Below are 56,328 nucleotides of genomic sequence, written 5' to 3' on the forward strand. Positions count from 1 at the left end.
CATAAAGGTGGGGTTTCTGCGTTTACCGCCTCAAACGCCCGCAAGAAACCCCTCTGGAAACAAGCGTTGCCGTGAGCATCCTCAACGGTGCAGCTCCCGTTCCGCCACAAAAAACAGGCGCCTCATTCCTTCCCGATTCGCAGCGCGTTCGCGTAACCCGTCAGCTCCAGAACACATTGCCGCTATCTGGCGCGTCATTGATGCGGTCACCAATGGCCCATCACTTTGCTAACCGCGCCGCTGCCTCGCATGGGCGCGATTAGCGTTTTACCTTCAAATCCACATCAGTGCGTAGTGACGTCCCCATCCCCAATGCTAGCCGCATGAACAGGCGCCACGCCGCCCGCTGCATACATCTGGCCAACCTCCGCGAGTAATGCTTCGTCGCGCGCAATCACCTTCGGCAGATGCGTGCGTAAAAACTCAACCCACGTCCGCGTTTTCGCATCGATGAACTTGCGTGACGGATACAGCGCATAAACGTTCATCTTCTGCAGCGTATATTCGGGCAACACGCGGACTAACGTCCCGTCACGCAGTCCGGCGATCGCAGCATAAAGCGGCACCATACCAATGCCCATTCCCTCGCGAATCGCCACGATCAGCGACTCCGCGATATTCACTTGAACGGGGCCGTTCACTTCCATCATTTCGCTGCCGTGGGGGCCGTCGAGCACCCATTCGTGGGGCGGAAATGCAGGCGTGTGCAAGATCAGACATTCGTGATGTGCCAGATCGCTGGGCTGTTGTGGCGCGCCGTGAGCGCGCACGTAAGCAGGTGATGCACACAAGATGCTGAAAGTTGTGCCTAGCGGGAGCGACACGAGATCGGAATTCGGCAGAGTCGAGGCCCCGATCACCGCGACGTCGGCGCTACCTTCGAACAGGTCGGGCATGCGTTGCGACAACGTTAGTTCGACGCTCACTTCCGGATAAAGCGCGCGATAGCGCGAGATGGCCGGCAGCACGTAATGCTGGCCGATACTGGCAAAGCTGTGCATCCGCAGAGCGCCGGCAGGGCGTTCGTGAGCGCAGCTTGCTTCTTCTTCCGCTGTGTCGACATCTGCAAGTATCTGCTGGGCTCGCTTCAGATAACACTCGCCAGCGGTGGTGAGTGCGAGTCTCCGCGTCGACCGGTTCAGCAAACGCGTACGCAGATGAGCTTCGAGTTCCGAGACGGCGCGGGACATCGCGCCCGTCGTCGAATTGAGCGACTGCGCGGCGGCGGTAAAACTACCGGCTTCAACCACGCGCACGAACACTCGCATATTTTGTAACGTATCCATCAAACCTTCTATTTCACGGCAGAAGCCGTATTGTCCGCCTGTCCCGCCAGCCCATTGTTGTTCATTCTGGAAGGGACGTTTCGCGGCCGTCCTATTAATGCGTGTAGCGCACGCTCCTACAATCGGCACCTTGCCTGCCGGTGTGCGCAGCGTTTGCCGGTGCTTCTTTCAGCGATGAACCGGGACGCGTTGCTTTCAGATGAAACGCCAACATGCGATCAAACCGACGGCGGATTCTCGCCGGCAGTGGTGCGTCATGTTGCCGACGCTCAATCCGGCCGTTCGCGAATGGGCGAACAGCGACGGTCTGATCTGGCTGCATCTGCTGAAAACGGTCACTGCGGGTTTGCTGGCGCTGGGAATTGCCATGTTGCTGGATCTCCAGCAGCCGCGAATCGCGATGACCACGGTGTTCGTGCTGATGCAGCCATTCAGTGGCATGGTGCTCGCCAAGAGTTTCTATCGGATTCTCGGCACTGCAGTGGGTACGGTCGCGGCCCTGGTGCTCGGCGCGCTGTTCGTCCAGCAGCCCGAGTTGTACATGCTCGGCATGATCGGCTGGGTGAGCGCCTGTATCGCGGCAGCGGTCCGGTATCGGCATTTCAGATGGTACGGCTTTGTGCTGGCAGGTTATACCGCCGCTCTGATCGGCATTCCGAATGTCACGGCGCCTCACGACCTGTTTCTGGCGGCGCTCACGCGCGCGGCGGAGGTGGCGGTTGGTATCGTGTGTTCAAGCGCAGTGAGCGCGCTGATCGTGCCGCAGCGTTCCAGTCTTGCATTGCGGCACGCGCTACACATTCGATATACGAATTTTACTGCGTTCGCTGCTGACGTGCTGGGTCGTGGAATCGAGCGTGGTCAATTTGAACGGCGCTTTGCGGACCTCGTCGACGAGATCGTCGGCTTTGAAGCGACGCGAACATTTGCTGCCTTCGAAGATCCGGCCATGCGTTCACGCAGCCAGCATCTCGGCCGTCTGAACGGCGAGTTCATGGACGCATGCGCGCGGCTGCACGCGCTGCATCAGTTGCTCAAACGTCTGCGAGTAAGCGGCCCGAGTTGGACAGTCGACGCCATCACGCCATATTTTCGCGAGCTGTCGGCACTGCTGGCATCCACGCAGCCAGCGAACGCTGATGCATCGCGCGTAGCCACCGGTTTGCGGCTCTTCCAGGCGAGCTTGCCAAGGCGCGTGCGCGAAACGAGACGGCCGCTGGAAGCCGCGTCCATTGAATCGCTAGCCGACTTCGATACAGCTGCGGAACTGCTATATCGTTTCGTCGACGAATGGATCCGTTATTCCGAGACTTACGCGTCTTTGGCGCGGCGCAAGCCGGAAGCCGGGCAGCGCACCGCCGGCCGCTATGTGAGCAAGACGAACGGCTTCGTGGTCGCGTTTACCTTTGCCAGGTCGGCGGCGGTCATGGCGATCGCCGGCTGGTTCTGGATCGCCACCGACTGGCCGAGTGGCGGTCTGGCGGTGATCGGCGCGGCGCTGGTCTGTGCATTGACGTCGACCGCGCCGAACGCATCGAAAATGGCTGTGCAGATGGCAGTCGGCGCGGTGGTGGCGACCATGACCGGCTACCTTTTCACGTGCTACGTGTATCCCAACATCGACGGTTTTCCGCTGCTTTGCGCGATGCTGGCCCCGGTGCTGGCACTCGGCGCCTTCGTCGCATCGCGCAAGCTCACGGCAGGATACGGCATCGGCTTTTCGGTGTTCTTTTGCCTGCTCGCCGGACCGGACAACGTCGTCACGTATGCACCCGATCTCCTGATCAACAACGGCATAGCGATCACCGCGGCGCTCCTGGTCGCGGCGCTTGCTTTCGCAGTGATTTTTCCCGCGGATATGCCGTGGCTCGCCGAGCGAATCAAGGGTGATCTGCGCGCGCAAGTTGTGTCTGCGTGCAGGGACGAACTGCCCGGGCTCAACCAACGTTTCCAGTCGAGTACACACGATCTGGCCTCGCAGTTGCGCATGCTGCTGACGCGGCGCTCCAGGCGCCGCCGGGATGCCCTGCGCTGGATGCTCGTTACTCTTGAGATAGGGCACGCCGTGATCGATCTGCGCAATGAAGCGGCATGTGCCGGCTACGTGCAAGTCCTTCATTCGCACTGGAACAGCGGTCTCACGCGGACTTGCGACGACCTCGCGCGACTCTTTGCGCGACCGGACCCGCTTGCGCTCGAGCGGGCGCTCGTATCCGTGCGCTCGGCCACCTGGATCGCGCAGGACGTACTCAAAACCGTCCATGCCGACCGCGACAAACGACACGATCTCCAGCGCATCCTGAGTTGCCTGCACTTCATCCGCACGGCGTTGCTGGACAAGGACGCGCCTTTCAATGCGCATTGACCCATGCGCATTGGGTCGGGCGTGCGCGTCGATCCTTCTGCCAGATGGAAAGATCACTTCCGTCCAGCGCCGTTTATCTGTGTAGGTGGCAGTCATATAGTTTCACCACTGCCACGCAATCCCCCAAGGGGACTTCCTGCGAGGCGGACCGTAAGTACTGGAGAACGAAATGAATGTGTTGAAGATTGCCCTGATTGCCTGCTCTTTGTCCGTTGCTGTCGCTCATGCGCAGACGGAGCCGGCTGCCCCGGAACAACAGGTCGCGCAGGCGAATACACCGCGCGCCAACAGCGTCGCCACGCAAAACCGCGTGGTGGTGCCGAAGGCACGAGCTGAAGAGTGCGTCGGGCCAGTGAGCTTCTGCAATATCTATTTCGGCAGCTAAGCAGCGCCACGCGCAACACCAGCAGCATCTGCAAGACCTGTCGCGGGAATGTTGAACGCGACGAAACACCTGGCCGCGACGCCGTCTCATCAAGACGCCGCGGCTGGTGCGACAGGCCGGCTACTGAGCGAAGCACACCGCAGACGTGCGCACCGGTAGACTCGATTAGTGACTATGGAGAGACTCAGTTTCATGTATCAAGACCGGATTCGTTGCTCCGCGTTGCGCGGAAAAATCACCTCTGCCGCCGAGGCAGCGCTTCTGATTCAGGATGGCATGCGCGTCGGCGCCAGCGGCTTTACGCGTGCGGGCGACGCCAAAGCTGTCCCTGTCGCACTCGCCGAGCGAGTCCGGCAGGAAGGTAAGCCGCTGCAAATCACGCTGATGACCGGCGCATCGCTTGGTCATGACGTGGATCGCATGCTCACCGAGGCGCATGTGTTGGCGCGGCGCTTGCCGTTTCAGGTCGACAAGACCTTGCGTGATGCGATCAATCGCGGCGAAGTGATGTTCGTCGATCAGCATCTGTCCGAGACCGTCGAGATGCTGCGCGCCAATCAGCTCGGCAAACTCGACATCGCCATTATCGAAGCTGCCGCGATCACTGAAACCGGTGGCATTGTGCCCACCACGTCAGTCGGCAACTCGGCCAGCTTCGCGATTCTCGCCGACAAGGTCATTGTCGAAATCAATCTTGCCCAGCCGCTCGCCCTCGAAGGGCTGCATGACATCTGGATTCCAGGACGCCGGCCGAATCGCGAACCGCTGCCGATCGTGCGTCCGCAAGACCGTGTCGGCTCGCGGGCCATCGAGATCCCGCTCGACAAGATCGCGGCGATCGTGATCACCGATAAGGCGGACAGCCCGTCCACGGTGCTGCCCGCGGATGCCGAAACCGAACTGATCGCCGGCCATCTGATTGAGTTTTTCCAGCACGAAGTATCGTGCGGGCGTATGCCTCGCCACTTGCCGCCGTTGCAGGCGGGCATCGGCACGATTGCCAATGCGGTGCTGGCCGGCTTTGTCGATTCGCCCTTCGACGCCTTCGAAATCTACTCGGAAGTGTTGCAGGATTCGACCTTCGATCTGATGGACGCCGGCAAGGTGACGTTCGCCTCGGGTGCGTCGATCACGCTGTCGGCCGCGCGTCAGGCGCAAGCGTTCGGCGAACTCGAGCGTTATCGCGATCGCCTGGTGCTGCGTCCGCAGGAGGTCAGCAACCATCCTGAAGTGATTCGCCGGCTCGGTCTGATTGCGTTGAATACCGCATTGGAGTTCGACATTTACGGCAATGTCAATTCGACGCATGTGGGCGGCACGCACATGATGAACGGCATCGGCGGCTCGGGTGATTTTGCGCGCAATGCGTCATGCGCGATCTTTGCGACGAAGTCGATGGCGAAGGGAGGCCGCATTTCGAGCGTCGTGCCGATAGTGCCGCACTGCGATCACAATGAACACGATGTGGACGTGGTCGTGACGGAGCAGGGCCTGGCCGATCTGCGCGGGCTGGCGCCGCGAGAGCGCGCTACGCTGATCATCGAGAATTGCGTGCATCCGCTCTATCGCGATCTGCTGCGCGACTACTATCGGGATGCCTTGCAATGGGGTGGGCAAACGCCGCATCGGTTGGACCAGGCTTTCACCTGGCATACGCGGCTGCGTGACACCGGCTCGATGTTGCCGGCATTGGAAGCGCCTCTTTAAACTCTTTAAGCGCTGCGCAAAGCCGGCGTCAGGTGACATTCGCCCCCGACGCCGGAAGACATCAGCTGCTACGCTCAGGTACCGCGCCGGACGAGCCGGATAAGAAACAGCAGAATGACGGCGCCGATCACAGCGGTAATGATCGAACCGATCCAGCCGCCGCCGAGCGAAATGTGCAGCACACCGGCAAGCCAGCCGCCGATGAACGCGCCGACAATCCCGACGATGATGTCGACGATCAGGCCGAAGCCGCCGCCCTTGACGAGCACACCGGCCAGCCAGCCGGCGATTGCGCCGATGATGAGCCATGCAATGATGCCGTGTTCCATAATCGAGACTCCATGGTTGAGTGTGAAAAATTCACGGTGACAGAGCTTAGTCGAAGGTTATGGGACAGTCCATATTCAGGACGCGGAATTAACATTGTCTGAATCTATTGCAAGCTAAGTGTAGACGATGCGCGCGAATATGGGGAGCTTACGCGCGGCGACTCACTCTGGCGTCGGCTCCGCTTCTTTGGCTGTCCAGCTGACGCTCGATACGCTCTTTTCCATGCTGATGCGGCTCGCCATCTGTTCGAGCTTCGGCTGGTCTTTCGGATGCAGCCTTAATGTTGCCGTAACGCGAATGCGTCCCGTATCGTCGTCGACGTCTTCGCTTGTCAGGCTCTGGAACGACAACGGCGTCGAATACATCGAGTTGGACACCGCGGTCCGAATGTGAATCTCGTCAGCCTCCCGGCATACGATCGTCAGCACATATTCACGCACAAGGTCCGCGTTCGAAACAGGCGTCGCGTTGATCATACGGCTCACTTCACGCAGCACGGTATTGGTCAGCAGCACGACCGCGGTGCCGGCGATCGCAGGGCCGTAATGGCCCGCACCGCACAATACGCCGACTGCTGCTGAGCACCATAAGGTCGCGGCGGTGTTGATCCCCTGAATGGAACCCTTGTCGCGCATGATCACACCGCCGCCGAGAAAGCCGACGCCGGAGACGACATACGCGGCGATCTGCGTGATGCCGGCGGTGCCGGTGCCCGTCAGCACGCCGAGCGTGACGAACAGGCACGCGCCGCTGGCGACCAGCGTAATGGTGCGCAGTCCGGCGCTGCGCTGACGCATCTGCCGTTCGAGGCCGATTGCGACGCCGCAACTGAAGGCGGCGAAGAGCCGCAAGACGAATTCAATTGTCATCGGTAAGAAAGCTTGAGGCGTGTGTCCGCACAGTGTGAACCCTACGCATGACAGCCGCACGTTTCCGCAGTGGGGAACGTGGCCGCAGTCAGGCGTGACGAGGCAAGCGAACCCAAGGCTCGCGCGCTAAAAGTCGTGGAGCAACGGCCTGGCATTGAGCCATGCGGTGCTTCACTGGCAGTACGAGGGTATAAAACGACGTGCACCGTCGGGCCCGAAGGCAAGACGGCGACAGGCAAAAGCTGGCGCGGAAATCTTGCCGATCAGGCGATCGGGCGAATCGAAGCTCGACTGGTCCTACTGCTACTGTCCAAGATCGTGATTCCGGTTAAATGAACTGGCCGAATTTTAGGCAGCTCTGCAAAATTAAGTCAAGCCGCAATGAAGCCGGGCGGCTGAATGCGTTTTCCGATGATTGCGGAATTTTCCATGCCAACTCCAGCGTTTTCCCGACATAAATACGGACTCCGAATATTGACGGTACCCATCCCGGAAAACACACTGTTTGCACACTTCGACATACGTCGTGCGGTTTTGGCGCTCAGTCCGCGTGTCCTCAGTCCGCGTGTCATTTCTCACGGATTCGCGCAGAAATTTTCGGTTGTCCTCGCGCTATTCCCAGCGCGTCCGATCCACACCACGTCGTCTCTTTACGCTGTTCACCCAATTGAGGAATGTATGAAAGATAAGGCTCTTGGCATCATTGCCGGTGCATTGATTGCAGCTGTTCCGCTCGTGTCGTTCGCCGCCGGTTTGCCCGCGCCGTTTGAAGGCAGCAGCACGCTGCAGGCCGATGGTGTCGTGAAGTCGGTCGACCAGCTTAAACATTCGGTGACTGTGCTCGACTCACAGGGCGGTGAAGCTTCGTTCGACATCACTGATGCGAGCAACCTCGCGCAGATCAGGCAGGGTGGCAAGGTCCACATCCGGATGATGCGCAACGCCATGATCAGCGTTACGCGTGGTGCCGACGGCGTCGGCAGGGCTGCTCAGCCGGTACAGCAGAACACGGTGCAGAACGTGACCGCCGAAGTTCAGTCCATCGACCACGCGTCCGGCATCATGGCGTTGAAGGGCCCGAATGGCGCGGTGTTTCATATCCAGGGTCGCGAGCCGGCAAAGGTCGCGGGCGTGACGCCGGGCATGCAAGTGTCGGTGGCGTACGCACCGCAGGTCAGAGTGGCCGTGGCGCCCGCGCAGTAACCCGGATTAGCTGGAGCGGTGCCGGAGTGCCGAAGCGCGGATGTTCTTTGCAGACGTCCGCGTTTTTTTCGCGCAATCCCAATCCCTATCCCAACCCCTGTGACGCCGCCGAACCGATACCTCGCACCCTGATTCGACGCTTCAGTCGGGTTCGCCAGGCACGAGGCGCAATCGCGTGATCTCCGAGGGGGCGCCCAGGCGCTTCGGCGGCCCCCAATAGCCCGTGCCGCGACTGGTGTAAACCCACAAGCCGTTCAGTCGTGCGAGACCGGCCGTGAACGGCTGCTGAAAACGCACAAAGAAATTCCACGGAAAGAACTGCCCGCCGTGCGTATGCCCGGATAGCTGCAGCGTGAAACCTGCGGCCGCCGCCGCCTCGGCGGAGCGCGGCTGGTGCGCGAGCAGCACTTTGATCAGCACGTCGCCAGGCGCACCGGCGAGGGCCGCAACCGGGTCGCTGCGATGCAAGGGGTCATGATGGCCCGCTGAGTAATCAGTCACCCCGGCAATTACGGCGCGCGCCCCGTCGTGCTCCACGATCACATGCTCGTTGAGCAGAACGTTCAACCCGAGGCGCCGGAATTCGTCGATCCAGGCGTTCGCGCCGGCGTAATACTCGTGATTACCGGTCACGAGGAACGCGCCGTGACGCGCACTGAGCCGCGACAGGGGTTGCGTGTGTCTGGTCAACTGCGGCACGCTGCCGTCCACTACGTCGCCGGTGACGGCAATCAAATCCGGCTTCAGACGATTCACCGCGTCGACGATCGCATCCACGTAACGGCCTTTGATGGTCGGGCCGACGTGGATATCACTGATCTGTACGATCGTGAAGCCGTTGAGCGCTGCCGGCAAATCGTCGATCGGCACCTCGATCGTCACCACCTTGGCGCGGCGCCGTGCATTGAACAGGCCGACGAGTGTCGAGAGCAGCGCAAGCAGTGGTACCGCTGCTGCCGAGCCGATGCGCCAGTGCGCGATTGCAATGGTGTTCGGCCAGATTGCATCGACGGTGAGCAGCGAGGCGAGCGCCAGGTCACGCGCGAACGTCAGAACCAGTAGCGACGAGAAGAAGCCCATCGCCAGCAGGCCAATCCATGCGAGGCGATCGCTGAGCGGTTGTTGCTGGATGGTGCGCGCCAGCATGCCGAGCGGTATCAGAAAGATCGACACCACCAGCCACAACGCGCACAGCCACCGGCCGGTGGCGCTGACCGGCATGTCGGGAATCAGACGAAAGCCGACGTAGATATGCAGCAGGATGCCAATCAGGATGATGCGAACAAGAAACGATGAGCGGCGCATAGAGAAAGGTAGAGGCGGGAAGGGGCCGGCACGTGCGGAGCAACGGCGGCGGCTCGCCAATTGCGACCGTGCAATAGCGGACGAGCCGGATCATTCTACCGACATGTGCCACCCCTTGCCGACGGCTTCAGATTTGCTGGCCACGCGCGACGATTGGGCAGTCATCGACCTCGCGGTTTTACCGCCGGTGCGTTCAATCTGGGCGGGTTCTCACAAGTGCGGTCGGCCACATCCGTATTTAACGCGGCGGCCGGATATCGCATTGCAGCAATTCCGCTGACGCATACCGCCGGCCTGAACTGCTGCGGCACCCTAATTAAATGGGCTTTGAATTGCATTCGGGGTAGACTATTCTCAAATAGAACCCGTTTGCCTTTGGGCCACCGCGGCCCACTGGTGGTTCGTTTGTCGTCGGTAGATGGCGAGGCAGGAGACGCATCATGAAACTGCTTGGATCAGGCAATCACGTACGCCACGTACTTCATGGGCATCACGTCGGACGGGAGGGCAGCCACGTCATGCTGCCGCTGGTGGGCATATCGCTGATGGCGCTCGCCTTGTACTTCGGCGTGCGCGACATCGACTTCTCCGAACTGGGCAAAAACGCGCTATTCGACGTCGTGATGGTATGCGTTGCGCTGGGCATCGCGGGCCTGTTCGGCGTCGTCGGCGCGTGGTTGCGTTCCAGTGGCGACGACGCCGATGAGGGTTTCTGCTTTATCGGTGCAGTGATCGGCGCGGTGGTGTTCTACGTGGCGCTCTTCAGATAACTACACCGTCGGCCTAAAGCCTGTCAGACGATCTGTGCGGCTTCGTCGAAAGAGAAGCGCGGGCTGCGCGGGAACAGCTTCGCCGGGTCGCCGTAGCCGAGATTGATGAGGAAGTTCGACTTCACCGTCGTGCCGGCGAAGAAGGCCTCGTCGACCTTGGCGGCGTCGAAGCCCGACATCGCGCCTGTATCCAGGCCAAGCGCGCGGGCCGCGAGAATCAGATAGCCGCCTTGCAGCGTCGAGTTGCGAAAAGCCGTATCCGCGATTGCCTTATCGTTGCCGGCGAACCAGCTGCGCGCGTCGGCATGCGGAAACAGTTTCGGCAGATGCTCGTAAAACGCCATATCCATCCCGACAATCACCGTGACCGGCGCTGCCATCGTCTTCTCGAGATTGCCCGCTGACAAGGCCGGACGCAGTTTCTCCTTGCCCTCGGGCGTTTTCACGTAGACGAAGCGGCCGGGGCTCGAATTGGCCGAGGTCGGGCCGAGCAGCACGAGTTCGGTGAGTTGCTTGAGCACGGCGTCGTCGACCGGTTTGGCCTGCCAGCCGTTATGTGTGCGCGCTTCGCGAAAGAGCTGATCGAGTGCCTGATCGGAAAGAGTCATGGTGGTAGTCCGTTGAAATAGCAGAGTGAGAAAACTGGATGACAGCGCAAGCCACGGGCGAGAACGTCGTCGTCGTTGCCGCCATAATAGCCAGGGTTCTCACTCGCGCGCATATCGCACACGTATCGCACGCGCAAACGCATTCAGGTAATTTCATGGCGGACCTTTTCGATGACCTTCCCGCACCGGACGTGGACTGGTATCCCGAGTGGCTCACACCCGAGGCCGCGGCGCACGCTTTGACGCAACTCATCGGCGAAGTGGAATGGCGCCAGGACATGATGGGCACGCCTGCCGGCCGTGTGCCGCTGCCGAGGCTGACTGCCTGGCAGGGCGAGCCGGACGCGGTCTACGTCTACTCCGGCATTCGCAACGTGCCGCAGCCGTGGACCCCGACCGTCGCCGACCTGCGGGTCGCCGCGGAAGCAGCCTGCCACACGCGCTTTAACAGCGTGCTGATCAACCGCTACCGCAGCGGCGCCGACAGCATGGGGTGGCACGCGGACCGCGAGCCCGAGCTTGGCGCTCGGCCGGTGATTGCGTCGGTCAGCCTGGGTGTCGCACGCACTTTCGACTTGCGGCACAACAGGACGGGCGTCGTGCAGTCATTTTCGCTGAGAGGCGGCAGCTTGCTGGTGATGAAGGGCAACACGCAGGCCGACTGGCGGCATCGCGTCCCGAAGGAGCCGCGTGTGGCCGGAGAGCGGATCAACCTGACGTTTCGCTGGGTGACGGGCCGGTGATCGGTGCAGACTTAATCGAAGGGGACCGCGGTGGCGGTCACCGGCTGGGCCGATCGCTAGAAGAATGATCCAGGTTGTGAGCACCTTCGAGGCGACGCAGCAGCGGTGTCCGATTCCCATGTGATCGGACGCGTACCCGAGCAGGCGTTATAGCGCAGTTGTGCGGCTTAAGCGTCGAGTTCACGTCCTTTGGTTTCCGGCAATGTCAACGCGGCGAGGATCACGATACCGTAAGCCGCCGCGGCGAATACACCGATCGCGTGACCGAGTGTCATGGTCTGCGAGACATAGCCGATCAGGAACGGAAACGTCGCGCCGACTGCCCGCCCGAAGTTGTAGCAGAATCCCTGGCCGGAGCCGCGAATGCGGGTCGGAAACAGCTCGGTGAGGAATGCGCCCATCCCGGAGAAAATGCCGGACGCGCAGAAGCCGAGCGGAAAACCGAGCACGAGCATCGTGAGGTTATCCAGCGGCAGTTGCGTGTAGACCAGTGCGATCGCACATGAGGCGAGCGCGAACGCGATGAACGCGCGCTTGCGGCCAACCTTGTCGCTGACGTATGCCCCCGTCAGATAGCCGCAGTACGAACCGACGATCACCACGCTCAGGTAGCTGCCGGTGCCGATTACGCTCAGATGCCGCTCGGTCTTCAGATACGTCGGCAGCCAGGTGGTGACCGCGTAGTAGCCGCCTTGCACGCCGGTTGCGAGAATCGACGCGCGCAGCGTCGTCCAGACGATATCGCCGCGGAAAATGTCGAGCAACGAAGGATGCGTTCGTGCCGCGGTTTGCGCTTCTTTCTGCTGCCGATGCACCGCTGGCTCCTCAACGAAGCGGCGGATCCAGATCACGAACGGCGCCGGCGCAATGCCGATCGCGAACAGCACGCGCCACGCGTAATCGGCGGGTACGAATGAAAACACGGCCATGAACAGCAAGGTCGACACGCCCCAGCCGATCGCCCAGCCGGCCTGCACGAGGCCCACGGCTTTGCCGCGGTCGCGCGGACGAATGACTTCGCCGATCAGTACCGCGCCCGCTGTCCACTCACCGCCGAAGCCGAGTCCCATCAGTCCACGCGCCCATAGCAATTGCGAAAAATTCTGCGCCAGCGCGCAAGCCAGCGTGAAAACCGCGAACCAGAGAATCGTGATTTGCAAGGTCTTTACCCGGCCGATGCGATCCGACAGCACACCGGCTGCCCAGCCGCCCAGCGCCGAACTCAGCAGCGTGACCGTCCCGATGAGACCGGCGTCGCCCCGCGTGATGCCCCATGTCGCGATCAGCGTCGGAATCACGAAACTCAGGAATTGCGTGTCCATTGCGTCGAGCACGTAGCCGATCTTGCAGCTCCAGAACGCACGCTTCTCGCTGGTGGAGATCTGCTGATACCACGCAAACGGGTTTTTGCCTGTGCCGGGCGCGCTGTAGCGCTCGGTGTCCGCGGTCAATTGCGCTTCGGTTTTCATACCTGGGCTCCGGTCGTAGTCAGTGGCCGCGTCTGATCGCGCGGCTTGTGGTGGGACAACTCAAATAACGCCGCAACTAGAGAATCGCCAGCGTGGTGTTGGGAATGTCGGTAACGAGCATGTGTCCCGGTTTGTGCGCGATTGCGAACGGCAAGCGCGCGCTTTCTATCGCGGCCTGAGGCGTGACGCCACAGGCCCAGAACACCGGTAACTCGTCGCTACGCACCTCGACTGCATCGCCGAAATCGGGCCGCGTGATGTCGCGAATGCCGATCAGCGCGGGATCGCCGATATGAACCGGCGCGCCATGTACCGCGGGAAAACGGCTCGTGATCTGGATGGCGCGGATTGCGTCGGCGGCTTTCATCGGCCGCATCGAGACCACACGGTGGCCGCCGAACACGCCGGTGGCCACGTTGCGTTCCCGCGTGCGATACATCGGTACGTTGACCTGCTGTTCGATATGGCGCAGCGGAATGCCCTCGCGCCGCAACATTTCTTCGAACGAAAACGAGCAGCCGATCGCGAACACCACCAGATCGTCGCGCCACAGTTCGTCGAGACTGCGCACCTCCTCGGCACGTTCACCGTGGCGGTACACGTAAAACGCGGGCACGTCGTTGCGTATGTCGAGATCGGCGCCGAGCGACGGGACGCGCCATTCACCCGGCTCGCCGATGCCGAGCAGCGGGCAAGCCTTCGGATTGAGCGTGCAGAAGCGCAGGAAGTCGTCGGCGTATTGGCTGGGCAGGATGGCGAGATTGGCTTGCGCATAGTCGCCGCAGTAGCCCGCAGTCGGCCCGGACAAACGGCGGCTGCGAATCTGCTGACGAAATTCGGATGGCGTGTAGGACATGAACGGCTTGACTCCAGCTAGGTCCGGGTGACTGATGGAGACCAGATTAGTAACGCCAAAAATATCCATCCAGCGAGTTATTCTTGCGTTTCGTTAAATTAAACTTAACAGCGAAGTCGGCGGTTTTGCGGCGATGATCGAGTCTTTCGGGGCGCTGTTGGGAGAACTCATGCAATGAATACCCGTTTTGTCGAAACGTTTCTGACGCTTGCCCGTCTAGGCAGTTTTCGCGCAACCGCCGCTGCAATGCACGCCACGCCCGCCGCGATTTCGCTACGCATCAAAACGCTTGAAGCCGAGTTGGGCGTCGAGTTGATCGAGCGCGACGCCGCCGAATTCCAGCTCACGGAGCATGGCGAACGGCTGCTCGCGTATGCGCGTTCAGTCGTGCAGGCCACACGCTCGCTGCAACTGGCCGCACAGGACGAAACCCTGGTGACGAAGCGGCTGCGGCTCGGCGTCATCGAAACGGTGGTGCATAGCTGGCTGCCGGATTACATCCGGATGCTGAACGTCGAGTACAACCGCATCGTCGTCGATCTGACCGTCGACTCGAGCGCCGTGCTTGGGCCCCGCTTGCGTGCCGGCGAACTGGATCTGGTCATTCAGGTGGAGGAACCCGGCGAGCAGGACGCGTCGATCGTTTCGACCTTGCTGGCGAGCTATCCGGTGCGCTGGATCGCGCGCAGCGATCTGATTCCGGCGAGCCGCCCGAAGCATGTGCCGACGTTGTTGCAGAAACCCGTGCTGACGTTCGGTCGTGGCACCGCGCCGCAAATCGCGGTGGAGGCGATCGTGGAGATGCTTGCCAAGCGCGCCGGTGTGCCGCTCGCGGATACTCAGGTGACCTGCATGCCGTCGGTCGCGGTGATCGTCAAGCTGTTGCGTGATGGCTATGGGATCGCGGCGGTGCCGGCGCTGTTCGTCGAGCCTTTTCTGAGCAGCGGCGAACTGGGGCAATTACAGGTGCGTCCGCTGCCGCCGCCGATCGACGTTGCGATGATCTACCGCGACGACGCCGACGTCGGCGTGCTGGCGGCTTCACGCGTCGCACGCAGCGCGTGTGATCAGTATGCGAAGGCGATGGGACGGCAGTTGATCGAGAGGCGGTAAAGACTGTCACCAGCCATACCCAGATACGTCATTCGTCTTATGCCGTTTGCCGTGCTACACTGTAATAACATTGTGTTTACTTTTGACGCCCAGCCGCTTACGATTCCAGTTCAGGTGCAGCCATGAAAACGACCATCCGCAGAATGGGTAATTCCCATGGTGTACTGATTCCGAAACCGATCTTGACCCAACTGGGGCTGGAGGACGAAGTGGATATGCAAGTGGAAGGAAACGCGCTGGTGATACGGCGGCCGCAGAAAAAAGCGCGTACGGGGTGGGCGGAGGCTAGCCGTTCGTTGGCGGCGTCCAAAGACGATGGTCTCGTGATGGGCGAGTTCCCCAATGCCGATGACGCGGGGTTCGAGTGGTAGCGCGCGGCGACGTCTGGCTGGTGGCGTTGGATCCCGCCGTCGGCAGCGAGATTCAGAAAACGCGTCCTTGCGTGGTGGTGTCGCCGGCAGAGTTGCATGATCACCTGCGGACCGTGATTGTCGCGCCCATGACCACGACCGGTCGCGCGGCACCTTTTCGTGTTCCGCTTACGTTCTTGCGCAAGAAAGGGTTGATCCTCCTCGACCAGATTCGTACGGTAGACAAGACGCGGCTCGTGAAGCGAGCCGGCGCGGTGTCGGATACGGCGCTATCGAATGCGTTGTCTACGTTGCAGGAAATCTTTGTCGAATGAGCGGCGGTGTGTGCGTTGGCCGAGTGGCCGTCTAGCCGTGTAGCTGTGCTCTAAAGCCCATCCATCCCGAGGCGCCGGCGGGCGGTAGCGACCAGCTTGTCGAACGAGAAGCTGCTCGCGGCAAGCGAGGTGGTATCCGGAAAGTTCTCGCGCGTAATGTCTGTCAACACCTGCCCGGGTGGCGCTTCGATCAGCACACGGGCGCCCATTTCCTGCATGACGGTGAGCGCGTCGAACCAGCGTACGGTGTAGCGCATATTGGTCGCGAGATCGCCGCGAATGGCGTCAGCTGTGTACAAGGGGCGGCCGCCGCGATTGCCGATATAGATGCTTTGCGGCGTGTGAAAAGGAACGTCGTGTGCGTACGCAATCAGCTCGTCCGTAGCATGCGCGAGCAGTTCGCAATGTGACGGCACGCTGACCGCAAGCCGGACGGCTTTGCGTGCACCTGCCGCCAGAGCGCGTTCAATGAACGTGTCCAGCGCGCCGTTCGCTCCCGCCATGACGATCTGACGCGGCGCATTCACATTGCCAACATAAACACGTTGATTGCCCGCATCCGCATCCGTTTGCTGCGCGGCCAGTGTTTCCAGTTGGTGTTCAGTCAAACCCGACACGGCCGCGAGACCGTAGCCGGACGGGTACGCCGTTTCCATCAATTCGGCGCGCTTGCGCACCATCTTTAACGCGTCGTCAAAGTGAACTGCGCCGCAACTGACCGCTGCTGCATACGCGCCCACCGACAAACCCGCGCTGATCGCCGGCATGAGTTGTTCCGCTGCCAGTGCTCGCGTGATCGCCACGCCGGCGACTGTCAAGCCAATCTGAACGGCGACGGTTGAGCGCAGGGCGTCTGGCGTGTCGAGTGTGAGCACATCGATGTCGAGTACCTGAGACGCTTCTTCGAGTGTGCCGGTCACGGCGGGATGTTGCGGCAGACGGTGCAGAAATCCGTCCGACTGCGCACCTTGGCCGGGAAACAGAAGGGCAAGCATCAGGCATTGTCGTGAGCGTGCGCCCACGGATCGGTAACCAGCTGCGGGCCGCGAGCATGGCGTACCATCGCGCGTGGTTTATTCGCTGCCCACTCGGCCAGCGCAACGCCGCCTGCGGGCGTTTCCAGTTGCGCATCCACACGAATGCTGGCGGGTTGCGCGGTTGCTTGAAGATAGTCCAACAACTGAATCGCCATGTGGCGCGATAGTTCTTCCGGCACGCGGATCAGCAGATCGAGATCGCTGGAGAACGTGACCGTGGGAGTTTGAGTGGCCAGTTCGAAGCCCACGCTGCCGGTGGGTCCCCAAACGAATCCAGCCAATGCGCCGGCCGTGTCGCGTTGTAGTGCGGCAAGGGCCGCGAAAGCCGGCAACGCATTGCGCTCCGCAAGCGGGCTGCGTCGCGCTAGCGCTTCCGGCGGCACGGCGATTTCAATATCGTCCCGATGCACCCATGTGCCATAACGCTGCGACCGTTCTGTCCCGCGCAAGCCGATCGCGACGAAGCCGTCGGCGGCCAGCGCGCGTCTTACGACCGCATACGGCGCGCGCGCGAAAGACGCCCGCACCCACGCCGGTTCGCCGTCAAACTGTGACAAGCGGTGCAAGCGCAGCAGATCATGCGGCCGCCAGCGCGCATCGCACGACAACGCGTGACTGGCTGCGAACGGTGGCGCTGCGCAGACCTGCATTACACGGCATCCCATTGTTCGGCGAGACGCCGCCGCACTTCGATCGACGCCGCGCGATTCTTTTGAGCCGCAGCCGATTCCAGCCGATGCGACAGACCGCGGCCGCCGGCGCGCGCGCTGCGAATCTGGTCGGTCAAGACCTGGCGCACGCGCTCGATTTGCGCGGCATCGGGTGCATCGGCGTCGACGCCTTCGATCAACTGATCGAGCAGGCCGAGTTTGGCGAACGACGTCATCGAATAGGACATCGGCACAATGGTTTCGCCGAGCGCGTCGAGTGCTTCGACGGTGCGCCGCGTAACGCGTGCGGCTGCTTCCTTGCCCATTGCATGGACCATCGTGCCCGGCGCGTCGAGTGCGACGATTCGGTTGGCCTGATAGCCGTGCGCGAGGAACGCGCCCGACATGGCGGGTCCGACGATCAGCGCGATCACAGGATGCCCGGCGTCGCGCGCCGATGCATACGCATCGACCGCAGCGGCGCAGGCGAGGTGAATGCCGAGCATCTCTTCGCGATAACCATACGCCTGGCTTTTCACATCGACGATCGCGACGATCGGGCGGCGCGTCTCGCTCGCTTCGTCCTGCGCGATGACCTCGCGCACCGCGCGTGCGAGCAGCCAGCCTTGTTCGAGGCCCACGACGTTGTCGGTCGCGCGGGGAAAGCGATTGTCGGGATCGGGGACGACCGAAATGAAATGTGCGGTTTCGCCGCCGAGCGACGCATCGCCGCTCCACACGGGCGCTTGACCGGACGGGGTGCCTGCGAGTGCATGGAACCAGCGCGCGCCGCGGCTGAGGGTGGTATCGCTCATGCGTGCTCCTTGCGCGCGTTGTTCTGCGCATGTGGGTTGTACACGTCACGCATCGTTTCCGGCGTGACGCTGGCTGGGTCGATCCGTGCGAGCCGGTTAAGGAAAGTGTCGACCTGCTCGCTGCGATGCGCAGCCGGCAGCCCCTGAGTGAATGCCGAACGCACGGCGGCGCGCACCGCGTCCGCATCGTCGTCGACCAGTTGATCGGCGAGCGCGGTCGCCGCCCGTTGTTCGCCGCCGATCAACTGCCACACCCGGCGCCGGTCGCTTGCATCGAGTTCTTCGATACCGGCTTCCTGTTCGATTACTTCGGGGCCGTTCATGCCGAGCCGTCCCTGTTTCGTCACGACGAGATACGAGCACAAGGCTGCCGCCAGCGACATGCCGCCGAAGCAGCCCACCATCCCCGCGATTACGCCGACCACCGGCACATGCCGGCGCAACGCCACGATCGCGGCCTGAATCTCCGCGATCACCGCGAGACCGAGATTGGCTTCCTGGAGTCTGACACCGCCGGTTTCGAACAACACGACAGGGCGGACGATCTTGCCGCGTTCGCAGTCGCGCAAGGCCATGTCGAGCGCGGCGGCGATCTTGCTGCCCGATACTTCGCCGATGCTGCCGCCCTGGAACGCGGACTCGATTGCGGCGACCACGGCCGGCTCGCCGTCGATGGTGCCGCGCGCGATCACGCAGCCGTCATCCGCCTGGCAGACGACGCCTTGTAGCGGCAGCCACGGCGACTCGATTTTGTCGAACGGTCCGAGCAGTTCGCGGAACGTGCCGGCGTCGAGCAGCGAGCGGGCGCGTTCGCGCGCGGACAGTTCGATAAAACTTTCGCGCAGCATTGGCGCGGCACGTGTAGTGGCGACAGTCGTCATGCGGCGTCTCCCTGTTCCGCCGCTTCAATGGCCTCCGCGAGCCGCAGCGCCACGACGCCGGGTGTCGCGCCGAAGTCGTTGATTTCGATTTGCGCCGCGCCGTCGTAGCGCGTGAAGAAGCGGTCGAGCACGCTCTTCCAGATGTGGCTGTAGCCGTCGACGCTGGTCCGCACGACCACATGCGCACTCAGGGCCGCGCTGTTTTCAGCTGGCGACAGCAGGACTTCCAGATCGCCCGAACCGACCACGCCGACATGCGCGCGGGTGGTGACGGCGCGTTGCGCCGGATAGTCGAAGGTCAGATGTTCCATGAGGCTGAGCTCCCACCGGCGTCGTGATGCGCCAGCATATCGAGAAAGAGGGTGGCGGCGAGCAGATCGGCTGCGCCACCAGGCGATGCGTTGAGCGACAGCAGTTCGCTTTCGAGCGCGACGAGGGCTGTGTGCCCATCCGGCGTCGAGCTGCCGCCGGCTTGCAGCACGCGGCGCGCGCCGTGTTGCGCCGCGTGCAAACCCGGCAACCCTGCGCGATGGAGCAGGCAGGTGTCGTCGAGCGAAACCATGATCGAGAGCAGGGTGTCGATGCGCGCGGCGTTTTCGTCGATTCCTCGGCCTCGCGCCGCGAGTAAAGCGGGCAAGCCGATTGCGACCACATGCGGGAAACCGTCTTGCGCTTCACGGCGCGCGCCACCTACCTGATAGCGCTGCCGCGCGCGTTCGCCGTGACTGTCGGCGGGGGCGGCGAAGCGATCCGGGAAGCAGGCGATTTGCGCCGCGAGCGTGCCAACGCGCGAAGCACTCGGAGGCGCAGCGTCGCCGGTCATCGAAGCGCCCGCCACCAGCAGGCCGACGATCCAGATCGCGCCGCGATGCGCGTTGCTGCCGCCGGTGGCATGCAACATGTCCTGCTCGCCGGCGCGGCCGATTTGCGCGAGTTCAGCACGCAAAAGCGCGGATGGCTCGCCGCGGCGGCGAGCCGCGCGGGCGAGCGCCGCGAAGGTCGGTTCCAGCGCATGTGCCGAGCGCAGCATGGTGGCGAGATCGAGGTCGCGATGCGCACCGCTGCCGCGCCGGTCGACCAGCGCGGGTTTCGGTGTGAGTTGCGCTTCTTCGATGAGAGCGGACACTGCGAAGCGCGCGAGCTGGGCATCGGTCGGCGCGGGCCGTAGCCTGACCGCTGGCCTTTCTACTGTGCCTGCTGCGCGCGAAACCGTGGCGTGCTGGCGTGCTGGTGCGATGCGCCGAAGCACGTCGACCTCGGCCATCGCTTCGGCATAAGCCATGGACCTGACCGTGCCCGTTTCTCGCCCAGTCATGGCGGCAGTTCGGGACGCGAGTTCCGTCTTCGCTTCCGGCATGGCGTCGGCCTCGCACTCGAGCAAAACAGCGGGCGCCATCGTTACCAGCTCCTGAAGCGAGCCGGCGGCGCGTACAGCCCGCCCGACCACGTCACCAGATCGTCGATGCTGCGGGCGGCCAGCAACGAACGCTTCGCTTCGCCGCGTCGAATGCCGAGGTCTTCCGGATACGCGACGATGCCACGCCGGCGCAATTCGGCCGTCTTCTCCGGCTTCGCCCGCAGCCCGATCGGCGTGACACCGGCTACTGCGGCCAGCGCCGCGCGCCGCTCGTCGACACCTTCGGCTTTGTGCAGATGCGCGATGCCTTCCTCGGTGACGACATGGCTCACGTCGTCGCCGTAGATCATCACGGGCGCGATCGGCATGCCGCTCTTCGCGCCGACCGCGACCGCATCGAGTTCATCGACAAAGGTCGGTTCGCCGCCTTTCTTGTACGTTTCAGCCATCTGCACGACCAGCTTCTGTCCACGTGACACCGGACCCTGGTCCTTCAGCAATTTGAGCCATGCCTCGCTCGAATGACGCCGCCCACGCGGATCGTGGCCCATGTTCGGCGCACCGCCGAAACCGGCGAGGCGGCCGCGCGTCACCGTCGACGAATTCGCATCCGCGTCGATCTGCAAGGTCGAGCCGATAAACAGATCGACGCCGTATTGACCCGCTAGCTGGCACAGCACACGGTTCGAGCGCAGGCTGCCGTCGTTGCCAGTGAAAAAGACGTCGGGGCGCGCTTCGATGTACGCCTCCATGCCGACCTCACTGCCGAAACAGTGGATGCTGTCGACCCAGCCCGATTCGATCGCGGGGATCATGGTGGGGTGGGGATTGAGCGTCCAGTTGCGGCAGATCTTGCCTTTCAGGCCGAGCGATTCGCCATAGGTGGGCAACAGCAATTCGATCGCCGCGGTGTCGAAGCCAATGCCGTGATTCAGCGAGCTCACGCCATACGGTTCGTAGATGCCGCGAATCACCATCATCGCGGTCAGCACCTGCAGGTCGCCGATATGACGGGGATCGCGCGTGAACAGCGGCTCGACGGCGAAGGGCCTGTCCGCCTGCACGACCACGTCGACCCACGAGCCCGGAATATCGACGCGCGGCAGTTCATCGACGATCTCGTTGACCTGCACGATCACGATGCCATGCCGGAACGCGGCGGCTTCGGCGATGGTCGGCGTGTCCTCGGTGTTCGGACCGGTGTACAGGTTGCCGTGACGATCGGCCTTTTCCGCGCACAGCAGCGCGACGTGCGGCGTGAGATCGACGAACATGCGCGCGTACAACTCGACGTACGTGTAGATCGAACCGATTTCCAGTTGCCCGTCTTCGAGCAGTTGCGCGACGCGCAAACTCTGCGGCCCGGCAAACGAAAAATCGACCTTGTGCGCGATGCCGCGCTCGAACAGCGTCAGATGTTCAGGACGGCCGATGCTCGATATCAGCAGATGCACGTCGTGAATCTTTTGCGGATCCACCTTGGCGAGCGAGCGGGACAGGAAGTCCGCCTGCTTCTGGTTGTCGCCTTCGAGTGCGACGCGGTCGCCTGGTTGAATCAGCGTTTCGAGCGCATCGACGATGCGGTTTGCGGGCAGCACGCCGTCTTCCAGCCACGGTGCAATGGCTGCGAGGCGACGATTCTTTTCGTCGCGGCGGGTGGTCCAGGAACGAACGGGGGTAACAGCTTCGGCGGGTCGGTTCATCGGCGGATTCAGCTCCCGGAGGGGATGCGCGTGCGTCTGGCGCGCGGCTTGGGTTGATTCGCAAGCGCGGCTTCCGCCTGCGCGCGTTCGGTCAGGAAACGATGGAGCAGGTCGCCGGTGCCGAGCAGATGCGCGACGACCAGGGACTGTGCAGCAGGAATGTCACGGCGTTGTACAGCGTCGAGCAAGGCGGCGTGTTCATTGTCCGATTCGCCCTTGTACGACGGCAAGCCGAACTTCAGGCGCAGATAGCGTTCGCCACGCCGATGCAGCGTGTTGATCATGTCCTCGAGTTGCGCGCGGCCAGCGGGCGCATACAGGCTCATATGAAACGCGACATTGCGTGCCACATACAACGACGGGTCCGGCTCGCGTTCGGCGGCGCGGCAGAGCGTGGCGGATTCGCGCAGCGTGGCGGCGGTGTGGTTCGGAATCGCAAGGCCAATGGCGAGGCTCTCCAGCGCGGAGCGAATCTCGTAGATTTCGCGCGCTTCGTCCGCCGACAAAGGCGCGACGGTCGCACCTTTGTGGACGGCGGCTCTCGCCCAGCCTTCGCTTTCGAGCTGACGCAAGGCCTCGCGCACGGGAATTGCGCTGACGGAGAAATGCCGCGCGATCGCGTCCTGCCGCAGCGGTGCGCCAGGCGCCAGGGTGCCGTCGACAATCGCCGCGCGCAACGCCTCGGCGATCACGCGGGACGTGCTCTCGCGCGGCGGCGCCGCAGGTAGAAACGGACTGCGCGCCGCGGCATCCAGGGGAAAACCATCTATTGCGTCGTTCATGATATTGAATATTATATATGAAATTGTGCGCTTAACAGGCGGGCAAACCCGGAAAGTTTTTCACTACCCGGCGCCCTGCGATGTCCTCTCATCGTTATACGAGGCACATCGATCCACAAGCAAGCGCGCCATCTCGTCGTTGCCTTTATGTAAGCCAGGTACGTCAACCGCAGGGCCGGAGGAGCATGATGAATTCACTAACCGACCGCACGCCGGTCGTGCGGCGCCGCACGCCGCTCAATCGCTCGCAGATCGCAGGTTTTTGGGGCGCGTGGGCCGGCTGGACGCTCGACGGGATGGACTCGTTTATCTACGCGCTCGTGTTGACGCCGGCGTTGACCGAGCTGTTGCCGCGCTCGGGGTATGCCGCGACGCCCGCGAATGTCGGCCTCGCCGGCTCGATCCTGTTCGCGCTGTTTCTGGTGGGCTGGGGGCTGTCGTTTATCTGGGGGCCGCTGGCGGATCGCTTCGGCCGCACCAAGGTGCTGGCGGGCACCATTTTCACTTTCGCTATTTTCACGGGACTTGCCGCGACCTCGCACAACGTATGGGAGCTCGGCATTTACCGCTTCATTGCCGGGGTCGGCATTGGCGGCGAGTGGGCGTTGGCGGGAACGTACGTCGCTGAAGCGTGGCCGGAAGACCGCCGCAAGATGGGCGCCGGGTATCTGCAAACGGGCTACTACGCGGGGTTCTTTCTGGCGGCCGCGCTCAACTACACGATTGGCGTGCATTACGGCTGGCGCGCGATGTTCCTGACCGGCGCAGTGCCGGTGGTGGTGGCGATTCTGGTGCTGCTGCGCGTGAAGGAATCGGAGAAATGGCAGAAGGCGGAGGCGCGCACCGTCCAGGTCAAACCGCTGCGCGAAATTCTCGGGCCGACGTATCGGCGCCGCACGTGGGTCGCGTGCATTCTGCTGACCATCGCGATTGTCGGATTGTGGGCGGGTGCGGTGTACGAGCCATCGGCCGTGATTCAGCTGGCGACGAAGGCCGGCATGGCGAAGAACGATGCGATCAGGACGGCGTCGCTGGCAACCGGGTTGTTGTCGATTGCGACGATTCTGGGCTGTCTCGCGTTGCCGCCGCTGGCCGAGCGTATCGGCCGCAAGAAGACGCTGGCGATTTACTTCATCGGCATGGCCGTGGCGATTGTCGGCAGTTTCGGCTGGGCGTTCTATCTGCCGAACGGGCTCGCACCGTTCATTGCGTGGCTCTTCGTGCTGGGTTTCTTCGGCGGCAATTTCGCGCTGTTCAGCCTGTGGCTGCCGGAGCAGTTCGAAACCCGGGTGCGGGCGACGGCGTTCGCGTTCTGCACATCGTTTGGGCGGTTTGTGGGGGCTGGCGTGAACTTTCTGCTGGGCGCGGCGGTGTTGCATATGCATACGCTGGGCGTGCCGGTGGCGCTTACGGCGCTGGCGTTCATCGTCGGCTTGTTCGTGATTCCGTTTGCGCCGGAGACGAAGGGAGAGGTGCTGCCGCAGTGAAATTGGCCGTTTGGCTGAGTGGCGGGCGTGGGTTGTGGCCGGCATGATGTGTGTCGGTCGGCGCTCGCAAGCGGGCTGTTCATCTGGTTGTCGAAACGTATCCTGTTTTGTACAATTAATTCGTTATCCAGAGAATATATTCAAGAAATCTGGATTGATAGGATAGTGGTGAAACTTGGCACACACTACGTCGCCGACTATTTTTATGGGCGACTTGGGGTGAAACTCGGAGTCGATTAGATTAATGAACTTTTTTGCTTTTGACGAGGCGCGCGCTGACCCCATCAAGGTGAGGGGCGCTGGTTGCAGCGATGGTGCGCGGGAGACATTGTATTTGCTGAGCTCCGCTAAGAATGCACGGAGGCTGGCTAACTCTATCGCGCAACTGAATGCCGGCGGCGTGGCGCCACGCGAGCTGTCGAACAATGAACAAACAAAAAAACCGAAACGAGGAGACCGCAAGGTCTAACAGTGTTTTTGCTTTTTCAGACGAAGCATGGGATGACTATCTTTATTGGCAGAAGTTTGACTTGAAGGTTTTACGAACCATCAACACCTTCCTGAAAGAGTGCAGTCGGAATCCGTTTTCAGGCTCGGGTCAACCTGAACCTTTACTCGGCGAACTTGCCGGTTATTGGTCCCGTCGCATTACTACCATCGACCGTTTGATATATCGACCGAAAGACGGATTGATCTACGTTGCTGCATGCCGCTTCCATTATGATGATTGAAGAAAAAACCGGGCGCAATGCCCGGTTTTTGTTTAACGCATCCACGCTCAATCGGCGTGATGCCGTGCACGTGCGCCGGGGCGCAACATCGACAGTAGCGGCCAGCCGAGATTCACGCCGAGGCTCGCCATGACAATCAATGCCATGCCTGCGAGTTGCGGCAGCGACAGCGCCCGCCCATACACGACGGCATCGACCACGATCGCCGTCAGCGGATAGACGAACAGCAGCACGGCGATGACCGGCGTGGTCAGTTTCGGCAGCGCGCCGTAAATCAGCACGTACGACAATCCCGTGTGCAGCACGCCCATGCCGACCAGCCAGAACCACTGCATCGGCCCGATATGCACGGCGGTAAGCGGCGCAATGAACGGCAGGCACACCACGCCGACCGCGCATTGCGCGAGCGTCAGCAGATGCGGCCGCAAATTGCCGAGTCCTTTGGCGATCAGCGTGACGCTTGCATACAGCACCGACCCCGCCAATGCCTCGCCGATACCAATCAGATAGCTCGTATGCCCCTGCAGATTCCCGGTCGCCGCGACACCCGAGGCCAGCACAAGGCCGACGAACGCGGTCGCGATCCAGCCGAGCCGGTCGGCGCCGAGACGTTCGTTGAACAGCGCCGCGCCCATCAGCACGACCCAGAACGGCTGCACATGAAACACCACGGTCGCCACCGCAATGCTGGTGCGATGAATCGCGTCGAAGAAGCCGACCCACTGCGTGACCATCAACACACCGGAGATCAACGCGAGCACGACGGTGCGCCGCGTGAAATGCGCACGCGTGAAGAAACCTTTCCACGCGCAATACGCCGCGAGCGAGAGGAAACCGAACAGGCAGCGGAAGAACACCAGCGTCAGCGCGCCGAGCCGCGCTTCCTCGACGAAGATGCCGAGCGTGCCCATCAAAAGCCCGCCGCTGGCCAGCGTAATGGCGCCTTGTTGACGTTGGGTGAGGAACATGCGAAGCGGCTCCGGAAATGGGTCACATGAGGTGGAGTCACGAGTATTGCGCGGCTTGCACAGCACGGACAAACGAATTAAATTGAGTAATTCCATAAGCTGGATTGATAAATCATGCACCCCGAATTCGACGTCGATTTGCTGCGCACCTTCGTCGCGGTGGTGGAAACGGGCAGTTTCACGAAGGCTTCGACGACCGTGCACCGCTCGCAGGCGGCGGTCAGCATGCAGATCAAGCGGCTCGAAACCATGCTCGGCACCACGCTATTCGCCCGCAACACGCGCAATCTTTCGTTGACGCGGCCCGGCAATACGCTGCTCGAATACGCGCGGCGCGTGCTGGCATTGCATGAGGAAGCGTGGTCGGCGATCGTGCGGCCGGAGGTGACCGGGCGCGTGGTGCTGGGCGCACCGGACGATTACGTGTCGTCGCTGCTGTCGCCGGTGTTGCGGCGCTTTTCGAATCTGTATCCGCATGTGGAGATCGAGATCGTCTGCGCGCAGAGCACGTCGCTCGCGCCGATGCTGGCGGACAACAAGATCGATCTCGCCTTCGTCACGCGCGATCGCAAATTGCGCGGCGAATTCGTGCGCAGCGAGCCGATGGTGTGGGTGGGGGCGTCGGCGGATACGCCGGTGCTGGCGGCATCGCCGTTGCCGGTGGGGCTTTACGAGCCGGGCTGTGTCGCGCGCCAGCATACGCTGGCGGCACTGGACGGTGCGCGTATCCGCTACCGGGCGGCGTTCAGCAGTGCCAGTCTGATGGGTTTGGTGGCCACGGTGGATGCGGGACTTTCAGTGATCGCGCTCACGCGTTGCAGCGTGCCGTCGCGGCTGGCGATTCTGGGCGAAGCGCAAGGCTTGCCGAAGATCGCGCCGCTGGAAATCGTAGTGGCGCGCAGCGCCAAATCGGATCGGCCCACCTGCGACTATCTGGCCGCGCAGATGGTGCAGGATTTGTCGCTGCGCAGCCAACCGCGTGGCTCGGCGGTGGCTCCGTGATGGAGGTAACGTAGACGCGTCGCGGAACGACGTTGCCGAACCGCGGCACTTGGCTGTGTCGCTTAAATGCCCGTTTACTGCGTGGCTTGACGTGAGACTGTGCAGCTCGGCCACGGGGGGCAGCCGTGTAGCTTAGCTGTGCCGCTCAACCCCGCGCATAAGCCGTCACTTCGCCATCCACCGCGAGCCGCACGTGTTCGCCCGGCCGTGGCGACAGATAACCCGGCACGCGAGCCCGCACCATCGTCCGCTTACCGGACTGCAATTGCAGCGCGACGCCTGCATCCTGCCCCTGGAAGATCACGTCGAGCACGATGGCCTCATAGGACGCCGCGCCATTCGCCATTGTTTCTCCATCGCGCAGCAAACGGATCTGTTCAGGCCGCACCATTACATCGACTGCGCCGTTGCCCATCGGCTCGCCCAGCGGCAAATCACCGAGTTCGCAGTTGACGCGATCCTGCTTGACCACGCCCGGCAACAACACCGCTTCACCGACGAACGATGCGAGTTCACGCGTCACCGGCCGGCGGTACAGCGTCTCCGGCGTGGCGGTCTGGATCAGCCGGCCGTTCCATAGCACCGCGACCTCATGACCGAGCGACAGCGCTTCCGATTGATCGTGCGTGACAAGAACCGCCGTTGCACCCGCCGCCGCCAGGGCGCTGGCCACCGCTTGCCGCGTTTCGAGCCGCAAGGCGGCATCGAGCGAGGAGAAAGGCTCGTCGAGCATCACCAGCGTCGGTGACGGCGCAAGCGCGCGAGCCAGCGCCACACGTTGCTGCTGACCACCCGACAGTTGCTGCGGCGCACGCGTGCCGAAGTTCGCCGGCAAGCCGACCAGCTCCAGCAATTCAGCCACACGATGACGTGCGCGCCGCTGCGTGCGCGGCAAGCCGAACACGATATTGTCCGCCACGGACAGATGCGGAAACAGCGCGCCTTCCTGCGGCACGTAGCCGATGCGACGCTGCTCTGAAGGGACATGCAGATTGTCGCCGGCCACGCGGCGGCCGTCGATTTCGACGTTGCCGCTATCCGCGCGCTCGAAGCCGCACAACAGCCGCAGCAAGGTTGTCTTACCGCTGCCGGACGGTCCGAGCAGCGCGAGCAGCGTGCCGCGCTCGACAGAGAGATCGATGCCGTGCAGCACGGGAAGGCCGTCGAACGATTTTTGCAGTCCGCGAATACGAAGTTCGCTCATGTAGTTCCGATGTCTGAGAGCAGGGCGCTGGTGCGCGACGTTTAGCTTCGTTCGCCGAGCAGCGCCGATTTGCCGAGCAACGCGAACAGAAGGCCGGAGGCGAATAGCGAAATGCCGGTAAGCAACGCCGCGTAGGGCGCCGCGGCGGCGAACGCCATGGTCGACGTGTCGGCCCAGACTTGTGTCGCGAGTGTCTGCGTGTCGATGGGAGAGAGCAGCAGCGTGGCATTCAGTTCGGTGACGACCGAGATGAACACCATCGCCGCAGCTGCGCCGAGTCCTGGGCCCGCGAGCGGCAGCACCACGCGGAACAGGGTCTGCGACCAGGTGAGGCCGAGTGCGCGGGCCGTTTCTTCGAGGCGCGGCTGGGCCTGCATGAAGGCGGCGCGCACGCTGACCAGCGCCACCGGCATGAACAGCATCGCGTAAGCGATCACCAGCAGCGTCGCGCTCTGATAAAGCGGCTGCAGCGCGTGCACCGCGAGTGACACGATGGCCAGCGCGATCACCAGCCCGGGTATGCCTTGCGCCAGAAACACGGTGCGTTCGAACAGCGTCGCGAAACGCGTCGGATAGCGCACCAGCAGGAACGCGAGCGGCACGACCAGCAGCGTGGTCAATAGGGCGGCGGCGAGCCCGAAACCGAGCGACGAGATCGTCGCGTTGAATAGCAGTTCGGGCGAGACGTCGGCCGGGGTGACGGCGGCCGCGCCCGGTTGCGTGAGCCAGTAGCCGATCATGCCGAGCGGCACACCGAGCGTTGCGATCGCCAGCGCGGCAAAGCCGGCAACGACGATCCAGCGCCACGCGCCGAGGTCGTAGCGCAGCACCGCGCGACGTGTCCCACGATCGACGCGTTCATAGCGCGCCACGCCACGCACGCGAAACTCGAACGCCAGCACGACCAGACAGATCACGATCAGCAGACACGCGAGCAGCGAAGCACCGCCGCCATCGAAACTGGTACGATATTCCGCATAGATTTGCGTGGTGAAGGTGCGAAAGCGCAGCAGCGTAAACGCGCCGAATTCGGACAGTACGCCGAGCGCCACCAGCAGCATGCCGCCGAGCAGCGCCGGACGCAGTTGCGGCAGCACGACGCGAATGAACGTGGTCCAGCGATTGCAGCCGAGTGCACGCGCGCTTTCTTCGAGCGCCGGGTCCATGCTGCGCAGCGCGGCGGCCACGGGCAGATAAACGAGCGGGAAATACGCGGAGCTCAGCACCAGCAGCGCACCGTTGAAGTCCTGCAAATCCAGACTCAGCGACACCCAGGCATAGCTCGAGATGAAGGCCGGCATGGCGAGCGGCGCCGCGGTGAGCACGGCCCAGACGCGACGCCCCGGCAAATGCGTGCGTTCGACGAACCATGCCGCCGCCGTACCGACGACAGCGCAGACCAGCGTGGTGGATACGGTGATCAACAGCGTGTTGACCAGCAGTTCGCCGACCAGCGGCCGGACGATCAGATCGACCGCCTCGCCGATACCGAAGCTCGCCGCGCGCCAGAAGGTAAACGCAATCGGCAGCAACACCAGCAAAGCGCTGAGTGCTGCTGCCGCAAACAACCCGCGAGGCGCGCGCGAACGGGCGCGCGCCGGGGCGGGATTTACAGCCGGAGGCCCGGCTGACACGGCATCGCTCATTTACAGCAAGCCTGCCTGACGCAGGAGTTTGCCTGCCTGGCTGTCGTCGCCGAGTTGCTGGATCGTCAGCGCCGGCGGGTTCAGTTCAGCGAAAGGTTTGAGGATCGGGTCCGGTGCAACGCCTGCGTGCAGCGGATATTCGAACATGACGTGGCTCTTCGCCATTAACGCCTGGGCGCGGTCACTGACCAGATAGGCGAGAAACTTCTGCGCGCCGTCCGTGTTGTGGGCCGACTTCAGCACCGCTGCGCCCGACACGTTCACCAGTGCGCCGGCGTCGCCGTTGCCGAAGTGATAGATCGCGCTGCGGGTTTTCGCATCACCGATTTCGGCGTGCAGACGCGCCCAGTAGTAGTTATTGATCAGACCCGTCGCCACACCGCCGCGGTTGACGGCCGCCACCACGCCTTCGTCGTCGTCGAAAATCTGCGCGTTGGCTTTCAGGCCCTTCAGCCATGCGACGGTTTGTGCTTCGCCCTTCAGTGCGAGAACCGCGCTCACGAGCGGCAGGAAGTCGCCGTCGCTCGGTGCAATGCCGACCTTGCCTTTCCATTCCGGCTTGGCCAGATCGAACAAGGACTGCGGCAGTTGCGATGCCTGCACCTTGGTCGTGTTGTAGGCCAGCACGTTTTCACGCGCGGTCACGCCCACCCATGCGCCGGTCGGCGAGTTGAAGCGTGCCGGCACGGTTGCGAGCGTCGCGCCGTCCACTTTATTCAGCAGGCCCTTTTCTTCGAGCAGCATCAACTCCGGCGAGTTTTCCGTGAAGTAGACGTCGGCGGGGGTGGCAGCGCCTTCCGCAACGAGTTGCGCGGCCATGGCCGGACCTTCGCCGCTGCGGATCTTTACCGAAATGCCCGATTCTTTCTCGAAGTCTTTAGCCAGCAGATTGACGACCTGCTCGTGTTGCGCGCTGTACAGCGTGATCGATGCCGCGTGAGCCGCCGACGGCACCGTTGCGAGAGCAACCAGCGTGAGCGCGGCAGCGCTGCTGACGAGGCGCAGGCGAGTGCCAAACCAGGAATGAGCCATGATCCTAAAATCCGTTAGTGATGTTGTTGTTGGTCTTTGATGCGCCGCTTGCCGCCAGCCTCGCGGCCGGCGGCCTGCCTTGCGGCTTGCATTACGTCTCGAACAGCCCGGCGCCGATATACGAACCCGGCTTCGCACCCGGCGGCACCGCGAATACCGCGCTGCCTACGTGCGTGGTGAACTGGTTCATCATGTCGAACTTCGCGAGCCTGTCGTTGATCGGAATGAAGCCGGTACGCGGGTCGCTCTGGTGAGCGACGAAAATCAGCCCCGCGTCGTATTCGGTTTCCTGACGCCATGGCGGCCAGCGCTCGATGTAGAAGTTCGTGCCGTCGTTGTACGAATACGAGCGGCGCAGAATCTGCGCACCGTTGTTGCTCGCCTGATTCGACAGACGCACATGCGAGTTCTCCGGAATCACCGGATTGCCGTCCTTGTCCTCTTCCTTGAGGTCCACGGGATCGAACTCGTTCTTCTTGCCGATCGGCGCGCCGCTGTATTTATGACGGCCGAACACCTGCTCCTGGAAATCCACCTCAGTGTTATCCCAGTGTTCGAGCGTGATGCGGATGCGCCGCACGACGGTGTAGGTGCCGCCTTCCATCCACGGTGCGTCGGCGGTGCCGCGGGCCCAGACGAATTCGTTCATCAACTGCGGTTTCGCGGTCGACGGATTGTTGGTGCCGTCCTTGAAGCCCATCAGATTGCGCGGCGTCTGACCGCGCGGACCCGACAGGAAACCGGACTGGCCCCAACGCATCGCCGCGGTGCCGTAGGCGAGACGCGCCAATTGCCGGACCGCGTGAAACGCGACTTGCTGATCGTTCGCGCAGGCCTGGATGTACAGGTCGCCGCCGGTTTTTTCGGGGATGAGCTGGTCGCCGTTGAAGCGCGGCAGATCGACGAGCGCGGCGGGGCGGCGCGAGGCCAAGCCGTAGCGGTCCTTGCCGTCCTTCGTGAACAGGCCCGGGCCGAAACCGAATGTGATCGTCAGGCCGCATGGACCCAGGCCGAGTACGTCGCCGGAATCCGGCGCGGCTTTGGTGTTGACCGGGCTGTAAGCTGTGTCGTTGGCCTTGGGGTCGGCCTTCGCATCGGTCTTCGTGTCGGCCTGCGTATCAGTCTTCGTGTCGGCCAGTGCCGTTCTGGTAGCGGCGCCAGTCGGCAGCGGTGCGGCCGTGGCGCCTTGCGTCAGGCGTGCGGCAGCATCGGTCCAGGCACGCAGCAGCGCGATCACGTCTTCGCGTTTGTCGGTTGTCAGATCGAGCGCGGCAACGTACGTGTGACTCTGCTGCGGCGTGACGATGCCGCCTTGATGCAAACCGTAGAACGGCTCGACCGCCAACTGCGGATCGGCCGCGTGCGCCGGCGTCTTGCCGAGCGCGGCCTGGGCGACGCCGGTCGCACCGAGGCTCGCGCCCGCTGCGACCGCGGCGCCGCCGGCCTTCAGAAAGCCGCGCCGGGAAGGCCGCGGGGGTTGATCGTTTGCCATGGTTCCTTCACCTTCATTTGGCAGTGGGGTATGCCGGGGTTGCGTTCCGGCTCACTGGCCGGATCTGCGTCAGTCTTTGCTGCTCTTACTTCGCGAGCACCAGGGTGTTCACGTCGTCCTGCACGTAGTAGAAACCGTCGCCTTCGGGCGTCATTGCGAGACCGAACAGGTCGCCGTTGCCCGGGGGCGATTGTGCCTTGTCGGTGTCGATCCAGCGTGCGTAGATCTGCTTGCCGCTGGCCGGATCGATTTCGACGATCTGGCCGTTCAGCGCGTTCGTGACGAGCAGGTGGCCGTTCGGCGCGGTGACCATGGCAAGCGGGCGATGCAGCAGACCGTCGGCGGTCAGCTGGCGGCCCACGCCTGCGCTGGTGTCGCGCGTCATCGGTTCGTCGATTTCGGTGATGCGATTGCCGATCGCGTCGGACACGTACAGCAGTTTCTGGTCGTTCGAGAGCGCGAGTCCGGTCGGTCCGACGAGGAACACGCCCTTGTCGGCCTGCGCGCCGAAGCCGCTGCCCACCACGGTTTCCTTCTTCACGACGGGCGGCTTGCCGGCCGGCACGTCGAGGTCCAGACGCAGCACGGTGGCCTGCTTGAACACCGGCGGATTGCCTTCCGCACCGCCTACACCGAAGCCGGCGTTGCTGACGAACAGCGTCGCGCTGGTGCCATTATCGACGACCGCCATGTTGCCCCACGGATCGTTGATGTTCGGGCTGGTGATGGTCGATGCAACCTTGCCGTTCGGATCGATCACGATCAGGCAGCCGGCGCCCTTGGTGCCGGTGGTGCCGTCATTGCTCGGCGTACTGCCGACGATCACGTAGCCCGACTTGAGCATCGTCATCGCCGTCGACAGGCCGATGCCGCCCGGACATTCCTTCAGATCGCGCGGCACCGTGGCGAACACCGTCATTTCCTTGGTGTCCGGGTGATAGTTGATGATCGTGCTGCCCGTGCCTTGCAGATTGGTCGAGTTATTGAAGTTGCCGACCAGTACGTCGCCTTGCTTGACGGTGCCCACCGTGACCGGAGCGACCACCACCGCGTACGGATTCTGGTCGCCGTTCCCCGGCACGGTGTTGATCAGCGTGGTGTGATGCTTGATGGTTTCGAGGAAACCCGCCGGTTCGGCGTGCGCGATGCCAGCCGTCGCGAATGCGGCCATGCTGACTGCGGTGGCGATCAAGGCGCGCGCGGCGCGCGGCGAAAATTTGCGCGTGGAATTGTTCATGAGTGAGCCTCGGAGCCTGCGCACAAAGCGATAGTTGCGGTCATGATCGAAAGTAGGGGATTCGATGGGTCTTGAGCGTGTGGGGTAATGGCGAACGGCATCAGAACGTAATATTGGTGCGCACGCCGATGACGAACGTGTTGCGCAGCGGTTGCGTCGGATCGTTCGGGTTCTGGCCGGCGCCTGCATTGAACGTGTATTGCGCGTCAGCCTGCAGTTGCCACCACGGGTTGACCTGATACTGGTAGGTCGCTTCGAGCGTGGTTTCGCTGGTGCGCACGCCGTAGGGGCCGCCGCTGAATGCCAGGTTATCCTGATCAAGACCATTCACGTGGTTGCCGATCTTGATGTACGTAAGCGCGATGCCGGCGCTGTCGTTGTCGCGGCCGGCGAACGGCGCCTTCAGCACGACGCCGAGGTTGGCGGCGACGCTCACGAGGTTGCGGTCGCCCGGTGCGCCCATCACGCGCGCGAAGACGCTGAGGCTGCGCGGTTCGTCCGGATCCGGGCGCCAGACCATCTGGTCGGCTACCGCGTAGAAGCTGTAGTCGCCGTGATGATTCTGCGCGACGCCGGTGGTCGCCGGGTTCGCGAGCGAGAGACCGGTGTTGTCGAAGCGCTGATCGGCGAAGCTGCCGTTGTTGTACCAGACGCCGAGCTTGTAGGTGCCGGGCAACCCGCCGCCGCCCGCACTGACCATTTCGCCGTCGGCCGGCTGATTGATCGCGTACTGCAACTCGCCGATGAACAGCGTGCCGTTGTGCAGGTTGAAATTGGTGCCGCTCTTGTTGTCCGGGTTGTTGCCGAGCGGATCGCCGTCGAATACGCCGGCGAGCGCCGTCAACGAAGGCGTGATCTGTCCGCGCACGCGCACGCCGAGGTCGGCCAGCGGATAAGCGGGACCGCCGGACGGCATGTCATAGGAAGGCAGCGCTGGCCAGCCGAACATCGTGTTCACGAACAGTGCCGAATTCGTGCTGGTGATGAATTCCTGGTCGATACTCTGCTGGCCGATCTTGACGTCGACGCGCTTGTTCAGGAACGACTGCTGGTACCACAGTTCCCACAGGCGCGTGGTGTCGTCGGCTTCGATACCGCTCGCCGTATTCAGCGTGCCAAGCTTGTTGGCGCTGAGGTTGGCGCCGTGGATCTGCAAGGCGCTGACGTTGAACAGGCCGCCTGGCAAACCGAACGCTTTTTGCGTATCCATCTGCACGGTCGCCGTGGTCAGGCCATCGTAGTCCGCGCCGCGCGCGAGACCGCCGCGGACATTGGCGAGCACTTCGCTGGTTTCCGTGAGCGCGAACGTCACGCCGTATTTGCCCAGCCAGGGGCGCAGACCGCCGATGTCGCCGAGCATCGTCTGGCGATTCCAGAATCCGGTCCACTGGTCCGTCTGGGTGGCCTTGATGTTCAGGTCGGCTTCGGGCGCTTCCGGCGCGGCATCGGGATTGGCTTCCGCCATCGCTGCGCCGGCGGTGAGCGAGGCCCACGCGAAAGCCGTGCAAAGCGCGATGCGGCGCATGGAAGGCAAACGCGAACGGCGCGGGGCGGAGTCGTGAAGCGAACGCGCCTGAATGGCGGGTTCGACAGGATGGGCGAACTTCATCGAAATCCTTATTTGTGTTGTATCGACTGATCTAACCATTGCGACGTCGCGTTGCCGTGCGCCAACAATTCGCTGCATCGGTTCGCGAGGCCTGATGCAGCAGATAGCGAGACTTTACGCATGCGAAATAGGTGCGTCAACACAAATGAGAACGATTCGCATCAATATTACTAGGGTGTAATTTTGAGCTTTACGTACTGCTACTAAAGGTTCTTTGTGTGTAAATAAAATGGAATTAAAACGTAATGTTTTGGTAGGGTTGTGGCCGTATCGAACGAGTGCCGGACAGAGGTCGAAGGCGGGTGTCATGGGCAGGCAACAAAAGACGCTATGATCATCTTCCGAGGCCGCGCGGAAGCGGGAAACCCTTTAGTGCGCAGCGCCCAAAACCATACCGGGACGACACCGATGTCACACACAGTGAATCTGGACAACTACTTCACCCGCATAGGCTACCAAGGGCCGCGCGCGGCGACGTTGGAGGTGCTCCAGGAACTCCACACACTGCACCCCAGCGCGATCCCTTTCGAGAACCTGAACCCGCTTACGCGCCGCGCGGTAAAACTCGATCTCGAATCCGTGGAACACAAGCTGATCACGCAAAAACGTGGCGGCTATTGCTTCGAGCAGAACGCGCTCTTCGCGAACGTTCTGACGCAGTTAGGCTTCAACGTCACGCCGCTGCTGGGCCGGGTTCTATGGGGCCGCGAATCCAGCGCGATTCCGCCGCGCACGCATATGGTGTTGCGTGTCGACATCGGAGACGAAGCATGGATCGCTGACGTCGGTTTCGGCAGTGTCACATTGACGGCGCCGCTGCGCCTGATCGCAAGTACCGCGCAGGCCACACAGCTGGGCACCTTCCGCCTGGCCGATGCAGCGCATGGCGCGCTGTACCTCGAAGTCCAATCCCGCGACGAAAGCTGGGCCCGCGTCTACCGTTTCGACCTGCATCCGGTCGAGTGGATCGATTACGAGACCTCGAACTGGTACACCTCGACCGCGCCGGACTCGGTCTTTCTGAGCAACCTGATCGTTTGCCGGGTTTTGCCGGAAGCACGGTTGACCTTGCTCAACGACCAGCTGAACGAACGCGCCGCGGACGGCCAGCTCATCAGCGAACGGCAGCTCAAAAGCGCGGATGAACTCGCGGCCTGTTTACGCGATCAATTCGGCCTGAACACGGGTGACATCGACATTGCGGAAGTATTCGGGCGCGTGCGCTCGCCGGCGGTGGCCTCCGCTTGAGACAGGAGCGTAACGGGAGCCAACAACTATCAATAACCACCCATGATCGCCACGAACGAACCATGATCACACGGCTCATTCTGCAAACTGTGGTCTGGATGATGTGCATGGGCGCGCTGCTGTTCGGCGCCGCGGGTACGCTCGCGTGGCCTGCAGGGTGGTGGTATCTGATCGAGATCGGCGGCTTGAGTCTATGGGTAGGTTTCTGGCTGGCGCGCCACGACCCCGGCCTGCTAGCCGAGCGTCTCGCTCCGATCGTTCAGGCCCAGCAAAGTCGCTGGGACCGCTATTTTATGGTGAGCGTGGCGTTGATATGGTGCGCCTGGCTGGTCCTGATGAGCTTCGACGCAATGCGCTATCGGTGGTCCGCGCCGCTGCCGGTATGGCTGGTGAGTTTCGGCTCGCTGTGTATCTTCGTCTGCATCTTCATGTGCCTGGTCGTGTTCCGGGCCAATAGCTATGCCGCGCCCGTCGTGAAGATTCAGGCAGGCCGTGGTCATAAAGTCATCGACACCGGCCCCTACGCCTTGGTCCGTCATCCGATGTATTCGGCCGCGTTGCTGTTGTTCATCGGCACGCCGTTGCTGCTTGGCTCGTGGTGGGGGCTTGCCTGTTTGCCGGTGCTGGTGATCGGCATTGGCTGGCGCGCCGTGCGTGAGGAACGCGTGCTGGCAGCGCAACTCGAGGGCTACACCGCCTACACCACGCGTGTGCGTTATCGCTTCGTGCCGTTCATCTGGTAGGGCAGTGGACCGCCAGCGCACGCAAACCCGTTGAGCGATCGCCGATGAAACACCGCCGCCGCTGCCAAACCTGGGTAATATTCGGCCCGGGCTGGATGCTTCAGTTTGCCTCAGTTAGCGGCGCAGGTTCTGCCGCATTGGCGAGCGCTGCTTGATGGAGACAAAGCCGGTGAGCGGGCTTACCCGCCGGTGAACCGGCCTGACATGGACCACCCGCGTACCACCCACGAGGTCGACGTGAACACTACTACAAACACAAACGCGCAAACCACAGACACGCAGGACCGCCCTGGCCGCACCCAGGAGACACCCGCCAAGGCGATGCCCGCCTACGAGCAGATCAAGCGCTACGTGATCAGGCGCATCAGCGAAGGGGACTGGAAACCGGGCGGCTTGATCCCGTCCGAAACGGAGCTGGTCAAGGAATTCGGCGTCGCGCGCATGACGGTATCGCGCGCGCTGCGCGAACTCACCACCGAACGCGTGCTGACGCGCGTGCAGGGGTCCGGCACGTTCGTCGCGCCCCAGCGCTACGAATCCACGGTGCTGGAAATTCGCAATATCGCCGACGAAATCGCCGCGCGCGGCCATCGCCATTCCGCGCGTGTGCTGACGCTCGAACCCAGCGACGATCCGCACGCGCTCGAAGCGCTTGGTCTCGCCAGCGGCCCGGTGTTTCACTCGTGCATCGTGCACAGCGAAGAGGGCGAACCGATCCAGTACGAAGATCGCTACGTCAATCCGAAGGTGTTCCCCGATTATCTGCAACAGGACTTCACTGTCGAGACGCCGAATCATTACATGGTGCGGCTCGCGCCGATCCAGCGCGCGGAGTTTCGCATCTATGCGCAGAAGCCCGACGCGCATGTGCGGCGGCATCTGATGATGGAGATCGGCGAGCCCTGCTTGCAGCTATGGCGCCGCACATGGGTCGGTGATGACGTGGCGACGTCGGTGCAGTTGTGGCATCCGGCATCGCGTTTCCATCTGGCGGGGAATGTGTGAGTGGCAGGGCGCGGGGGAGGGTGAGGGCACGGCGTGCGCGTCGTTAGCCCTGACGTTGCGACAGATCGGGCGTGAACCGGCAACCCAGCCGATACCGTGAGCCCGGATGCACGAAACGCGCGAACGTGACCGCAACGCCGCTCGTCCATGTGCGGCGCATCAGCGTCAGGCATGGCTCGTCGGCACGAATTTCCAGCCATTCGGCTTCGGCGCGCGTCGGCAGACCCGCGTCGACGACATGCTCGACGTCGTGCGCCGGAACGGTCTCGAACAGATACTCGGACGGCTTCGTCGTAGAGAAATCCTGCTTCAGGAAGTCCGGCGCCGTGACCGGATTGACGTAGCGGTCTTCGAGCTGCACCGGCAAACCGTTCTCGCGATGCACGCAAATCACATGAAACACAGAAGCGCCGGGCGCTAGCCCCAAAGCGTTCGACACCGTTACCGGCGCGGTTTCGCGCAGCGAGAGGACCGTCTCGTAGCTGTATTCGTGACCGCGTGAGCGGATCTCGTCGCCGATATGGGCGATCATCAGCAGCGTCGATTGCGGCTTGGTTTGCGCGACGAATGTGCCGACGCCGGACACGCGGGTGACGAGGCCTTCATCGGCGAGTTCGCGCAGCGCGCGGTTCACCGTCATGCGCGATACGCCTAACGTCGCGACCAGGTCCAGCTCGGAAGGCAGGCGGTCGCCTGCTTGCCGCGCGCCCGATTCGATGATCTGGCGGATGTGATGCTTGACCTGTTCGTAGCGCGCGGCGGGCGCGTCGGTCACCGCGCGCGCGGTTTTCATCGCCGCGGCGGGTGGGGTGTCGTGAGCTTTGCTACGAACGGTGGAGGACATCGGCGGCCCTTGCGCTACAGTCCGTGCGAACCAGGCGAACCAGGAAAGCGTCGGCGCAGACTCATACCGGCTCCGCGTCATCAGGACCGCGCGCCCAGAAGGCATTGCGGTCGAAGTAGTTTTGCAGGAACTGCCGCAAGCGCGGCTGTCCGGCATCGTGAAAGACTTCGCGCGGCTTGCCTTGCACGGCGATGCGCCCCTGATCGATGAACATCACCTTGTCGGCGACCTGGGCGGCAAAGCCCATTTCGTGCGTGACCACCGCCATCGTCATGCCGTCGCGCGCGAGCTGCTTCATCACCTGCAACACTTCGCCGACCAGCTCGGGATCGAGCGCCGAGGTCGGCTCGTCGAATAGCATGATGTGCGGCTCCATTGCGAGCGCGCGGGCAATGGCAACGCGCTGCTGCTGGCCGCCCGAGAGCTTCGACGGGTAGGCATCGCCCTTGTGCGCGAGGCCAACCGTTTCCAGCATCGTATTGGCGCGGCGGCGCGCTTCATCGCGAGACAGATTGCGCACGCGCAGCAACGCTTCCATCACGTTGCCGAGCGCTGTCATATGCGGCCATAGATTGAATTGCTGAAACACCATGCCGACGTTGCGCCGTACGCGATTGATCTCGCCTTGCGACGCCCGCACGCGTTTCCCGTTGCGCTCGCTATAACCGAGCAATTCGCCTTCGATGCGCACGTCGCCCTGATCATAAGTTTCGAGCGCGGCAAGGCAGCGCAGCAGCGTACTCTTGCCCGAGCCCGACGGCCCGATGATGCAGACCACTTCGGAGCGGGCGATCTCGAGATCGACGCCGCGCAGTACTTCGACTTCGCCGAAGCGTTTCTTCAGGTCGCGTACTTCGACCAGCGGCGCGCCGCGCGGCGTATCGAAGGTAGCGGTGGACGTGGAGGACGGCATGTCGGCGATAGCGTTCATAAGAGGGTCCGGATTCCGTTCATGCCATGAAGCGCGCAATGCGGGTTTCAGCCCACAGCCCCAGGCGCGAGGTCAGTTCGACCAGCGCGAGATAGCACACGCACAGCACCAGCAGCGTTTCGACGAAAGCAAAGGTGGCCGACCCGATGCCGGTCAGCACGAACGTGAGTTCGGGCACGGTGACGATCGACAACACCGCGGTTTCCTTGCTCAGCACGATAATCAGATTGGTCAGCGCAGGTACGATCAGCACCAGCATTTGCGGCACCTGAATGCGCAGGACGGCTTGCCAGCGGGTGAGTCCGAGACAGGACGCGGCTTCGAGATGACCCGGGGGCACGGATTGGAAACCGGAGCGGAAGGCTTCGGCAAAATACGCGCTGCCGTAAAGGCCCAGGCCGAGCACACCGGCCGTCATCGGTTCGAGCGTGAGGCCGAACGAGGGGCCGCCGTAGTACAGCAAAAACAGCTGCACCAGAAACGGTGTGCCGCGAAACAGTTCGATATAGAAGCGCAACACGCCGCGCACCAAGCGTCCGCAAAAGAGCTGCAGCACGGCGATGAGAAAGCCGACCAGAATGCCGATTGCGACGCCCGCCGCCCAGGTGCCGAGCGTGGTCGCGAGGCCGGCGGCAATCGGCTGCAGATTGTGCGTGATGACGGTGGGGTCGAGCTTTTGCATGGCCTATTTCAATCTCGAGCTCAAGGTGGGTCAGGCGTGCTGCAAACGGTATTCGGCGGCATGCGCGACGAGCGCCAGCGTGCCGCAGATCACGAAGTAAATCAGCCCGGCGGCGAGGTAGGCTTCGAGCGGCCGATAGGTGCTGGCCGCAATGTTCTGCGCGGTGCGCGTCAACTCGGCCACCCCCACCACCGAGATCAGCGACGAAGCCTTGATCAGCAGCACCATTTCATTGACGAGCGAAGGCAGCGTCAATCGGAATGCCTGCGGCACCAGAATGCGCCGCAACATATCGAACGGGGAAAGCCCGAGCATGCGCGCGGCTTCGAGATGACCCGGTGGAATGCTGAGGAAACCGCCGCGCAGAATCTCGGCGATATAGGAGGCGGAACACAGCGACACCGCGCTGATCGCCGCGACGATGGGCGATACGTTGATTCCGGCGAACGGCAGCAGGTAATACACCAGCAGCAGTTGCACCAGCATCGGCACGCCGCGAAAGAAGAACACGTAGGCGCCGCCGAACATACGCGCTGCGCGCTTCGGGGAGAGCCGTGCCGCGCACACACCGATCGCGACGAAGAAACCGATCAGGAGACCCGTCAGTGAGATGCCGATCGTGGCGAGCGCTGCATGCAGCAGCAGCGGCAAGCCCTGGAGAAAAACGGTGGTGCTGAACATAAGCGTCGCACTCGCTAGATCGGGGAGGGCGATGCGGCTCTTCCGGAGACGCGCATCGCGCACTTCAAAAACGCTTGTGTCGAAACCTCAGGCCGTCAAAGCATCGCGCCGTCAATAGTTCGGCGCCGGCATCGTAGTCGGCGCATCCATGGCGACACCGAACCACTTTTTCTGCAAGGCCGTGAGGCGCCCGTCGTTGTGCATTTTCACGAGCGCCGCGTTGAAGGCATCGGCGAGCGGCTTGCTGTCCGCGTCCTTACGCAGGCAGTAAGCAAAGTACACTTTCGCGCCGAACGGCGGCTGGACCACCGCGAAAGTTTCGGGGCGTTGTTTGGCGACGTACGCGATGTTGGTCATCGAGTTCGCGACTGCGGCGATGCGGCCGGCCGCGAGGTCGGCGTAAGCCTGATTGTTGTCGACGTATTCGCGGATTTCAGGCGGCTTCGGCAAGGTGGCGACGTAGGTCTTCAACTGGTCGAGCTGGGCCGAGCCTTTGCCCGCGCCGACCGTCTTGCCGGCGATATCCGACGATTGCTTGACGGAGGGATCGTTGGCGCGCTTGAGCAGCGCGTCGGTGGCGTCCGCGATCGGCAGGGTGTACGTGTAGCGTTCCATGCGCGCCTTAGTGACCGTCAGCGGGCCGCCCACCATATCGAACTTGCCGGCTTCGAGCCCTGGCAGCACGCTCGGCCACGGCAGGTCGATGAAGCGCACTTTCACGCCCATTTCCTTGCCGATCTCGGCGAACAGGTCCTTATTGAAGCCCGCTTGCTGACCGTTTTCAAGGAAGTCGAAGGGCGCGAACTGCATCTCGGTGCCCACCACCAGTTCGCCCGCTTTCTTCACTTTGGCGAGCTGATCTTCCGCGTGGGCGGTGACGCTTGCCGCGCACAGCGCCAGCATGACCAAACGACACTTCCAGCCTGCAAGGATGCTCATGGGATTCTCCGGTTGGCAAAGCGGTGTCGCGCGGGAACGGTTCGTCAGCATGGACCGGCGCGAGTCGTGTGATGCAGTATATACCGCAGTTTTCGCGCGAAATAAATAAACGCGCGAGTAGAGAAAAGCCCTTACGTGAAGCCTCGCAAAGCAACTTGCGGGGGCGCTTTTGGCGGTATATACAACTGGAATGCAGGAGGCGCGCGAGTTTGTCGCGAGCGATTCATCAGCCTCTTTCGTCGGTTGAATTGACTAGCCCTTCAGGGAGCAACGCAATGCCCGTGACCCGCATTCCGATCATCGATCTTGCCGGCGTGCGTGCCGGCGACCCGCGGGCGTTGACGCGCGTGGCGCACGAAATCCGCGAAGCGTGCACGACGATCGGCTTCTTCTACATCGTCAATCACGGCGTGCCGCAAACAGCAATCGATGCAGCCGAACAGGCGGCCCGCACATTCTTTGCGTTTCCGGTGGAGACGAAGCGGCACGCGGCGGTCAATCAACGGCATCGTGGTTTCAACGCGCTCGGCGACGCGACCATGTATCAGGCGAAGCGTCCCGATTACAAGGAGTTCTTCAGCATCGGCCTTGAGTTGCCGGAGGACGATCCCGATGTGCTCGCCGGGCAGGCGCTGCGCGGGCCGAACAACTGGCCGGATTTCATGCCTGAGTTGCGGCCTGCGCTCTATGGTTATTACGAAGCAGTCGGCGCATGCGGCGCCGATCTGCTGCGCGCCGTGGCGGTGAGTCTCGGTGTCGACGAACATTTCTTCGCGCCGCGCTATACGAAGCGGATGCAGCGCACGCAGATGGTCTACTATCCGCCGCAGCCACCCCAGTCGGATGCGGATCAGTTCGGCGTCGCGCCGCATACCGACTACGGCTGCATTACCCTGCTGTGGCAGGACCAGGTGGGCGGCCTGCAGGTGCGTGAGATCGCCAACGATACGTGGGTCGATGCACCACCCATCGAAGGCAGCTTCGTGGTGAACGTCGGCGATCTGCTGGCGCGCTGGACCAATGACCGTTTCCGCTCCACCTTGCATCGCGTGATCAATGCGTCTGGGCGCGAGCGCTATTCGATCGCGACGTTCTATGATCCCACCTACGTCGCGATGGTCGATCCGCGCGAGCTCGGTACGAGCGACGCCGACCTCAAGTATCAACCGGTCGCGGCGGGTGACTACATCCTCGGGCGAATCAACGATTCGATGGGTTACCGGAAGAAACGGGCGGTTGAAGGAACGCAAGGAACCACTGCATGACAGATAACAGTTTGGCAAACAGCGTAAGCAGCGACGCAGGAAGCAATGCAACTCACGGCGCGGCGCCACTTTCCGCGACACTCGACGCGCTGCGTGCGGCACTCGGCGCCGACGCGGTGCGGGTCGGCGAGCAGATCGGTGAACGCGCGATGACCGATTGGACACGCCACGACCCGACACGTCCCGCCGCGTTGCTCTTGCCGCGCAACACGGAAGAAGTCTCGCGCGCGCTGGCCATTTGTCACGCAGCGCATCAACCGGTGGTGCCGCAAGGGGGCATGACCGGTCTCGCAGGCGGTGCGATTGCGCGTGCGACCGATATCGCGCTTTCGCTCGAACGGCTCACCGGTGTCGAGGAAATCGACACCGCCTCGGCCACGCTGACCGTGCGCGCCGGCACCACCTTGCAAACCGCGCAGGAAGCCGCCGTTGAAGCCGGCTTTGAACTCGCTCTGGATCTCGGCGCACGCGGCTCGTGCCAGATCGGCGGCAATCTGGCGACCAACGCCGGCGGCAATCGTGTCATCCAGTCGGGCACCGCGCGCGATCAGGTGCTCGGCCTCGAAGTCGTGCTCGCCAACGGCGACGTGCTGACTTCGCTCGGCAAGATGGTCAAGAACAACACCGGCTATGACCTGAAGCACTGGTTCATCGGTTCGGAAGGCACGCTCGGCGTCATCACGCGCGCGGTGCTGCGGCTCCATCCGCCACGCGCCGCGCGTCACACCGCGCTTGTCGCACTCGACGGTTATGACGCCGCCGTGAACCTGCTGCGCTGCCTGTCGACGCGCTTCGGCAATGACATCGGCGCGTTCGAGATCATGTGGCCGGATTTCTACGATTTCGGCGTGAAGCTGACGGGCACGCGCTCGCCGTTCGCCGACTCGCACCCGCTCTATGCCCTGATCGAGCACGCGAGCTTCGACGCGAGCGACGACGGCGAACGCTTCTCCGCCGTGCTGACCGACGCGCTCGACTCAGAAGCGATCCGCGACGCGGTGATCGCGCAATCGGTAGCCGACGTGCGTGCGCTATGGGCGATTCGCGAATGCACCGCCGAGTTTCCGGTGCGGCTCGATGCAATCAACTTCGACGTGAGCTTGCCGATTGGCGAGATCGGCGCTTTCGTCGACCGTTGCCGCGCGGCGCTCGATCAGCGCTGGCCGGGCAACGCGTCGTATTTCTTCGGGCATATCGGCGATTCGAATCTGCATGTCACCGTCGACGGCCATTCGATCCCGGGCGTCGATCATCACGCGGTGTATGCGTTTGTCTACGAGATGCTCGGGCCGTTGCGCGGGTCGGTGTCGGCGGAACACGGGATCGGCTTGCTCAAGCGTGAGTTCTTGCCGATCTCGCGCTCGCCTGCTGAATTGGCCGCGATGGGCGCCATTAAACATGCGCTGGACCCGCACGGCATTCTGAATCCGGGCAAGCTGTTCTGAGCGAAGGCGTGCCGCGCGATTTAACGCGGTGCGTCTTCGGCGTGCGTCAGCAGCTCGCTGGCGTAGCGCCGGTACAGCCATGACAACGAGGCCGCTCCGATCACGAAGAGCACGGCATTGAACAGCGTTTGGCCAATCGCCGTGATGGCGAGACCGGGGTGCTGACCGGAAGCCAAAGACTTTGTGCCGATCACAATGTCGAAGATGACCACGAGGATGACTAACGGCAGATAGGTCACCACGGTCACGCCGAATATGCTCCACATATGTCCGCGACTGTCGTTCCAGGCCGCACGCAGCTTGACGCGGCTGCCTAACGCGATTGCGGGATAGATGAGGCTCAGCCGGGTCAGCACGAACACGAATACGACAACCACCGGCACATAGATCACAATGGCAAGGGAACGGACCGAGCGCATCGTCAGGAACAGGACCACGCCCGTCACGAGCATGCTCGCCGTGACGCCTAGCCAGACCAGTACATAGCGGCCAAGGGGCTTGCCGTTCAGGGGGAGCAAAGGCTGGGTGCCCTCGCCGATTAGCACGAAGCGATGGGTCTTGATCGTCAGCACGCCGTAGAGCGCGGTCTGCAAAGCGAGGGTGCCGAACCAGAGCAGTGCCTTGCCTGGCGTGGGGACGGATTTGAGTTGGCCGGTGGAGTCCGTTACATGCGGGTCCAATAGCAGCGAAGTACAGATCATCACCGCACAGACGCCCAGAAACAACCAGGGCATGGCGAGAATCGCTTGCCACGTGCTGATCCACGTTTTCTTGACGCAAGTCCCGAAGGTCAACTGTTCCATAGCATTGTTCTAGTGATTGATGGGTTCGATGCACGGCTGCATGCGCCAGTATCAGCGGGATTCTCTCATGCTATGGGGAGCGCTTCAGTCAGCCATTCGTCAATGTGCATTCAGATACCTGGCAATCACCGGATAAACATCTACCGCCGCGTTTTTACCGAAGAGACAGTCGATGTGTCCGTAGCCGGGAATCAGATGCCGCTCATACGGCTGCTCGGGGAAGTGCTCGACCAGCATGTCGTAGGTCAGCAGGGTGCTCTTCGGCAGATAGGTTTCGTTTTTCTCGCCGTGAATGAAGCCGATCGGCAGGCGCATGCCCTCCAGACCCTTCATGCCGTTCGCGCCGCTCAGGTAGACGTCCCGGCCTTCGGCATCGACGACCTTGCCAGCCCGCACCATCGCAGCGAGATGCTTGAAGACGGAGACGTCGTGCACACCGAGCAGTTCCTGCAGATTGGCATGCAGCGTTTCATTCAGTTGTTCGTGTTCGTAGAGCAGGCCGTAGAGGAAGGTCGCCCGGTGGCAGATCGGGCTGCCGCAGCCCTGTTTATGACTGAGCGGGTAAAGCCGCAACGCTTCATCGAGCAGGTTCTGGGGCCACGACCTGTGCTCTGTAAACGCGGTCAGGTCGAGTACGCCGAGGTGTTCCATGATGTCGGGGACGTGCAACCCGCACTTGATCTTTTCCAGCGTGCCTGGCACCGGATGCGCGGAGACCTGCGATATGACCGCCGAGCGTACGCCCTCGAGGCCGTACAGCAGCGACATGGTTAACGCCAACCCACCCATGCAGTGTCCCAGCACCTGAATGTCCGGCACGCTGGTCAACTCCCGCACTTTGGCGACCGCGGCGGGAATGTCCTCGCGAGCGACCTTGTCGACGTTGGTCGGCACCAGCACGCTCGGCATTTCGATGCTGACGCGCAGATCGACGAGCCACACGTCGTAGCCGGCCGCACTGAGATATTCGACCAGATTGGTCGCGATCAGGTCGGTGGAATAGATGCGGCTCGATACGCCCGAGCCGTGGATCAGCAGCACGGGACGCAGCGGTTTATCGGGCAAGCCGGCGTAGCGCGTGAGTCGCAGCGTGGTTCCGTCGGGCGTGTCGAAAAAGACCACTTGCGGCACGGGTGCGCGCAGCGCGCGCTTCATGCGCGGCGGCGCCTTCGGATCATAGAACTGCAAGGGCGCGGCCACGCCGCCGTATTCGGTGAACAGCACACCCGCGAAAAACTTGCCGAACTTCAGGGTCCATTCAAGGCGCGTGGCCAGATCGGGCGTGTTGGTGACCTCGAGCGTGCGTTGTTGTTTGAGGAAGTTCTCGGGCGTGATGATCAGCGTTGCTTTGCCGATCGCCGGTGCATCCGCTTGCGACGACTCGCGCAGTTCGGCGTAGAGCGTGTTGGTCTGTTCCCACAGGTTGATTGGCGACGTGCGCGTGATGATTTTCTGTCCGCTCAGGTAGTACGTCTTGCCTTCGGTGGCATTGAGCGTCATGTGGTAATTCATGTTGCGCTCGTCCACGTCGGATTCGTTGACCACGAACAGATTGAAGGTGCCGTCCGTGATCGTCATCGGTTGCGTGGAGAGCGCGGGGCAGGTCAGCGTGCCGGTAGTGTGAGCCAGATGTTGCGGATTGCTCAGCATATCGGCGAGATCATCCGATTCCACTGTCAGCGTGAATTCGATCGGACTGGTGGCGGCTTCGCCCGCCACGGCCGGTGTATAGGTGCCGATCATCGTTTCGGTGAAATGCAGGCCGATCTTTTGCGGCGGTGGCGTACCTGCCGTGCCCTTCGCCAGATAGTCGATGTTCCAGCCGCGTGCGTCGGCAAGCAGTGCGCAATTGCGTTCCGCCAGCGCGGAAATCGTCAGCAGCGGATTGACGCCGAGCGACATCGGCATGACCGCGCCATCCATTACGTATAAGCCTTCGTGCACCGCATTGCCGGCCGTGCCGCTGAAGACCCGACCCTCATGATCGACGACGCCGCGCATCGCGTCCTCGCCCATCCCGCATCCGCCGAGCGGGTGCACGGTGACGATCTGGTTGCCGAGCAGCGTGGTCGAAATCGGGTCGCGCATGTATTTGCCGCCGAGCGGCGCCTGCGCTTTCTCGAGCGTTGCTTCGATGGTTTGGAAGATCGGCTGTTTGCCGGCGTTCGGCCAGTCGATGCGTGGCCTGCCTTTGTCGTTTACGCTGATCTGGCCGCTTTCGTCGTCATGCGCCATTACCAGGTAGGTTTGCGTGTGATTGAGGGCGCCGTGATAAGGGCCACGCAGGAAGCTTTCGATCACGCGCGCGTCGTATCCGAGCGGTTCACCGGCGGCGCGCGGTGCGGGGATGTCGACGCCTTCGAACGGCGCGGCGCCGCCGAGCAGGGCGACCAACGCGGCGCCGACCGGCCCGGCGAGCGAGCCCTCTTCGATCACGAAGCCGTCGGTCACGTTAGCGGTGTTGCGGTGGTCGATGATGCCGGTAATCGTCGGCCCGACCGGCGGGATGTCACCCTTCTTGTGCGCACCCCAGCCGACGCCGTTGATTACCTCCCCGGTGTTGTACGCGAAGGCCAGCACGTCGCCGTTACCGGTGAAGTGCTGGCCGAGCATGTCCGACACGCTTAAGCCTTCCTTGCGCGAGCGCAACAGCAGGGCGGTCGAACCGATCGTGCCGGCCGACAGGATGACGACATCGGCGCTCACGAACAGATCGGGTGCGTCATAACTTTTGCGGCCGAGCTTCACCTCCTGAAAGCGCACGATCCACTTTTGCGTGGCTGCGTCGCGCAATACCGAATGTACCGCCGCGCCCGTGAAAATATGGGCGCCATGTGCGACCGCATCGGGCAGGTAGTTCATGTGCGTCGAATTTTTCGCGTCGTAATTGCAACCCGAGTTGCAATCGCCGCATCCGACACAGGCTTGCTGCGCGACGCCCGCGGCGTTGACGCGGTCCTCGAAGGTGACCGTGACCGGCGGGGGGTAAAAGCGATCCTCCATGCCGAGCGCCTGCGCGGATTGTTTGAGCGCCTGCAGTTTAGGCAACTGCAAAAAATCGCCGGACACCGCCGACGGTTGCAGCATGGCGCGAGCAAGCGCGTAGCCTCTGTCGCGCCCTGCCTTGTCGGCGCGTAGCGCAGCGGGCCAGCGGTCGTCGTCCCATAGGCGCGGCTCGGCTTCGAGCGCGACATTTGCGTTGATCAGCGAGGTGCCGCCCAGTCCGCAGCCCACCACCGCATTCACGTCTTTATTCACATGCACTTCGAGCAGCGCGAGCGGCGAGCCGATTTGCGCGAGCGCCGTGTTGTATTGCACCTGAGCGGCGCCTTCGAGCGGCGTGCGCGGGTAGTCGCCGGCCATGAATTCGCGCCCGCGTTCCAGCACGCACACGCTTTTGCCGGCGCGCGCCATCCGGCTCGCGGCAATCGCCCCGCCATATCCCGAACCCACCACCACCACGTCGTAATGCGGCTGCATTGCTGTCAGTGCGCTCGATAAGCGGTTCATTCAGGCCACCTCGTCAGGAAGGGGATGCCGGGTAGGGGAACCCGGACTTCGGAAGGAAGACGGCGTGCGGCTGCGGCTTTTTTATCGTAGGCGGTGCGCGATGTCAAAAAAAGGCGCATCGTACGTGGCGCGTGGCGCTTGCGTGGAGCGCGGCCGATTTCCGGAAGGGGGAAAGTCGCGGTCGGCCCACGCCGGTCTGTCAATGCGCGATGTGCTATTAGGCGGCCACTTCATTCATTTCGCTGTCGCTCGATTCGGCGGCGAGCAGGTTGAGCGCGAGCAGAATGACCGCGCGATTGTCGAGATCGATCTCGATGCCGAGCACGTCGGTCAGCCAGCGGCCGATCTTGGTATTGGAAAATTCGTCGGCCCCGGCCGTCTTTTTCATGGTGACGCCAAGTTTGACGGCGCGATAGTGATACGAGGGCACACGATGCTGAGCAGCGACAGCCGACAGGCCGCCTTTCCCTTCGGAGCACCAGCCGAGGCTGCCGGCCAGCACGATGCGCTCGGGTTCGTCGAGGCTGTCGATAAAGGCGCGCGCCGCGAACCGTACGCGTTGTTCGTCGAGGCCGTATTGCAGCAATACGCTTTCGACAGGGTCTTCCAGCGCTTGCGCGTGCAGATCGATCTCCTGCGCCATGCCTTCGTTTTCCATCGACACGTTGCGTTGATGGCCCGCGCTGCGCAGGCAGTCGATCAGGTAACGGCGAAAATACGCGCACAGTGCGTAACTGTTGGACGGCGCGCTGTCGGCGCAGGCATTCGTTTCCGTGTGGCCGGGCGCGAGGCGCAGTACTTTCGCGTAGATGAACTGCGCGACCAGTTCTTCCTTGTCTTCGCCGAGCGCCTGCAATTCAAGCGGATGGTAGGTGCGCAGCGCCCGCTTGACCAGGTCGACCATCGACACCATTTCGTCGGCGGACAACTGGGTGCGCCGACGCCACAGGTCGGGCAGGATCGCATCGTCGAGATTGCGGACGAACGCGTGGCTCGGAACTGCGCCCATGAAAACCTCCATAAAGGGTTAGGCAATGAGCGCGGGGAGCCCGGACTGCGGGCGCACCAGGTGGGGGTGGAGCGTTAAGCCGCGCTGGAATGTGAAGCCAGTATGGTTTCCGGCGGCGGCTTCGCCTATATGGATTAAGTGGTAGCTGATGGGTAAACTGCCGGGTAAACCATCCGGTCGACCGCTTTGCATGGGACTGGAATAAACGCTGAAGCGCTAACTCCGGTCGACCGCTTTGCATGGGACCGGACTAAGCGCTAAAGCGCTAACTCCGGTCGACCGCTTTGCATGGGACCAGAGTAAGCGCTAAAGCGCTAACTCTGGTCGACCGCTTTGCATGGGACCAGAGTAAGCGCTAAAGCGCTAACTCTGGTCGACAAAGGAGACCGCATGACGCGGGCCGACCCTATCCAGCGTGCAATCGACGAAGATCTGGTGCGCGTGCTCTACGCGCAAGATCCCATCGCCTTCTTTTCGCACTGGTTCTCGATCGCGGTGCTGGTGGCGATTTACTGGCCGAACGTGCCGTCGCCGCCGCTGTTCATCGCGTGTTTCGGGTTTTACGCGGCGGCCAATTGCGGTGGCCTCGCGCTGTGGATCTGCAATCGCCGCTACCCGCACCTCGCGACGCCGCGCGGCTGGATCAACCTGCATGCGCTGCGTGGCGTGCTGCTGTATAGCGCGCCCGGGCTGGCGGTGTGGTTCGCGTTCCAGAGCCCGCAAACCGATTTGCCGCTGCTGCACACTGTGATGCTCGTCACGCTGGCGGCCGGCGTGTTCATGTCGAACGGCTTCGATCTGCTGAATTTTTCGACCGCGATTCCATTTCTGCTGTTTCCGTCGATCGTGTTGCATTTCGGTACGCATACGTTCGACCGCACGATTCTCGCCATCGTCCTCGCGTTCTTCTTCTGCGCGATCAACGTCTACGCGCTGAGTTATCGCAAGCTGTTCCGGCAGGTGGTGCAGGCACGCGTCGATCAGCAGTATCTGGCGGAGTCGCTGGCGGCGCAAAAGCGTGTCGCCGAAGAGGCCAGCCTCGCCAAAACGCGATTTTTTGCGGCCGCGAGCCACGATTTGCGCCAGCCGTTGCATGCGATCGGCCTGCTGGCGGCTTCGCTCAACGACCCGGCGGCGACGCCCGCGCAGCATGCGAAGACGGCCCAGCACATCGTTTATAACGTCGAGGCGTTGAATCAGCTGTTCAACCAGGTGCTCGATCTCGCCAGGCTCGAAAGCGGCGTGACCCAGGTGATCCGCTTGCATTTCCGGCTGTCGGAACTGTTCGAGCGCGTCGGCAGCCAATACCGCCCGCAGGCGGCGGCCAAGGGGCTGGCCCTGCGGATCGCGCCGTCCTCAGTGGTTCTGCATGACGATCCGGTGCTGCTCGAACGCGTGCTGAGCAACCTGCTTTCGAACGCGGTGCGCTATACGGAGGAAGGCGCGATCTGGGTCGGCTATCGCCGCGCGGGGCGTCCTTCGGGCGGCTTTATCGAGGTGCGCGATTCCGGCATCGGCATTCCGGCCGAGGAACATGCGCGCATCTTCGAAGAGTTCTACCAGGTTGCCAATCCGCAGCGCGACGCGCGCCAGGGTCACGGTTTGGGCTTGCCGACGGTGAAACGTCTGGTCGAGATGCTCGGCGGCGAGCTGCAGCTGCGCTCGGCACCGGGCCGCGGCTCGGTGTTCCGTTTCCCGGTGCAGGCGGGCGACGTCGGCGGGATTGTCGCAAGCCTGAACGAGGCGGTGGCGGGCGGCCCGTCGGCGCAAGGGCGGCACGTGCTGTGCATCGACGACGAGCCATCGATACTCGAAGGCCTCACCAGTTTGCTGGGGCGCTGGGGTTGCATTGTGCGCGGCGCACGCGACGAGGTCGACGCGCTCGTCGCGCTGGAAGACGGTTTCGTGCCGGATGCCGTGTTATGCGACTACCAGTTGGCCAATCACCGGACCGGCGCACAAGCGCTGTCCGCCGTGCGCAATGTGCTCGCGCGGGCGGGGCACGAGGGCGTGGTGACCTTGCTGATCACGGGCGACATGGCGTCGGCAGAACTGGCGGCGCTGGCTTTGCAAGGGATTCCGGTGCTGCATAAGCCGGTCACGCCGGCGCGTTTGCGGCGTACCCTGGAAATGCTTTGGCAGCAAGCGGAACTGGACAAAGGGCGGGCGCCGCCTGCGATGGATCTGCGCGCAGCTGATGGCCGGCCTGAACCGGACGGATGGGCGGTGAAGACGCCGAGCTCATCCCCAAGCGAGTCGTAAAAATAGACCGGCGAGTAGGCAAAGCGAGTCGTAAAAAGTAGGCCAGCGAGTAGACGGGCGGCCAGCGGCGCGAACGCCTTACCCTCGGCGATCACTGATCCGCAATTCCGCAATTCCGCAATTCCGCAATTCCGCAATTCCGCAATTACAGGGTTTTCCCGGCCTCGAGCCAGCCGTTGATCACGGCGATCGCCGTGGACCGGTTGTGCACGCCGAGCGCCCGGAAGATCACCGACAGATGGACCTTGACCGTCCCTTCCGCCACGCCCAGTTCGCGCGCGATCATCTTGTTGGTCCAGCCGCGATGGACGAGCCGCATGATGTCCTGCTGTCTCGGCGACAGATTCTCCAGCAAATGTTGCTGATGCGGCTGCAGCGCCGGGATTTGCGCAATCGGTTCGGTGAGCGCCGTGCCGCCTTGGGCTGAGGCGTGAGCGGCGCTCTGAGCGGCAAGCTCGGCGGCCGCCTCGGTGCGCGCCGGGGCAGCTTGCGTCTCCCGCGAGCCCAGCAGGCTGAGCGCCTCCATCGGCACATAGGCGCCGCCCGACAACACCAGTTCGATCGCCTTGAGCATGACGCTGGCGGGTTGCCGCTTGGGTACGAAGCCGAGCGCGCCGGCGGCCAGCACGGCGCGCATTTCGTCAGGCGACTCTTCGGCGGAGAGCACGACGACCGGCAGCGCGGGGTTTGCCTTCAATAGCACTTCAAGCGACGAAGCGCCGCTCATTCCCGGCATATGCAGATCGACGATCGCGAGGTCGTGATTGGCGTCGGGCCGCGCGGCGGCGGCCAGTGTTTCCCAGGTATCGGCTTCGTCGAACTGCGCGTCGGGATCGAGCCCGCGCAGCAACCCCTTGACGCCTTGCCGGATCAGTTCATGGTCGTCGGCCACAAGAAACTTCATGATGTCTCCGCGAGTCGAGCCTGCGCGTTGTGGACTACCCCCGCCGTGCTTCTGGCTTCATTTCCCGTTTTACTTCTATTTTCGAATCGCGTCATTGCCGGCTACCCCGCGATCATATGCCGATCGGTGGCGCGGCGCGCCTTCCGGTTCGCCGCATAATTAACACGCTATTTGTATGATCGCCGGCTGGTTCGCCGAACCAGTATTATGGTGTAAGGCAGGTCTCCCGCGCATAGGTTCCGGCTTGCTACGTAGACGAGCGGCGCGCGCCTATTTTGAAGCCTTCCACGCAGGAATCCGAAGGTTATGCGCACCGGATCGGATCCTGCGCCGGCAGGAGTCATTTGACTGCAAATAACGTCGCATTCATCAGAAGCTTGAACGCGAAGCCGAGCGACACCGCCGAGGCCACGCCGAAGCACCAGAGCGCGATGAACCACAGCCATCCCGGCAGCTTGCGCGCCGGCGTTGGAGACGCGCCGCGGGCCGCGTGGGCGCCCGCGTCCTTAGTGATAGTGATGTTGGTCGCCATGACGCACCTTGCCACGAAATACCCAATAACCCATCGTCGTATAGGCGATGATGACCGGCAGAATGACCGCTGCGCCGACTAGCGTGAACATCTGGCTCGAGCGCGGCGCAGCCGCTTCCCACAGCGTCATGCTCGACGGAATCGCATACGGCCACAGGCTCACCAGCAACCCGGCGTAACCGAGCAGCACCAGCAAAAGTGCCAGCACGAACGGCGTGTTGTGATGCCGCGCCCGCACTGCCCGGTGCATGAAGAACGCGCAGACCGCCACGAGGAACGGGACCGGCAGCAGACGATAGAACAGATTGTCGTGGAACCAGCGTTGCGCGATATTCGGATCCTGCAGCGGCGTCCACAGGCTGACCATCGCGATGAACCCGAGCAGCACGAGCGTCAGCGGCCACACCACGCGATGCAGGCGACGCTGCAAATCGCCTTCGGTTTTCGCGACCAGCCAGCAACAGCCGAGCAAGGCGTAAGTGATCACCAGACCGAGGCCGGTCAGCAGACTGAACGGCGTGAGCCAGCCGAAGGCGTCGCCCGCATAGCCGCCGTCGATCACCGGAATGCCTTGCAGGAACGCGCCCAGCACGATGCCCTGAAAGAACGTCGCGCCCGCCGAACCGCCGATGAACGCCAGATCCCACAGATGTTTCGTGCGCTTGGCCTTGGCGCGAATCTCGAACGACACGCCGCGGAAAATCAGGCACACGAGCATGAAGATCAGCGGCAGATACAACGCGGACAGCACGGTCGAGTAGACCACCGGAAACACGGCGAACAGCGCGGCGCCGCCGAGCACCAGCCAGGTTTCGTTGCCGTCCCACACGGGCGCGACGGTGTTCATCATCAGGTCGCGTTCTTTCTCATCGGGGAAGAACGGGAACACGATGCCGATGCCCAGATCGAAGCCGTCCAGCACCACATACATGAATAGGCCCAGCGCGATGATCGCGGCCCACGCTACGGTGACATCCATTTTCTTTCTCGCAAGCAGTAAGTGAAGCAGGAAGTGAAGCAGTGAGGTTAGGCGGCGTCGATCATCTGATCGGCGGCGGACAGCGGGCGGCGCGCGGTCTGATTCGGCGTGTGCTCAGGCACGCCGTGCGGCGTGTGTCCCGGCAGTGCGGGACCCGAGCGCATCAGCTTGAGCATGTAGTAGATGCCGGTGCCGAACACGAGGAAGTACACGACCACGAAGGCCATCAGCGAGATGCCAACCTGCTGCGTGGTGAGCGGCGACACTGCCTGCGAGGTGCGCATCACGCCGTATACCACCCACGGCTGACGGCCTGCTTCCGTGGTGACCCAACCCGCCAGCAGCGTGATGAAGCCGGTCGGGCCCATCGCCACGACAACGCGCTGGAACCACTTCGCTTCGAACAGGCGTTCGCGGCGGCGCAGCGCCCATGCGGCCAGCGACATCAGGATCATCAGCACGCCAAGCCCGGCCATGATGCGAAAGCTCCAGAACACCACCGTCGAGTTCGGCCGGTCTTGCGGCGGGAATTCCTTCAGGCCGCGGATTTCGCCGTCCCAGCTATGCGTGAGAATCAGGCTGCCCAGGTGCGGAATCGACACGGCATACCGCGTGGTCTCCGCTTGCATATCAGGAATGCCGAACAGGTTCAGCGCGGTGCCGCCTTTCTCGGTTTCCCACAGACCTTCGATCGCGGCAATCTTGGCCGGCTGGTACTTGCGTGTGTTCAGACCATGCTGATCGCCGACGAAGGCCTGGATCGGCGTGAGGATCAGGAGCAGCCAGAGCGCCATCGAGAACATCTTCCTGACCGCCGGATCGCGCCGGCCGCGCAGCAGATGCCAGGCGCCGACCGCCGCCACCACCAGCCCCGCGACGATGAAGGCCGCCAGCGCCATATGCGCGAGCCGGTACGGGAACGACGGATTGAAAATGATCTTGAACCAGTCGAGCGGCACGACATGACCGTCGACGACTTCAAAGCCTTGCGGCGTTTGCATCCAGCTATTGGACGCGAGAATCCAGAAGGTCGAGATCAGCGTGCCGATCGCCACCATCAGCGTCGCGCCGAAGTGAGCGCGCGGACTCACGCGCTGCCAGCCGAACAGCATGATGCCGAGGAAGCCCGCTTCGAGGAAGAACGCGGTCATGACTTCGTACATCAACAACGGGCCGGTGATAGGGCCGGCGAAACTGGAGAAACCCGACCAGTTGGTGC

At 62.8% G+C, this 56,328-nt stretch carries 52 protein-coding genes (1 of these 52 only partly in view); 18 read left to right on the forward strand and 34 right to left on the reverse strand.

The annotated features are described in order from the left end of the window. Window positions 1-284 precede the first annotated feature (284 nt). Window positions 285-1,286, reverse strand: coding sequence for a LysR family transcriptional regulator (locus tag PQQ95_RS26880; protein ID WP_408442822.1), 1,002 nt, complete (start codon window positions 1,284-1,286; stop codon window positions 285-287). A gap of 199 nt (window positions 1,287-1,485) precedes the next feature. On the opposite strand from PQQ95_RS26880, the gene PQQ95_RS26885 reads away from it, so the two are divergent. The 3 genes from PQQ95_RS26885 to scpC all read left to right on the forward strand — a co-directional run bounded on the left by PQQ95_RS26885 (window position 1,486) and on the right by scpC (window position 5,743). Next, entirely contained in the window at window positions 1,486-3,651 is a 2,166-nt protein-coding gene (locus tag PQQ95_RS26885; RefSeq protein ID WP_408442825.1) for an FUSC family protein, read from the forward strand. A gap of 169 nt (window positions 3,652-3,820) precedes the next feature. Further along, the gene (locus PQQ95_RS26890) at window positions 3,821-4,036 is read left to right on the forward strand and encodes a hypothetical protein (protein WP_408442828.1); all 216 of its coding nucleotides are present in this window, start codon (window positions 3,821-3,823) and stop codon (window positions 4,034-4,036) included. Window positions 4,037-4,228: 192 nt separating this feature from the next. Beyond that, window positions 4,229-5,743 (forward strand): succinyl-CoA:acetate CoA-transferase ScpC, encoded by a 1,515-nt coding sequence (scpC, locus tag PQQ95_RS26895; protein ID WP_408442830.1) that lies wholly within the window; start codon window positions 4,229-4,231, stop codon window positions 5,741-5,743. Window positions 5,744-5,817: 74 nt separating this feature from the next. Here scpC and PQQ95_RS26900 read toward each other — a convergent pair whose 3' ends face one another. Together PQQ95_RS26900 and PQQ95_RS26905 are read right to left on the reverse strand one after the other, a co-directional pair. Next, window positions 5,818-6,072: a GlsB/YeaQ/YmgE family stress response membrane protein gene (locus tag PQQ95_RS26900; protein WP_028197420.1), complete on the reverse strand. Its 255-nt coding sequence runs from the start codon at window positions 6,070-6,072 to the stop codon at window positions 5,818-5,820. Window positions 6,073-6,234: 162 nt separating this feature from the next. Continuing rightward, a complete protein-coding gene (locus tag PQQ95_RS26905) occupies window positions 6,235-6,942 on the reverse strand; it encodes an MgtC/SapB family protein (RefSeq protein ID WP_408442832.1) in 708 nt (235 codons plus the stop codon). A gap of 678 nt (window positions 6,943-7,620) precedes the next feature. On the opposite strand from PQQ95_RS26905, the gene PQQ95_RS26910 reads away from it, so the two are divergent. Beyond that, on the forward strand, window positions 7,621-8,145 hold the full coding sequence (locus PQQ95_RS26910) for a hypothetical protein (RefSeq protein ID WP_408443135.1): 525 nt from the start codon (window positions 7,621-7,623) through the stop codon (window positions 8,143-8,145). Window positions 8,146-8,286: 141 nt separating this feature from the next. Here the strand turns inward: PQQ95_RS26910 and PQQ95_RS26915 are convergent, their stop codons facing one another. After that, window positions 8,287-9,450 (reverse strand): metallophosphoesterase, encoded by a 1,164-nt coding sequence (locus tag PQQ95_RS26915; RefSeq protein ID WP_408442835.1) that lies wholly within the window; start codon window positions 9,448-9,450, stop codon window positions 8,287-8,289. Between the two features lie 440 nt (window positions 9,451-9,890). Here PQQ95_RS26915 and PQQ95_RS26920 point away from each other — a divergent pair, with 440 nt between their 5' ends. Then, a complete protein-coding gene (locus PQQ95_RS26920) occupies window positions 9,891-10,220 on the forward strand; it encodes a hypothetical protein (RefSeq protein ID WP_408442838.1) in 330 nt (109 codons plus the stop codon). A 23-nt stretch (window positions 10,221-10,243) separates the two neighbouring features. Here PQQ95_RS26920 and PQQ95_RS26925 read toward each other — a convergent pair whose 3' ends face one another. Then, window positions 10,244-10,828: a malonic semialdehyde reductase gene (locus PQQ95_RS26925; RefSeq protein WP_408442840.1), complete on the reverse strand. Its 585-nt coding sequence runs from the start codon at window positions 10,826-10,828 to the stop codon at window positions 10,244-10,246. 155 nt (window positions 10,829-10,983) lie between these two features. Here PQQ95_RS26925 and PQQ95_RS26930 point away from each other — a divergent pair, with 155 nt between their 5' ends. Then, entirely contained in the window at window positions 10,984-11,571 is a 588-nt protein-coding gene (locus PQQ95_RS26930; protein WP_408443137.1) for an alpha-ketoglutarate-dependent dioxygenase AlkB family protein, read from the forward strand. Window positions 11,572-11,738: 167 nt separating this feature from the next. On the opposite strand, the gene PQQ95_RS26935 is transcribed toward PQQ95_RS26930, so the two are convergent. Both PQQ95_RS26935 and PQQ95_RS26940 read right to left on the reverse strand, forming a co-directional pair. Beyond that, entirely contained in the window at window positions 11,739-13,040 is a 1,302-nt protein-coding gene (locus PQQ95_RS26935; RefSeq protein WP_408442843.1) for an MFS transporter, read from the reverse strand. A 76-nt stretch (window positions 13,041-13,116) separates the two neighbouring features. After that, window positions 13,117-13,896 carry a putative hydro-lyase gene (locus PQQ95_RS26940; RefSeq protein WP_408442846.1) on the reverse strand — a complete coding sequence of 260 codons (780 nt, stop codon included), beginning with the start codon at window positions 13,894-13,896 and terminating at the stop codon, window positions 13,117-13,119. A gap of 174 nt (window positions 13,897-14,070) precedes the next feature. On the opposite strand from PQQ95_RS26940, the gene PQQ95_RS26945 reads away from it, so the two are divergent. The 3 genes from PQQ95_RS26945 to PQQ95_RS26955 all read left to right on the forward strand — a co-directional run bounded on the left by PQQ95_RS26945 (window position 14,071) and on the right by PQQ95_RS26955 (window position 15,694). Then, window positions 14,071-15,009, forward strand: a complete 939-nt coding sequence (locus PQQ95_RS26945; RefSeq protein ID WP_408442848.1) for a LysR family transcriptional regulator — start codon at window positions 14,071-14,073, stop codon at window positions 15,007-15,009. Between the two features lie 122 nt (window positions 15,010-15,131). After that, window positions 15,132-15,380, forward strand: a complete 249-nt coding sequence (locus PQQ95_RS26950; protein WP_408442851.1) for an AbrB/MazE/SpoVT family DNA-binding domain-containing protein — start codon at window positions 15,132-15,134, stop codon at window positions 15,378-15,380. Continuing rightward, the gene (locus PQQ95_RS26955; protein WP_408442854.1) at window positions 15,374-15,694 is read left to right on the forward strand and encodes a type II toxin-antitoxin system PemK/MazF family toxin; all 321 of its coding nucleotides are present in this window, start codon (window positions 15,374-15,376) and stop codon (window positions 15,692-15,694) included. Before PQQ95_RS26950 ends, PQQ95_RS26955 begins: the two co-directional genes overlap by 7 nt. Before the next feature lie 50 nt (window positions 15,695-15,744). On the opposite strand, the gene mdcH is transcribed toward PQQ95_RS26955, so the two are convergent. The 8 genes from mdcH to PQQ95_RS26995 form a co-directional block, all read right to left on the reverse strand. Further along, complete coding sequence (gene mdcH / locus PQQ95_RS26960; RefSeq protein WP_408442857.1) at window positions 15,745-16,689, reverse strand: malonate decarboxylase subunit epsilon; 945 nt, start codon at window positions 16,687-16,689, stop codon at window positions 15,745-15,747. Further along, the gene (locus tag PQQ95_RS26965) at window positions 16,689-17,381 is read right to left on the reverse strand and encodes a malonate decarboxylase holo-ACP synthase (protein ID WP_408442860.1); all 693 of its coding nucleotides are present in this window, start codon (window positions 17,379-17,381) and stop codon (window positions 16,689-16,691) included. The genes mdcH and PQQ95_RS26965 overlap by 1 nt, the downstream gene beginning before the upstream one ends. Further along, window positions 17,381-18,196: a biotin-independent malonate decarboxylase subunit gamma gene (mdcE, locus tag PQQ95_RS26970; protein WP_408442863.1), complete on the reverse strand. Its 816-nt coding sequence runs from the start codon at window positions 18,194-18,196 to the stop codon at window positions 17,381-17,383. The genes PQQ95_RS26965 and mdcE overlap by 1 nt, the downstream gene beginning before the upstream one ends. Continuing rightward, window positions 18,193-19,077, reverse strand: coding sequence for a biotin-independent malonate decarboxylase subunit beta (locus tag PQQ95_RS26975; protein ID WP_408442866.1), 885 nt, complete (start codon window positions 19,075-19,077; stop codon window positions 18,193-18,195). The genes mdcE and PQQ95_RS26975 overlap by 4 nt, the downstream gene beginning before the upstream one ends. Beyond that, window positions 19,074-19,388 carry a malonate decarboxylase subunit delta gene (locus tag PQQ95_RS26980; RefSeq protein WP_171927925.1) on the reverse strand — a complete coding sequence of 105 codons (315 nt, stop codon included), beginning with the start codon at window positions 19,386-19,388 and terminating at the stop codon, window positions 19,074-19,076. The genes PQQ95_RS26975 and PQQ95_RS26980 overlap by 4 nt, the downstream gene beginning before the upstream one ends. Further along, on the reverse strand, window positions 19,376-20,341 hold the full coding sequence (locus PQQ95_RS26985; RefSeq protein WP_408443140.1) for a triphosphoribosyl-dephospho-CoA synthase: 966 nt from the start codon (window positions 20,339-20,341) through the stop codon (window positions 19,376-19,378). The genes PQQ95_RS26980 and PQQ95_RS26985 overlap by 13 nt, the downstream gene beginning before the upstream one ends. A 134-nt stretch (window positions 20,342-20,475) precedes the next feature. Next, a complete protein-coding gene (gene mdcA / locus PQQ95_RS26990) occupies window positions 20,476-22,137 on the reverse strand; it encodes a malonate decarboxylase subunit alpha (RefSeq protein WP_408442870.1) in 1,662 nt (553 codons plus the stop codon). An 8-nt stretch (window positions 22,138-22,145) separates the two neighbouring features. Then, complete coding sequence (locus tag PQQ95_RS26995; protein ID WP_408442873.1) at window positions 22,146-22,919, reverse strand: GntR family transcriptional regulator; 774 nt, start codon at window positions 22,917-22,919, stop codon at window positions 22,146-22,148. Between the two features lie 188 nt (window positions 22,920-23,107). Here PQQ95_RS26995 and PQQ95_RS27000 point away from each other — a divergent pair, with 188 nt between their 5' ends. Then, window positions 23,108-24,406, forward strand: coding sequence for an MFS transporter (locus PQQ95_RS27000; RefSeq protein WP_408443143.1), 1,299 nt, complete (start codon window positions 23,108-23,110; stop codon window positions 24,404-24,406). Between the two features lie 425 nt (window positions 24,407-24,831). Then, window positions 24,832-25,137 carry a Txe/YoeB family addiction module toxin gene (locus PQQ95_RS27005; RefSeq protein ID WP_408442876.1) on the forward strand — a complete coding sequence of 102 codons (306 nt, stop codon included), beginning with the start codon at window positions 24,832-24,834 and terminating at the stop codon, window positions 25,135-25,137. A 47-nt stretch (window positions 25,138-25,184) separates the two neighbouring features. Here PQQ95_RS27005 and PQQ95_RS27010 read toward each other — a convergent pair whose 3' ends face one another. Next, on the reverse strand, window positions 25,185-26,105 hold the full coding sequence (locus tag PQQ95_RS27010; RefSeq protein WP_408442878.1) for a DMT family transporter: 921 nt from the start codon (window positions 26,103-26,105) through the stop codon (window positions 25,185-25,187). Between the two features lie 114 nt (window positions 26,106-26,219). Between PQQ95_RS27010 and PQQ95_RS27015 the strand changes: the two genes are divergently transcribed. Next, the gene (locus tag PQQ95_RS27015; protein WP_408442881.1) at window positions 26,220-27,107 is read left to right on the forward strand and encodes a LysR substrate-binding domain-containing protein; all 888 of its coding nucleotides are present in this window, start codon (window positions 26,220-26,222) and stop codon (window positions 27,105-27,107) included. Between the two features lie 145 nt (window positions 27,108-27,252). Here PQQ95_RS27015 and PQQ95_RS27020 read toward each other — a convergent pair whose 3' ends face one another. The 6 genes from PQQ95_RS27020 to PQQ95_RS27045 all read right to left on the reverse strand — a co-directional run bounded on the left by PQQ95_RS27020 (window position 27,253) and on the right by PQQ95_RS27045 (window position 35,327). Beyond that, window positions 27,253-28,311: an ABC transporter ATP-binding protein gene (locus PQQ95_RS27020; RefSeq protein WP_408442883.1), complete on the reverse strand. Its 1,059-nt coding sequence runs from the start codon at window positions 28,309-28,311 to the stop codon at window positions 27,253-27,255. A 41-nt stretch (window positions 28,312-28,352) separates the two neighbouring features. After that, window positions 28,353-29,957 (reverse strand): ABC transporter permease, encoded by a 1,605-nt coding sequence (locus PQQ95_RS27025; RefSeq protein WP_408442886.1) that lies wholly within the window; start codon window positions 29,955-29,957, stop codon window positions 28,353-28,355. After that, on the reverse strand, window positions 29,958-30,989 hold the full coding sequence (locus PQQ95_RS27030; RefSeq protein ID WP_408442889.1) for an iron ABC transporter substrate-binding protein: 1,032 nt from the start codon (window positions 30,987-30,989) through the stop codon (window positions 29,958-29,960). Window positions 30,990-31,080: 91 nt separating this feature from the next. Then, window positions 31,081-32,481, reverse strand: a complete 1,401-nt coding sequence (locus PQQ95_RS27035) for a Dyp-type peroxidase (protein ID WP_408442891.1) — start codon at window positions 32,479-32,481, stop codon at window positions 31,081-31,083. 85 nt (window positions 32,482-32,566) lie between these two features. Beyond that, entirely contained in the window at window positions 32,567-33,718 is a 1,152-nt protein-coding gene (locus tag PQQ95_RS27040; protein ID WP_408442893.1) for an NHL repeat-containing protein, read from the reverse strand. 100 nt (window positions 33,719-33,818) lie between these two features. Beyond that, window positions 33,819-35,327 carry a carbohydrate porin gene (locus PQQ95_RS27045; protein ID WP_408442895.1) on the reverse strand — a complete coding sequence of 503 codons (1,509 nt, stop codon included), beginning with the start codon at window positions 35,325-35,327 and terminating at the stop codon, window positions 33,819-33,821. A 408-nt stretch (window positions 35,328-35,735) separates the two neighbouring features. On the opposite strand from PQQ95_RS27045, the gene PQQ95_RS27050 reads away from it, so the two are divergent. The 3 genes from PQQ95_RS27050 to hutC (PQQ95_RS27060) all read left to right on the forward strand — a co-directional run bounded on the left by PQQ95_RS27050 (window position 35,736) and on the right by hutC (PQQ95_RS27060) (window position 38,323). Beyond that, window positions 35,736-36,575 carry an arylamine N-acetyltransferase family protein gene (locus PQQ95_RS27050; RefSeq protein WP_408443145.1) on the forward strand — a complete coding sequence of 280 codons (840 nt, stop codon included), beginning with the start codon at window positions 35,736-35,738 and terminating at the stop codon, window positions 36,573-36,575. A 62-nt stretch (window positions 36,576-36,637) separates the two neighbouring features. After that, the gene (locus PQQ95_RS27055; protein WP_408442896.1) at window positions 36,638-37,318 is read left to right on the forward strand and encodes a methyltransferase family protein; all 681 of its coding nucleotides are present in this window, start codon (window positions 36,638-36,640) and stop codon (window positions 37,316-37,318) included. 237 nt (window positions 37,319-37,555) lie between these two features. Further along, a complete protein-coding gene (gene hutC, locus PQQ95_RS27060) occupies window positions 37,556-38,323 on the forward strand; it encodes a histidine utilization transcriptional repressor HutC (protein WP_408442899.1) in 768 nt (255 codons plus the stop codon). A gap of 43 nt (window positions 38,324-38,366) precedes the next feature. Here the strand turns inward: hutC (PQQ95_RS27060) and hutC (PQQ95_RS27065) are convergent, their stop codons facing one another. From hutC (PQQ95_RS27065) to PQQ95_RS27085, 5 genes are all read right to left on the reverse strand, one after another. Beyond that, entirely contained in the window at window positions 38,367-39,167 is an 801-nt protein-coding gene (gene hutC / locus PQQ95_RS27065; RefSeq protein ID WP_408442901.1) for a histidine utilization transcriptional repressor HutC, read from the reverse strand. Between the two features lie 61 nt (window positions 39,168-39,228). After that, the gene (locus PQQ95_RS27070; RefSeq protein WP_408442904.1) at window positions 39,229-40,098 is read right to left on the reverse strand and encodes an amino acid ABC transporter ATP-binding protein; all 870 of its coding nucleotides are present in this window, start codon (window positions 40,096-40,098) and stop codon (window positions 39,229-39,231) included. Between the two features lie 19 nt (window positions 40,099-40,117). After that, on the reverse strand, window positions 40,118-40,780 hold the full coding sequence (locus PQQ95_RS27075) for an amino acid ABC transporter permease (RefSeq protein WP_408442907.1): 663 nt from the start codon (window positions 40,778-40,780) through the stop codon (window positions 40,118-40,120). Between the two features lie 30 nt (window positions 40,781-40,810). Further along, window positions 40,811-41,461: an amino acid ABC transporter permease gene (locus tag PQQ95_RS27080; RefSeq protein WP_408442910.1), complete on the reverse strand. Its 651-nt coding sequence runs from the start codon at window positions 41,459-41,461 to the stop codon at window positions 40,811-40,813. A gap of 111 nt (window positions 41,462-41,572) precedes the next feature. Next, window positions 41,573-42,400: a transporter substrate-binding domain-containing protein gene (locus PQQ95_RS27085; protein WP_408442912.1), complete on the reverse strand. Its 828-nt coding sequence runs from the start codon at window positions 42,398-42,400 to the stop codon at window positions 41,573-41,575. Window positions 42,401-42,675: 275 nt separating this feature from the next. Here PQQ95_RS27085 and PQQ95_RS27090 point away from each other — a divergent pair, with 275 nt between their 5' ends. Together PQQ95_RS27090 and PQQ95_RS27095 are read left to right on the forward strand one after the other, a co-directional pair. Continuing rightward, window positions 42,676-43,665: an isopenicillin N synthase family dioxygenase gene (locus PQQ95_RS27090; protein ID WP_408442915.1), complete on the forward strand. Its 990-nt coding sequence runs from the start codon at window positions 42,676-42,678 to the stop codon at window positions 43,663-43,665. Continuing rightward, entirely contained in the window at window positions 43,662-45,110 is a 1,449-nt protein-coding gene (locus PQQ95_RS27095) for an FAD-binding oxidoreductase (protein ID WP_408442917.1), read from the forward strand. The genes PQQ95_RS27090 and PQQ95_RS27095 overlap by 4 nt, the downstream gene beginning before the upstream one ends. A 20-nt stretch (window positions 45,111-45,130) precedes the next feature. On the opposite strand, the gene PQQ95_RS27100 is transcribed toward PQQ95_RS27095, so the two are convergent. The 3 genes from PQQ95_RS27100 to PQQ95_RS27110 form a co-directional block, all read right to left on the reverse strand. Then, complete coding sequence (locus tag PQQ95_RS27100) at window positions 45,131-45,913, reverse strand: hypothetical protein (protein ID WP_408442920.1); 783 nt, start codon at window positions 45,911-45,913, stop codon at window positions 45,131-45,133. 99 nt (window positions 45,914-46,012) lie between these two features. After that, window positions 46,013-49,423, reverse strand: a complete 3,411-nt coding sequence (locus PQQ95_RS27105; RefSeq protein ID WP_408442923.1) for an alpha/beta fold hydrolase — start codon at window positions 49,421-49,423, stop codon at window positions 46,013-46,015. A gap of 217 nt (window positions 49,424-49,640) precedes the next feature. Next, window positions 49,641-50,432, reverse strand: coding sequence for a hypothetical protein (locus tag PQQ95_RS27110; RefSeq protein ID WP_408442926.1), 792 nt, complete (start codon window positions 50,430-50,432; stop codon window positions 49,641-49,643). Between the two features lie 390 nt (window positions 50,433-50,822). Between PQQ95_RS27110 and PQQ95_RS27115 the strand changes: the two genes are divergently transcribed. After that, window positions 50,823-52,694, forward strand: a complete 1,872-nt coding sequence (locus PQQ95_RS27115; RefSeq protein ID WP_408442928.1) for an ATP-binding response regulator — start codon at window positions 50,823-50,825, stop codon at window positions 52,692-52,694. Between the two features lie 145 nt (window positions 52,695-52,839). Here PQQ95_RS27115 and PQQ95_RS27120 read toward each other — a convergent pair whose 3' ends face one another. From PQQ95_RS27120 to PQQ95_RS27135, 4 genes are all read right to left on the reverse strand, one after another. Next, window positions 52,840-53,598: a response regulator transcription factor gene (locus PQQ95_RS27120; protein ID WP_408442931.1), complete on the reverse strand. Its 759-nt coding sequence runs from the start codon at window positions 53,596-53,598 to the stop codon at window positions 52,840-52,842. 340 nt (window positions 53,599-53,938) lie between these two features. Continuing rightward, window positions 53,939-54,130, reverse strand: coding sequence for a hypothetical protein (locus PQQ95_RS27125; RefSeq protein WP_408442933.1), 192 nt, complete (start codon window positions 54,128-54,130; stop codon window positions 53,939-53,941). Further along, complete coding sequence (gene cydB / locus PQQ95_RS27130; RefSeq protein ID WP_153141036.1) at window positions 54,105-55,109, reverse strand: cytochrome d ubiquinol oxidase subunit II; 1,005 nt, start codon at window positions 55,107-55,109, stop codon at window positions 54,105-54,107. Before cydB ends, PQQ95_RS27125 begins: the two co-directional genes overlap by 26 nt. Before the next feature lie 47 nt (window positions 55,110-55,156). Next, a protein-coding gene (locus tag PQQ95_RS27135; RefSeq protein WP_408442935.1) for a cytochrome ubiquinol oxidase subunit I crosses the window boundary here: on the reverse strand, window positions 55,157-56,328 show its 3' portion. The gene runs 241 nt beyond the window's last position; 1,172 of the gene's 1,413 nt are visible here — the last part of the coding sequence; its start codon lies off the right edge, out of view; it ends in the stop codon at window positions 55,157-55,159.

The sequence above is a fragment of the Paraburkholderia caffeinilytica genome, from assembly GCF_046030355.1.
Lineage (GTDB): Bacteria > Pseudomonadota > Gammaproteobacteria > Burkholderiales > Burkholderiaceae > Paraburkholderia > Paraburkholderia caffeinilytica_B.

Bases quoted from the DNA above. Each gene is read 5' to 3' on its own strand.
- PQQ95_RS27085 (WP_408442912.1), bottom strand. From the start codon at position 42,400: ATGAGCATCCTTGCAGGCTGGAAGTGTCGTTTGGTCATGCTGGCGCTG.
- PQQ95_RS26925 (WP_408442840.1), bottom strand. From the start codon at position 10,828: ATGACTCTTTCCGATCAGGCACTCGATCAGCTCTTTCGCGAAGCGCGC.
- PQQ95_RS26905 (WP_408442832.1), bottom strand. From the start codon at position 6,942: ATGACAATTGAATTCGTCTTGCGGCTCTTCGCCGCCTTCAGTTGCGGC.
- PQQ95_RS26910 (WP_408443135.1), top strand. From the start codon at position 7,621: ATGAAAGATAAGGCTCTTGGCATCATTGCCGGTGCATTGATTGCAGCT.
- PQQ95_RS26890 (WP_408442828.1), top strand. From the start codon at position 3,821: ATGAATGTGTTGAAGATTGCCCTGATTGCCTGCTCTTTGTCCGTTGCT.
- PQQ95_RS26920 (WP_408442838.1), top strand. From the start codon at position 9,891: ATGAAACTGCTTGGATCAGGCAATCACGTACGCCACGTACTTCATGGG.
- PQQ95_RS27020 (WP_408442883.1), bottom strand. From the start codon at position 28,311: ATGAGCGAACTTCGTATTCGCGGACTGCAAAAATCGTTCGACGGCCTT.
- PQQ95_RS27070 (WP_408442904.1), bottom strand. From the start codon at position 40,098: ATGAACGCTATCGCCGACATGCCGTCCTCCACGTCCACCGCTACCTTC.
- PQQ95_RS27105 (WP_408442923.1), bottom strand. From the start codon at position 49,423: ATGAACCGCTTATCGAGCGCACTGACAGCAATGCAGCCGCATTACGAC.
- PQQ95_RS26935 (WP_408442843.1), bottom strand. From the start codon at position 13,040: ATGAAAACCGAAGCGCAATTGACCGCGGACACCGAGCGCTACAGCGCG.
- PQQ95_RS26940 (WP_408442846.1), bottom strand. From the start codon at position 13,896: ATGTCCTACACGCCATCCGAATTTCGTCAGCAGATTCGCAGCCGCCGT.
- PQQ95_RS27090 (WP_408442915.1), top strand. From the start codon at position 42,676: ATGCCCGTGACCCGCATTCCGATCATCGATCTTGCCGGCGTGCGTGCC.
- hutC (WP_408442901.1), bottom strand. From the start codon at position 39,167: ATGTCCTCCACCGTTCGTAGCAAAGCTCACGACACCCCACCCGCCGCG.
- PQQ95_RS27125 (WP_408442933.1), bottom strand. From the start codon at position 54,130: ATGGCGACCAACATCACTATCACTAAGGACGCGGGCGCCCACGCGGCC.
- PQQ95_RS26995 (WP_408442873.1), bottom strand. From the start codon at position 22,919: ATGAACGACGCAATAGATGGTTTTCCCCTGGATGCCGCGGCGCGCAGT.
- PQQ95_RS27045 (WP_408442895.1), bottom strand. From the start codon at position 35,327: ATGAAGTTCGCCCATCCTGTCGAACCCGCCATTCAGGCGCGTTCGCTT.
- PQQ95_RS26985 (WP_408443140.1), bottom strand. From the start codon at position 20,341: ATGGCCGAGGTCGACGTGCTTCGGCGCATCGCACCAGCACGCCAGCAC.
- PQQ95_RS27035 (WP_408442891.1), bottom strand. From the start codon at position 32,481: ATGGCAAACGATCAACCCCCGCGGCCTTCCCGGCGCGGCTTTCTGAAG.
- scpC (WP_408442830.1), top strand. From the start codon at position 4,229: ATGTATCAAGACCGGATTCGTTGCTCCGCGTTGCGCGGAAAAATCACC.
- PQQ95_RS27050 (WP_408443145.1), top strand. From the start codon at position 35,736: ATGTCACACACAGTGAATCTGGACAACTACTTCACCCGCATAGGCTAC.
- PQQ95_RS26950 (WP_408442851.1), top strand. From the start codon at position 15,132: ATGAAAACGACCATCCGCAGAATGGGTAATTCCCATGGTGTACTGATT.
- PQQ95_RS26880 (WP_408442822.1), bottom strand. From the start codon at position 1,286: ATGGATACGTTACAAAATATGCGAGTGTTCGTGCGCGTGGTTGAAGCC.
- cydB (WP_153141036.1), bottom strand. From the start codon at position 55,109: ATGGATGTCACCGTAGCGTGGGCCGCGATCATCGCGCTGGGCCTATTC.
- PQQ95_RS26930 (WP_408443137.1), top strand. From the start codon at position 10,984: ATGGCGGACCTTTTCGATGACCTTCCCGCACCGGACGTGGACTGGTAT.
- PQQ95_RS27075 (WP_408442907.1), bottom strand. From the start codon at position 40,780: ATGCAAAAGCTCGACCCCACCGTCATCACGCACAATCTGCAGCCGATT.
- PQQ95_RS27055 (WP_408442896.1), top strand. From the start codon at position 36,638: ATGATCACACGGCTCATTCTGCAAACTGTGGTCTGGATGATGTGCATG.
- PQQ95_RS26945 (WP_408442848.1), top strand. From the start codon at position 14,071: ATGAATACCCGTTTTGTCGAAACGTTTCTGACGCTTGCCCGTCTAGGC.
- PQQ95_RS27040 (WP_408442893.1), bottom strand. From the start codon at position 33,718: ATGAACAATTCCACGCGCAAATTTTCGCCGCGCGCCGCGCGCGCCTTG.
- PQQ95_RS27080 (WP_408442910.1), bottom strand. From the start codon at position 41,461: ATGTTCAGCACCACCGTTTTTCTCCAGGGCTTGCCGCTGCTGCTGCAT.
- PQQ95_RS26965 (WP_408442860.1), bottom strand. From the start codon at position 17,381: ATGCAGGTCTGCGCAGCGCCACCGTTCGCAGCCAGTCACGCGTTGTCG.
- PQQ95_RS26915 (WP_408442835.1), bottom strand. From the start codon at position 9,450: ATGCGCCGCTCATCGTTTCTTGTTCGCATCATCCTGATTGGCATCCTG.
- PQQ95_RS26980 (WP_171927925.1), bottom strand. From the start codon at position 19,388: ATGGAACATCTGACCTTCGACTATCCGGCGCAACGCGCCGTCACCACC.
- PQQ95_RS26975 (WP_408442866.1), bottom strand. From the start codon at position 19,077: ATGACGACTGTCGCCACTACACGTGCCGCGCCAATGCTGCGCGAAAGT.
- PQQ95_RS27095 (WP_408442917.1), top strand. From the start codon at position 43,662: ATGACAGATAACAGTTTGGCAAACAGCGTAAGCAGCGACGCAGGAAGC.
- PQQ95_RS27115 (WP_408442928.1), top strand. From the start codon at position 50,823: ATGACGCGGGCCGACCCTATCCAGCGTGCAATCGACGAAGATCTGGTG.
- PQQ95_RS27110 (WP_408442926.1), bottom strand. From the start codon at position 50,432: ATGGGCGCAGTTCCGAGCCACGCGTTCGTCCGCAATCTCGACGATGCG.
- mdcH (WP_408442857.1), bottom strand. From the start codon at position 16,689: ATGCTTGCCCTTCTGTTTCCCGGCCAAGGTGCGCAGTCGGACGGATTT.
- PQQ95_RS27100 (WP_408442920.1), bottom strand. From the start codon at position 45,913: ATGGAACAGTTGACCTTCGGGACTTGCGTCAAGAAAACGTGGATCAGC.
- PQQ95_RS27015 (WP_408442881.1), top strand. From the start codon at position 26,220: ATGCACCCCGAATTCGACGTCGATTTGCTGCGCACCTTCGTCGCGGTG.
- PQQ95_RS27000 (WP_408443143.1), top strand. From the start codon at position 23,108: ATGAATTCACTAACCGACCGCACGCCGGTCGTGCGGCGCCGCACGCCG.
- PQQ95_RS26900 (WP_028197420.1), bottom strand. From the start codon at position 6,072: ATGGAACACGGCATCATTGCATGGCTCATCATCGGCGCAATCGCCGGC.
- PQQ95_RS26885 (WP_408442825.1), top strand. From the start codon at position 1,486: ATGAAACGCCAACATGCGATCAAACCGACGGCGGATTCTCGCCGGCAG.
- PQQ95_RS27030 (WP_408442889.1), bottom strand. From the start codon at position 30,989: ATGGCTCATTCCTGGTTTGGCACTCGCCTGCGCCTCGTCAGCAGCGCT.
- mdcE (WP_408442863.1), bottom strand. From the start codon at position 18,196: ATGAGCGATACCACCCTCAGCCGCGGCGCGCGCTGGTTCCATGCACTC.
- PQQ95_RS27005 (WP_408442876.1), top strand. From the start codon at position 24,832: ATGAACAAACAAAAAAACCGAAACGAGGAGACCGCAAGGTCTAACAGT.
- PQQ95_RS27010 (WP_408442878.1), bottom strand. From the start codon at position 26,105: ATGTTCCTCACCCAACGTCAACAAGGCGCCATTACGCTGGCCAGCGGC.
- PQQ95_RS27120 (WP_408442931.1), bottom strand. From the start codon at position 53,598: ATGAAGTTTCTTGTGGCCGACGACCATGAACTGATCCGGCAAGGCGTC.
- mdcA (WP_408442870.1), bottom strand. From the start codon at position 22,137: ATGAACCGACCCGCCGAAGCTGTTACCCCCGTTCGTTCCTGGACCACC.
- PQQ95_RS27025 (WP_408442886.1), bottom strand. From the start codon at position 29,957: ATGAGCGATGCCGTGTCAGCCGGGCCTCCGGCTGTAAATCCCGCCCCG.